Here is a 53,618-nt window from a genome sequence, read left to right as displayed (position 1 = left end):
CGAGATCGCGCCAGGCACGGCAGTCGTTCTCGACAACCTCGCGACCCATCGCAACAAAGAAGCCGCTGCGGCGCTCAAGGCTCATGGGTGCTGGTTCCTCTATCTGCCGCCATATTCACCAGATCTGAACCCGATTGAGTTGGCTTTCTCCAAATTGAAGTCTCACCTCAGACGCATCAGTGCGCGATCATTCACCTCGGTGTTCGAAGCCCTTGGCGATATCTGCGCAATGTACTCCCCGCAGGAGTGTTCAAACTACTTTCAGGCTGCCGGATATGCCTCAGGTTAAATTAGAAATGCTTTAGGCGGATTAATCCTTTGTTTTGCAAGGCATTGCGCTGCCCGATCCCCCATGGTTCCGGGCAGTTTTACTATGCGGATCATCAAGACACTTGCGAGATGCCACCACTCGGATAGGGTGAAGGTGTCAACAGGCCCGACGCTGAAGCCCCGCCAAAAGGGGCGCGGCGCGGGGACATAGGGAGGATCCGTCAATGATCGGATGTCGTCTGCCCCTCGCGGGGGGCCGAAGCTGTCGCCGCATGGGAGTGGGCGATTGCTGAAAATCGAAGATCTGCATCTGTCCTTTGGCGGGATCAAAGCGCTACAGGGTGTGAATTTCGAAGCGAACGCGGGTGAGATCACCGGCGTTATCGGCCCGAATGGCGCGGGTAAGACCTCACTTTTCAACGCGATATCAGGGTTTTACAAGCCGGACCGCGGGCGTGTATCGTTCGAGGGCGAGGACATCACGACGCTGAGCCCGGATAAGCGGGCGGGCTTGGGTCTTGCACGGACCTTTCAGAACATCGCGCTTTTTCGCGGCATGACCGTGCTCGACAATATCAAGCTTGGTGGGCACACGCGTCTGAACACCAACGTCTGGCAAGCGCTCCGCTACTTCGGCTCGGCGCAGAAGGCTGAGTTGGAACTACGTCGCGAGATCGAAGAGCAGGTCATCGACTTTCTCGAGATCGACCACATCCGTAAATATCCGATCACCATGCTGCCCTACGGTTTGCAGAAACGCGTCGAGTTGGGCCGTGCGCTGGCGATGCGGCCCAAGGTGTTGCTGCTGGATGAACCTGTCGCGGGCATGAACCGCGAAGAGACGGCGGATATGGCGCGCTTCATTCTGGATGTGCAGGAGCAGTTCGGCACCACGATCCTGCTGGTGGAACATGACATGCATATGGTGATGGACATTTGCAGCCGCATTGTCGTGCTGAACTTTGGCCAGCAGATCGCCAGTGGCACGCCTGAAGAGGTCTCGAAGGATCCGGCGGTGATTGAAGCGTATCTGGGGGCAGCGGCATGACGATTTCTTGCAAAGAAATCGGGCCGGAATTTTTTGAAAATTCCGGGGTCCGGCGCGGGGAGGGGCTCTGATGGGGCAGTTTGTGCAATTTGCGATCAACGGGCTGATGGCGGGGGCGATTTATGCGCTGATCGCTGTTGGGATCGTGAGCGTTTACAAGGCCACCAAGGTGGTGAACTTTGCCCATGGTTATCTGATTATGTTCGGGGCCTATTTCTATTTTACCTTCGCGGTGATTGTCCCCGGCCAGCCTTGGGCGCCAACGTGGCTTGCGTCATGGCAGCCCGCTTGGATGATCGAGATGAAGGGCGACTTACCGATGTTTTCGCCCGTCGCAGCAGTGTTGGACTGGGTGGCGAACCTGCCGCGTATTCTGCTGGGGCTGGCGGGGGCGCTGGTGTGTAACGCCATTCTGGGCCGGATCATTGAGCGGGTATTGATGCGGCCGCTGATGGGGCAGTCGATCTTTGCGATGATCATGGTGACGGTTGGTCTGATCTCAATCCTATCGGGGGCGGCACAGCTGATCTGGACGGCGGATGCCGCCAGCGTGCCCTATATCGCGCCTAATATGCCGATCCGGTTCGAGTTGTTCGGCACGATGATCTTCCTTTTTGGCACCGATCTGGTGAACATGTTTGTGGCGCTTCTCTTGTTTGGCGGCATCGTGGCTTTTGTGAAGTTCACCAAGGGCGGCATTGCGATCCGGGCCACTGCTGAAGATCAGTCGACGGCCTATTCAATGGGTATTTCGGTGCCGAAGGTCTTTTCCCGCGCTTGGGTCTTGGCCAGTACGACAGGGGCAATCGCGGGGGCGATCCTCGCCACGCGCAACGGGATTTCGCCGAGCCTCGGGCTCTTTGGTTTTTCGGTGCTGGCGATTGTGTTGATGGGCGGGTTGGACAGCTATGTCGGCGTCTTGATCGCCGCGATGGTCGTCGGTGTGTTGGAAGCCATGACCCAGTGGAAGATGGGCGGCGGCTGGGCCGAGATTGTGCCTTACGTCACCGTGCTGGTGGTGCTGGTTTGGCGTCCACACGGGTTGATGGGCCAGAAAGAGGTTGAGCGGATATGATTAACGCGAACCTCAAATCGACCTATGCCGCCGATGAGCGGGTGCTGAACAATCGCTACAAGCAGGCATTTGTTTATGCGATGATCGCCGCGCTGGCGCTGTTCACCGCCTTTGGCAATGACTACCTGATCCTGATCGCCAGCCAGATGGGCATCCTGCTGATCGCGGTGGTGGGGATCAATATTCTGACCGGCTATACCGGGCTGGTCTCGCTGGGCCATGGCGCCTTTGTCGCCATTGGCGCCTATGCGGTGACGATTTTTGGCAACCTCGGGGCCGGGGTGATCCCGGCGGGGCTGATGCCCTTTATCTCGGTGCCATTGGCGGTGGCATTGGCCGCCGCCGTGGGGGTGCTGGTGGGGCTGCCGAGTCTGCGGGTCAAAGGGCTGTACCTTGCCGTGGCGACGCTGGCGGCGAATTTCATTGTGATTTTCTTGATCGAAGAAGACCTCTTTGCCCCTTGGACCGGCGGGATGGTCGGGATCAACACCAATGTGCCGAACCTGTTGGGCTGGGAGCTGGACACCAAGCGCGAGATGTTTGGGCTAATCGCTGTGGTGGGGCTGGTGTCGCTGCTGGCGGCGCAGAACCTGATCCGCACCCGCGTGGGCCGCGCCTTTATCGCCATCCGCGACCGCGATTACTCCGCCGAGATCCTCGGCATCTCGCTGTTGCGGTACAAGTTGATGAGCTTTGCCCTCTCGGCCGCCTATTGCGGGTTGGCGGGCGCGCTTTTCGCCTATTTCTATGCCCGCATCCTGCCCGAGCAATTCGAGTTGGCGCTGTCGCTGAACCTTGTCGCCGCGTTGATCATTGGCGGCATGGGGCGGACAATGGGGCCGGTGTTCGGCGTTATCATCGTCGTGATGGTGCCGGAATTGATCAAAGTGCTTTTTGGGGCGCTGGCGGGGGATAGCGCCGGGGCAGGTCAGTTGCGTGCGCCGCTGCAACAGATCGCCTTTGGCGTCCTGCTCGTGCTGTTCCTGCTGAAAGAACCGCTCGGCATCAACCAGATCGTAGACCGCATACTGCGCGCCGCAAACAGATGGCCCTTTGCGCGCGGATAAGAACAACGACGGCCACATTTAGGGAGAAGACCAAATGACCATGAACCGCCGATCCTTCCTCGCCACCACCGCCGCCGCCACGGCGATCACCGGCACGCCGATGATCCTGCGCGCGCAGCCCAAGGAATACGTGCTGGGCGCCTCGCTGCCGCTGACCGGGCCTTTTGCCACCGCGGGCCAGTTGGTTGCCCCGGCCTTTGCCATGGCCGCGAAACTGTTCAACGACGAAGGCGGTATCGCAGGCACGCCGATCCGTTTTGTCACCGAGGATTCGGGCTATGTGCCGCAGAATGCGCTGAACAACTACCAGCGCGCGCTAGCCTCTGAAGGCAAGAACATGATCGGTTATTTTGCCGACAGCACCGGCGCGATGAAGCTGATTGCGCCTGAGTTGAAGGGCGAGAATGCGCGGATCATGGGCTCGACCTCATTCGCTTCTGAATTGGCGGACCCAGCGACACATCCCTACCAGTATCTCTCGGGTCCGACTTATCAGAGCCAGTTCGATATCCTGCTGCAGAACATCAAGAACGAGGGCGGGCAGAAGGTCGCCTTTATCTTCTCCAACACCGAGTTTGGCCGAGACCCGATTGAGCATGGCCGCAAACGCGCCGAGGAACTGGGGCTAGAGGTCGTGCTGGAGGAAAGCACAAAGGCCGAGGGCGCAGACATTCCGACCCATGTCACCAAACTGGCACAGTCCGGCGCGGATCACTGTATCTTGCAGGGCTATGTCACCGGCGTCTGGCCGCAGCTCATCGGCGGCGCGCGACAGTTCGGCCTGCCGGTCAAGTTCAAGGGCACCTTCTGGGGCATGGAGAAGCTAATCGCGGACCGGATCACCGCCGAGGCGGGACCCTTCCTTGCGGGCTACGAAGGCGTCATGCCCTACCGCTATTTCTATGACCGTGAAGACGCGCCGCGCTATCAGCAGTACGCGGAGCTCAGCAAGGCGATGTTCGCAGGCACGCCGCTGGAGAACTACATGTCGACCTGGGCGATCCAGACGATGTGTGGCTTGGAGATCGCCATGAAAGCCTTCCGCGACACCGCCGAGGCCGGGCAGGAACTGACAGCGGATAACATCGCTGAGAACCTCGCGGGCATTTCCGATTGGGATTCGGGTGGCTTCTTTGGCGGGCCGGTGAGCATGGAGAACAATGCGATCGGGACAGGCCGGGTCTATGGCTACAATCCCGAGGACGGGCTGTTCACGCCGAAATCCGACTGGTTCACCGTTTAAGCGCAAAAGGTTCGGGGGCGCTGCCCCCGGACCCCCGAAGTATTTTTGGCCAAAAAGAGAGAGGGCGCGCCCTGTGCTGACCATCGAGAACATCGAAGTGACCTATCATCACACGGTGCAGGCGTTGCGCGGGCTGTCTTTGGAAGTGCCGGACGGGAAGATCGTGACGCTGTTGGGGACCAATGGCGCGGGCAAGACCACGACGTTGAAGGCTGCGAGCAACCTGCTGGCGCTAGAGAATGGCGAGGTCGGTGAGGGGCGGATTTCGTTCAAGGGGCAATCGATCATGACGATCCAGCCCGACCGTCTGGTGCAACAGGGGCTGTTCCATGTGCGCGAAGGGCGGCGGATTTTTAGTGAGATGACGGTGGAGGACAACCTGATCGCGGCCTCTTATGCGCTGGATCAGCGTAAGGCGAAGCCGGACTATGATAAGGTCTATGCGTTTTTCCCGCGGTTGAAAGAGCGGCGCAAGCAGATCGCGGGCTATCTTTCGGGTGGGGAGCAGCAGATGTTGGCCTTTGGCCGGGCGATGATTGCGCGGCCGGAGTTGATCTTGATGGATGAGCCGTCCTTGGGGCTGGCGCCCAAGGTGGTGGCGGAGATTTTTGACACGATCAAGCGGCTTAACCAAGAGGATGGTACGGCGATCCTCTTGGTCGAACAGAACGCGGGCGTGGCCTTTTCCGTCGCGGACTATGGCTACATCATGGAAAGCGGTCAGATCGTCATGGAGGGCGATGTGGAGAAGCTACGCGGCGATAAGGACATCCAGTCCTTCTACCTCGGCATGGGCGAGGAGGGCGGCGCACGGCAGTCTTTCCGCGATGTGAAGCACTACAAACGCCGCAAACGCTGGCTCAGCTAAGGAGGCCACCATGGCATTTGATGAGTTTAAGGGCGATTTCGCGCCGCTGGTGCGCATGGTGCACAACCATGCCGACAACCGCCCCACGGGCGTGGCGATGCGGCAGAAAGAATTTGGCATCTGGAATGAGATCACCTGGGCGGGCCTGCAGGAAATCATGCAGGCCACCGCCGCCGGGCTGGTCGATCTGGGGCTGGCGCCCGGCGGCCATGTCGGCATCCTGAGTGAGAACCGCAGCGAATGGGTGCAGGCGCAGTTTGGCATTAACGCGGCTGCGGGGGTTGTGGTGGGGATGTATCCCACCAGCCCGGCGGCGGAGTTGGAGCATTTGGTGAATGCCTCGGATACCACGGTGCTGTTTATCGAAGATCAGGAACAGCTGGACAAGATCAAGGAGTTGGGCGACCGGGTGCCGCAGTTGCGGCAGTTGGTGATTTTTGACCCCAAGGGCACGCGGGGCGAGGATCTGCTGGGGCTGATCAGCTTTGACGATCTTTTGGCGCGGGGGCGGGCGCGGTTGGCGGATCTCGCTGATGATCTGCGCGCGCGGCAGGCGGGGATCGAGCCGGACGACACCGCGATGATGGTCTTTACCTCAGGCTCTACCGGGCTGCCAAAGGCGGCTGAAATTTCCTATGGCAACATTCATGCGGGCGTGGCCGTGGCGCGGGATGTCTTTGGCGACTACCCGCCCGGCACCGACGTGCTAAGCTATCTGCCGCTGTGCCACATTGCCGAACAGGCGGTGACGGTGATCAACGGACTGTCGCAGCAGTTTGTGATGAACTTTGGCGAGAGCCTGCGGACCATCACGCTCGACCTGCGAGAGGTCGCGCCGCAGGTGTTTTTCGGTGTGCCGCGGATTTGGGAGAAGATGCAGGCCGGGGTGCTGGTGCAGGCGCAGACCGCCGGGCGGCTCAAGGGGCCGATGACGCTTTTGGCGCTGAAAGGCGCGCAGCGGCGCGGGATTATCCGGCGCGACAGGTGGAGCGCGGGGGACCGGATGGCCCATGCCTTTTGGGATACGCTCGTTTACCGCCATATCCGCAGCTATCTCGGGCTGGGGCGGACGACATTTGCGATCTCTGCTGCCGCGCCAATCAGCGCGGAACTGCTAGGCTTCATGCGCGGCATCGGGGTGAATATCCGCGAGGCTTGGGGCATGTCCGAGACCTCGGGCGTGGGCACGATCCAAAAGTCTTGGGGGCAATGTGATGGGCGGATCGGCTTCCCGGTCAGCGGCGTGCGCACCAAGATTGCTGAGGACGGCGAGGTGCTATTCACCGGCGGGACGATCTTTAAGGGCTATTACAAGAACCCCAAGGCTACCGCCGAGACCATTCAGGACGGCTGGCTGCACACTGGCGATGTCGGGCGTCAGGAGGCCGATGGGTCGATCACCTTGGTGGACCGTAAGAAGGACATCATGATCAACGCGGCGGGCAAGAACCTCGCGCCTGCGCATATCGAGAATGTCATTAAGGCCAGCCCCTTTATCAAAGAAGTCATCGCGGTGGCCGACAAGCGGCCCTTTGTCACAGCGCTGGTGCAGATCGACATGGACACGGTGCGGCTCTGGGCCGAGGGGCAGGGGATCGCCTATACCACCTTCCGCTCGCTGGCCGAGCACCCCAAGGTGCAGGAGCTGATCGCGGCCGAAGTGGCCAAGCACAATCGCGAGCTTGCGCGGGTCGAGCAGGTCAAGAAGATCTGGCTGATGCGCAAGGAGTTGGACCATGACGATGGCGAGGTCACGGCGACGATGAAGGTACGGCGGTCCAAGGTCTATGAGGTCTATGCGGGCGAAATCGAGGCGCTTTACGGCTGAGCCTTAGAGCACACCGATCTCGGCCAGCGCGCGGTTCAGTTCTGCCGGCAGGTCGGCTTCGCTCTCGCGGCCTTCGGGCAGATCGGGCGGCGCATCCTCTGGCGCAAGGTAGCGCCAGCCTTGGAAGGCGCGGCGCTGGCTGCCTTGGGTGCGGATGATCTCGGGGTCGAGCACGATGGCACAGCGGCGGATACCATCGGCGCGGGTGACTTCTTCGAGCCGGATGATGCGTTGCCGAGCCTGAACCACGCCTTTGATGACCCAATAGATCGAGCCGCCGTTGAGAATCTCGGCCTCGCGCTTGGGCCACATGCGGGTGACATGGCGCGGCAAACCGTCTTTGGTCCGCACGTCCTTGCGCGCCTGCCATTTGGCAAGGCTCTCGACGCCCTCGGTGCCAACCGAGAGCTTTATCAGGTTAATTTTGCCGGTCACATCGCCCCCCAGCGATTCCATTGATCTACGCCATATAAGGTAGTTGGATTTCAATCACATGCAAATTCTTGTATGCTCAGAGGTGAATTTACTGTTTTCACGGCGGCACAGCCTAGCTAAGAAGACCATCTGCCACTGACCTCAGGAGTTTCACAATGTCCCGCTTTACCGCCCCGATCGCCGAACAAATTTGGGATATGAAATACCGTTTTAAAGGGGCTGATGGCGCCGCGAAAGACGCTACGGTCGAGGACACTTGGCGCCGCATCGCGCGTGACCTCGCGCAGGTCGAATCGAAGGCCGATGTCTGGGAAGACAAGTTTTTCAACGCGCTGGAGGATTTCAAATACCTCCCCGCGGGCCGTATCACCGCCGGTGCCGGCACTGCGCGCCGCGTGACGCTGTTCAACTGCTTTGTCATGGGCACCGTGCCTGACAGCATGTCCGGCATTTTCGACATGTTGAAAGAGGCCGCACTGACCATGCAGCAGGGCGGGGGAATCGGCTATGATTTCTCGACCATCCGCCCGCGTGGCGCGGATGTGCTGGGCGTCTCGGCGGATGCTTCGGGCCCGCTGTCGTTCATGGATGTCTGGGACGCCATGTGCCGCACCATCATGTCCGCAGGCTCGCGCCGCGGCGCGATGATGGCGACCATGCGTTGCGACCATCCGGATGTCGAAGATTTCATCTCGGCCAAGTCCGACCCCGCCCGTCTGCGCATGTTCAACATGTCCGTGCTGGTCACTGACCCCTTCATGGAAGCGGTCAAGGCCGATGGGTCGTGGGATCTGGTCTTTGGCGGGAAGGTCTACAAGACCGTGCAGGCGCGTGATCTTTGGAACAGCATCATGCAAGCGACCTATTCCTACGCCGAGCCGGGTGTGATCTTCATCGACCGCATCAACGCCGCCAACAACCTGAACTATTGCGAGACCATTGCCGCCACCAACCCTTGCGGCGAGCAGCCCTTGCCGCCTTACGGCGCCTGCCTGCTGGGCTCGATCAACCTCGCGCGCCTGGTGGCGCAGCCCTTTGACGAGGCCGCCCATCTCGACCAAGACGCGATGAGCGAGTTGGTCGCCACCGCCGTGCGCATGATGGACAACGTCGTCGACGTGTCGAACTTCCCGCTGCCCGAACAGGCCGCCGAGGCGCAGAACAAGCGCCGCATTGGGCTGGGTGTTACCGGTCTGGCCGATGCGCTCTTGATGGTCGGCCTGCGCTATGGCTCGGACGAAGCGGCGGCGCAGACCGAGGCTTGGCTCAAGGCCATCGCCCGTGCTGCTTACCTCGCAAGCGTCGATCTGGCCAAAGAGAAGGGCGCCTTCCCGCTGTTTGACGCCGAGAAATTCCTCGCCTCCGGCACCATGCAGGCGATGGATGACGATGTGCGCGACGCGATCCGCGAACATGGCATCCGGAACGCACTGCTGACCTCCATCGCGCCCACCGGCACGATCAGCCTCTACGCGGGTAATGTCAGCTCGGGCATCGAGCCGGTCTTTGCCTATGCCTATACCCGCAAGGTGCTGCAAAAAGACGGCAGCCGGACCGAAGAAGAGGTCGTGGACTACGCCGTGCAGATGTGGCGTGAGCTGAAAGGCGACGCGCCGCTGCCGGATTACTTTGTCAACGCGCAGACCCTGCCGCCTGCCGATCACGTCAAGATGCAGGCCGCGGCCCAGAAATGGATCGACAGTTCGATCTCCAAGACCATCAACTGCCCCGAAGACATCTCCTTTGACGACTTCAAAGATGTCTACATGCAGGCCTGGGATCTGGGCTGCAAAGGCTGCACCACTTACCGCCCCAACGACGTGACCGGCTCGGTCCTCAGCGTGTCATCGGAAAAGACCGACAAGGCCCCCGCCGACAGCCCCGATCAGGTCAGCGAAGGCGGCGAGATCGTCTATATGTCCGACCCGCTGGACCGCCCGGCGGAGTTGGAGGGCAATACCTACAAGGTCAAATGGCCCGACAGCGAACATGCGCTTTACATCACGATCAACGACATCGTGCTGAACGGCCACCGTCGCCCGTTTGAGGTCTTCATCAACTCCAAGAACATGGAGCATTTCGCTTGGACCGTGGCGCTGACGCGCATGGTCTCTGCCGTGTTCCGCCGCGGCGGCGATGTGTCCTTTGTGGTGGAAGAGCTGAAAGCCGTCTTCGACCCGCGCGGCGGCGCCTGGATGCAGGGCAAATACATCCCCTCCATCCTCGCGGCCATCGGCGGCGTGATCGAGCAGCATATGATCGCGACCGGGTTTATCGCGGGCGAGGGCATGGGACTGAAGACCGATCCACAGGCGAAGGTCGTGGGCTTGGATGCCCCGCGTGGGAAGTCTTGCCCCTCCTGCGGTCAGTTCGATCTGCGGATGGTCGAGGGGTGTATGACCTGCGGGAGCTGTGGGCATAGCAAATGCGGGTGATGCTGCGCTGATGATGACGTTTTGTCGGACATAGCAATAAGTGGCCATTACTGCTGTTTTTTGACCTTTCGACCCACATCAAATGATCATTAGAACCTCTTACGAAATATAAGATTCCGATTTTAAACAACTTTATAGATGCCGGTCCGAAAGGGTCGGCATTTTGCTTTCTGAGTTAGGGAACGAGGCAAGGTGGTTGACGGAGGTCGGCGGATGTTCTCATAACGTCCTCAACGATACGGATCCTCTCGATTAACCCGAGGCAGCCCCGCGCTTCTTAGATCCCAAAGTTGCTACGCGACGCGCAGGTGGAACCAAAGCCTCTTCAACGAGTTAACGTTAGGTCAACGGTAGGCAACGACGTCGATCGTGGCTTGGTGGGAGGAACAGAAATGGGTCAGACGGTTACGAAAGCTATCGAGAAATTTGAGAGAGAAGGCCTGAAGCCGCAGGCTGTCCGGTATCTGCGAAAGCACCCGCAAAGCGTGGAGCATCTTACGTTTCGGGAGCTTCGTGAGCAGATCGTTATGCATCCTGATGCGCAACCAAGAGAGATATCTGTCAGGTAGGCAGCGGCGATAAAGTTTCAGACCTCAATGTGATGGTACTATATCGATCGTAGATTTACGTGTTCGTTGGCGGGACGACCACTTGAATGTGTGAAGCGGAACGGTCCATTCACGTGTTTGCGTGTTTCGCGAGGCATTGCTTTTGCGTGTCACAGCGCAGGATTGTATCGTTGTTCGGTAACTCCCGCGTTTCAGTACCGTTGAGATGTCTGAAAGCTGAATCCCTATCCAGCCTCCATTCACAACAGCCGAAATTCGCTGAATAACTCCAGCTATATCGATACTTCCGATAGCAAATCTTCTTTCGAAAACTGTGTTTTGCTGCCCTGCAAGATCACTTCTCCGCGCCGGAGGGCGACGAAGCGGTCTGCCAGTTCATAGGCAAATTCAAAGTATTGCTCGACCAATACAATGGCCATCTGCCCTTCCTCGCGGAGACGAGAAATCACCCGCCCGATCTGTTGAATAATATTGGGCTGAATGCCCTCGGTCGGTTCGTCCAAGAGCAACAGTTTGGGCCGAGTAATCAACGCTCGGGCGATGGCCAACTGTTGTTGCTGGCCGCCAGATAGATCACCACCGCGTCGTGCCTTCATTTCGTTCAAGACAGGGAAGAGCTCGAAGATTTCTTCAGGCACCCGCCGATCGGCAGGAGGTAAGCATCCGAACCCAGTTTCAAGGTTTTCTTTAACCGTAAGCAGGGGAAAGATCTCGCGTCCCTGCGGCACGTATGCGATTCCGCGGCGGGCGAGCAGGTGGGCTGGCAGCACCGGAAGCACCTCTCCGTCGAGTGCAAGCGTGCCACCGGAGCGCGCATGGGTTCCGGAAATCGCTTTCATCAAGCTGGTTTTGCCGACGCCGTTGGTCCCCATTACGCAGGTGACTTCGCCGCGCGCCGCTTCAAAACTGATCCCGTTTAGGATTTGCGAGCGTCCGTAGTGCAGGGTCAGGTCCTCTACACTCAACATGATTTAGCGCCCCAAATAGACATCGATGACCTCCTTATTGGCCGTGACATGATCGAGGCTGCCTTCTGCCAGCACCGACCCTTCGTGCAACACAGTGACTTTGCAACCAAGGCGGCGCACAAACTCCATGTCATGTTCCACCACCACCACGGCGCGCGTTTTGGCCGCTTCTACAAGGATGCTGGTGGTATGTTCGCGCTCTGCCGGGGTCATTCCGGCGGCAGGCTCGTCGACCAGGAGCAATCGCGGCTCTTGGGCTAGGAGCATACCGATCTCCAGCCACTGCTTCTGACCATGGCTGAGTTCGCCGGACTTGCGCCGTAGCTGGTCCGACAGGCCGATCTCATTGGCCAGTTCTGCGACCCGTGCCAAATGGGCCCTTTGTGGACGGTAGAATAGGACAGAGAACGGGCCGCGACGGTCTTTCAGCGCCATGAGCAGGTTTTCCTGCACACTTTGATCTTCAAAAACCGTAGGCTTCTGGAACTTGCGACCCACGCCTTCGCGGGCGATCCGGGCCTCTGACAGGCCGAGCAACGATAGGCTGCGCTCGCCCCAGATCACGCGACCTTCGTCGGGTTTGGTCTTGCCTGTCACGATGTCCATAAAGGTGGTTTTGCCGGCACCGTTGGGCCCGATAATTGCGCGCATTTCTGCGGCGCCGATTTGGAAGGACAGGTTGTTGATCGCCCGGAATCCGTCAAAGCTGACCGAGACGCCGGAGACTTCGAGCAGGGTGGTCATTCGCTCGCCTCCTTCTCGCGCAACGCGCCTTGGTCTGGGCCAAGGTCCGCACCGTGGCGGTCGGGCGCAATGCGCCGTTCCAACAGGTCAAACAGCCCGCCGATGCCCTTGGGGGCAAAGAGTGTGACCAGTACAAAGGACAGCCCCAGCACGACGAGCCACCAGTCCACCCATTTGATCGTGTAGAACCCCAGCGGCACGTCAGGGGCCTGTCCACCGGTAAACCACGAGGACACGAGGCTCACGAAACCTGCACCGATCACTGCGCCGTAAAGCCGCCCGCGCCCGCCGATGGCCACCCAGACTGCCAGATAGATCGAGGCGATGGGGGCCAGTTCAGCCGGATTGATGATGCCCGCTTGGGGGTAGTACAGCGCGCCCGCAATGCCAGCGAGACAGGCGGTGCCTGCAAACAGTACCAGCTTGTAGGCTTCGACCGGATAGCCAAGGAAGCGCACGCGCGCTTCGTCATCGCGGATGCCACGCAGGACGGAGCCGAATTTGCCGGACACGACCCAGACTGACAGCAAATAGCCCGCGGCCAGGGCAAAGGCCGCGCCCCAGAAGAACCAGACGGAGACGAGCGCTTGTGGCACCTCCGTTAAGCCGGGAATATTCTGCAGGCCGGACAGCCCGTTGTTGCCGCGCAACCCGTTGTCGTTCTGGAAGAGGTAGAGCGACAGTGCCAGCGTCATCGCCTGCGTCAGGATCGACAAATAAACGCCTGCGACACGGCTGCGGAACGCCAGCCAGCCAAAGACGCCTGCCAGAATGCCCGGCACCAGAACCACCAGCAAAAGCTGCGCAAAAAGACTGTCGGCGAAGGTCCAGATCAGCGGGAACTCCGCAGTGCCCACCACGCCGAAAATCTGGTTCGCCACGGCGTCGGATACTTCCTGTGCTGTGGGCGGGATCGGCGCGTCGGCCAGTGAGGTCACCACGATTTCGCGCGTCCGCTCGTACATCAGCCACATGCCGATCATATAGCCGCCCAGCCCGAAGAAGGCGAAATGCCCGAGGCTGAGAATGCCTGCATAGCCCCAGACCAGATCCATTGAGATCGCCACCAGCGCGAGGCAAAGGGTCTTGCCCAGCGTTTTGACGAAGGACGTGGAAACCATCCCGATGCCGACCCCTTCAGACAGCAGCGTCACGACAAGGGTGAAGACTGCCAGCAGCAGCAGGAAGATCGCGGTGGAACGGTTGCGCCCTTGGTAAGCCCTTTGCATAACCTTAATCCCCCGCCGCGCGGCCTTTGAGGGCAATGATGCCCCTTGGCCGGAACTGAATGAACATGATGATAAAGACGATCATGAAAGTCTGTGCCGCCAGTGTGTTGGACGGGTTGAACCATTCGATGCCCTTTTGCAGGAAGCCGATCATTGCAGCGCCCGCCAGCGTCCCCCAGATGTTGCCGACACCGCCCACCACCACCGTCATGAAGCTTTGCACGATGTAGTCGCTGCCAAGCTCGGAGGTGACTTTGGCAAAAAGCCCGATGGCCACGCCCGCCACGCCTGCGATGCCCGACCCGAGCCCGAAGGTCATCATATTCACCTTGTTCAGATTGATCCCCATCGACGCGGCCATGCTCGGGTTCTGCGTCACTGCGCGGGTTTCCAGCCCCAACCGGGTGCGCCGCATGATGAAGAGGTAGACACAAAGGAAAAATACGGCGAGCACGAAAATCGCGATGCGGATATAGCTGATTGCGACCACGTCGTTGATGACCCATGCCCCGTCGAGCCACGAAGGGGACGTCAGCGGCCTTGCCTGCGTGCCAAAGATATTCTTGGCCAACTGTTGCAGCGCAATGGAGACGCCGAAGGTGGCCAACAGGGTCTCAAGCGGGCGGTTATAGAGCCAGCGAATTACCAGCCGCTCCATGAGCACGCCTGCGGCAAAAGTCACGGCAAAGGCCAGCGGGATCGCCAGAAGGATGCTGGCCGTGTGGTTCGGAACGATCTGCTGCACGACGTAGCCAGTATAGGCGCCCATCATGATAAACTCGCCATGGGCCATGTTGATCACCCCCATCACCCCAAAGGTGATGGCCAGCCCGATCGCTGCGAGGAAGTAAATGGAGGTCAGCGAGAGCCCGTCGAGAATGAGGTCAAAGGTCTGGTTCGCCCCAACTGTCAGAGCGATGGTATCAAGCGCTTCGGACGCGGCGTCAGTCACGCGGGCCGAGGGTTCGAGGTAGACCTTAACAAAGCTGTGCGCGGCCAATGCCTGAGCGATCTGCGCCGTGTCGGGGGCGGGGGGCACTTTGCCTTCCTGCGCAAGCGCGGCATAGGCCTGTAAGCGTATGTCGGGATCATCAAGCCTGTGCACAGGCACACCGCCAACCGTGCCGCCAACAATATGTTCGGCCAGAGCGTTGCGGACCTCATCCGCTGTGACGCGGGCCGGAACCAGATTGGCCGCGACCAGTGTGTCATAGGCTTCTGTCACGCCAATAGTCTCGCCCGGGACAAGGGTTTCGGGGATGTTGAGCGTGTCGGGGGGCGGACCTTCGAATACTGCCCTGCGGGTGCTTAGCATCGGGTTTAGCGTCGCGCGCACATCGACGCCGAGATCGCCAGACATCTCCGACATTGCCGCGATCCGTTGGTCTTCGTCAGCGTCATAAGCCATCGTCAGCAGGCGTTCGGCCCGTTGCTTCATGGCGAGGATTTCGGGGTCCGACTCTTCCGCAAGAGACTCGCGCAGGGAGGGCAGCACCTCTGCACTCGGGTTGCGCTGCACAGAGGTCAGCGCGGCGAGCCGCCGCTTTGGGTCAGGGTCCTGCAATTGGAACCGCACCAAAGCCGAGCCGATCAAGGCACGAATGCCGCTGTTGGGTTTGATCTGCTTTAGCTCCGACGACGGCGCTTCACCGACGACCTCACCACTGTCAAAGTCGTAAAGAGCGTAGGTTTTGCCTTCGACCTTCTCGCCGCGAAAGAACAACCTGTCTGCGCTGCGTTGCCAGAGGTTCTTGGCCTGCCACGCCTGCAGAACGTCCTGCGCCTGCGGCAACCCGCTGTCCGAGACTGCCGCGATGGCCGGGGCGACTGTCCGCCGCGAGTTGTCCAGGATCAACGCCGACTGTTCCTGCAAGATCGTCTGCATCGGTGCTTCTTGAGCGTGCAGGAGGGTGCAGCTCATCGCCACGGCGAGCACCGCAAGTAGGAGATTTTTCATTTGGGGGTCCTACGAGGTGGGAAGGGGCAAAGCGCCCCTTCCGCTTCTCGGTTTCAATGATCAGTAGTTCGACAGGGTCTGAACGCAGGTCTCGGTCTCGGTATTATACATACCGCAGTTCAGGTCCTTCCAATCGGAGGTCAGCAAGGCGCTCTCTGGCAGGAAGTCCGTCCATGCATCGCCCGGCACTTCGGCAGTCTGGCTGACGATATCGAACTGTCCGTCTTCTTGGATCTCGCCGATCAGAACAGGCTTGGCGAGGTGGTGGTTCGGCAGCATGACCGCTGTCCCGCCGGTGAGGTTCGGGAATTCCTGCCCATACATCTTGTCACGCACGGCATCGACTTCGGTGCTTTCTGCCTCGGTGGCCGCGTTCACCCACATGTTGAAGCCGATGTAATGCGCCTCCATCGGGTCATTGGTCACGCGCTCTTCGCCCATCTTGGTTTTCCACGCTTCGATAAAGCCGGTGTTGGCGTCGGATTCGGCAGACTGAAAGTAGTTCCAGGCAGCAAGGTGGCCGACGAGGTTCGCGGTATCGAGACCCGAAAGCTCTTCTTCGCCCACCGAAAAGGCGATGACCGGGATATCGTCAGCAGAGATTCCTGCGGCGGCCAGTTCTTTGTAAAAGCCGATGTTCGCATCGCCGTTGATGGTCGAGATCACGCCGACTTTCTTGCCGTCAGCGCCAAGTGCAACGACGTCGGCGACAATCTTGGACCAGTCGGAGTGGCCGAAGGGCGTGTAGTTCACGAAGATGTCGCTGTCAGCAATGTCTTTGGACTTCAGGTAGCTTTCGAGAATGTTGTTCGTGGTGCGCGGATAGACATAGTCAGTCCCAAGCAGCGCGAACTTCTCGACGCCCAGTTCTTCAAGGAAATAATCCGTTGCCGGGATCGCTTGCTGGTTCGGCGCGGCACCTGTGTAGAACACGTTTTTGGAGCTTTCTTCACCCTCATATTGCACCGGGTAGAACAGAAGGCCGTTCAATTCTTCCACGACCGGCAAGACCGATTTGCGGCTGACCGAAGTCCAGTTGCCAAAGATCACGTCCACCTCATGCACCGACAGCAGCTCGCGCGCTTTTTCGGCGAATAGGGGCCAGTCCGATGCAGGGTCGACGACTACGGCTTCAAGATCGCAGCCCAAGAGGCCGCCCTTAGCGTTTTGCTGCTCGACCAGCATCAGCATGGTATCTTTCAACGTGGTTTCCGAAATCGCCATTGTGCCAGACAGCGAATGCAGCACACCGACCTTGATCGGGCAATCAGCGGCGTAGGCCGGTGCTGTGAGGGCGGAAAAAGCAAGCGTTCCGGCCAGTAGGGATCTGTAGTTATTCATGATGTTCTCCTCGCGGGATCATCGCGGGAACACTTGCGCGGCAGCGCTCGGCATCCTACGTCGATCCTGCAACCTTGTTGTTGCAATCCGTGTGGTGGCCGGGTCGGGCTTCACTTCGTCCGGCTGCCACACACCTTTTCTGCCAAAATGGGTGGCGGTGGGCAGGCTTATGGTTTCTGCGTTGCAGCAAAGCAGGCAAGCTGCATCTTGCTGCCCGCGGGTTCTGCGTCGCTCGGTGATTAAATTGTAGGCGGTTCGGGCAATCCCCGCATAGATATGCGGCAACTGATAAGGCCGAATGAGTCGCGCAGTTCTGCTTTTGCTTCCCTAACAGTGCACAGACGCCCTGTTTCCCCAAACATGCCATTTGGGGATTCCCCGTATTGCACAGTTGAGCCTAGCAGCGTCCTCAGGCCCTAGAATCTGCCGTTTTCGCATTTGCCTATAATTTGAGGGCCCGATCGACGGAACCGTAATAACTCTATCACTGTTCGCGCCGAAAAGTGATTTGACCATCCATAACGGTAACGATCGCATTTACATCGATAAGCGCCTCGGCGGGCCGTTGTGTCAGGTCGTGACTTAGAACCGCAATGTCGGCGTCCATGCCTATCTTCAACCTACCGCGTCTTTTTTCGGCAAACTCTGCCCACGCATTATCCAGTGTATAGCTTGCAAGTGTATCTCGGAGTTTTTGCGCCTGATCGGGCCAATCGTTCCCTAAGTTCAGTGGAGCGACGGCGGCCTTAATCGTCGCCATGACGTCTACAGGAATAACTGGCCAATCGGTTGAGAATATCACTTTAGCCCCGCTCTCACGAATGGTTTGCCATGCGTAGGCCCCTGCGATCTGTTGGGGGTGAATATAGCTTCCTACCCCAGCGGGGGGAAAAATATGCCCGCGCGGCGCGTGGCCAGGTTGCAGCGAAGCCACAATGTCCAGATCGGCTAGCCGGGGAATGTCGTCGGGGTGGATCACTTCGATATGCTCGATCCGGTGGCGACTATCGCGTTTTCCGTTTGCCTTTTGGGCGGCTTCATAGGCGTCTATCGTCCGGCGCACCGCGGCGTCACCGATCGCGTGTACAGCGATCTGAAACCCCAGACGATCCGCTTCGACACAGGCCGCGACGAAATGCTCTTGGGAGAAAACCTCGTCGCCGCAGTTGCCATTCTTGCCCATCTCTCCTGGATAGGGCTGCAACATCAGTGCGGTACCGCTTTCGATAACGCCATCTATGAACATTTTTACATGGCTGCAGCGGACCTTATCGCCCTGAAAGTCTTCGCGCAGGGTAGGGGCTTCATGGGTTAGGCGCTCGACAGGGTCCGTGCCTTTGAGGTGAAACGGTACATGACAGCGGCAGAGCAGGCGGCCTTCGGCTTCCAACTCCGAGAGGAGTTCAAGCTGATAGCGGTTGCCATCCATCAAATGCAGGCCGGTGATGCCCTGAGCGGCGCAATGGGCCAGCCCGCCTGCGATGACATCCTTGTCCATCTTGCGTTCCGCAGGGGTGGCGGGCGGCTCAGGGTCGCGTCCGGCGGTGAGGCCCAACATATCGCGGCCGCCATAGCGGGTGAGCGATAGTATCGGGCTATAGGCGCCCGGCTCAAGCAGCTCGCCGCTGGCAAGCCCGTCATCGCCCATCACGATCTCGGAGCCCGCGTCGACCTCCCCCCCTTGCAACAATCCTGCCGCCTCCAACGCAGCGGTGTTGGCCCAGACGGTGTGATGATCGGGGGCGAACATGGCGAGCGGACGGTCAGGCAGAATGGCATCAAGATCATGCCGGGTAAGGGTCTTGCCCGTACCGAGAATGCCGTAATCCGCCATGACGCAGAACAGCATCCTGTCGTCGGGGTTAGCCTCGGCATAGGGCAGGATCACCCGGCGCATCTCCTCCAGTCCGGCGATGCCGTAGAGATTGAGATATTCCAGTTCGACCGACCCGCCAAACAAATGCACATGGCTGTCAATGAAGCCCGGCAGCACCGTGCCGCTCTGCGCGTCGATGACCTTGGTGTCCGGTCCGATCTTATCAATGATCTGAGCGTCTGACCCGACCGCCGTAATCTTGTTGCCGGTGATGGCCAGAGCGCTGGCGTCGGGCTGGTCAGGGTCGAAGGTGATCAACGCGCCGTTATGGATGACAATATCTGCCGGCATGGGCTTGGGGTCCTTATTGCGATGCGCGCCCCGACCAAAGGCCGGGGCGCAATGTGTTTATCGAGCCAGTTGGCGTTACTTCTGAAGGTCGGTCCAGATCGCGGTATAAAGCTTTTGCGCTTCGGGCGGGCAGACCTTGGCGACATAGGCGGCGCCCTTTAGCTCTTCAGGCACTACCACTTCCGGGGCGGACTTCTGGCGGTCGCTTAAACTGTCGATCCTGACAACGCTCGCCTGACGTGATGCCGGTTTCGGTCTGAAGCCGCTTTAACTCCAACTGCATTTTCTTGCGCAGCTTAAAGTCCAAGGCGCTCAGCGGTTCATCCAGCAGCAAAATCTTGGGCCGCGGTGCCAAAGCGCGGGCGAGGGCGACGCGCTGCTGTTGCCCACCGGAGATTTGGCTGGTCTGCCGGTCGGCCAGCTGGGTCATCTGCACCAGTTCCATCATCTCATCCACGGTCGTCTTGATCGCCGCCTTGGACGTGCCGAGCATTTGCAAGCCGAAACCGATGTTTTCGGCCACGGTCATGTGTGGAAACAGCGCGTAGTTTTGAAAGACAGTATTGATCGGACGTTTGTAGGGGGGCGATGCGAGTAAGCTCTCCCCGAACATGTCCAGACGGCCAGACGTGGGATGCTCAAACCCCGCAATGAGCCGCAGCAGGGTCGTCTTGCCGCAGCCCGAAGGACCCAGCAGCGTGAAAAATTCGTTGTCCTGAATTTCCAGATCGATACTCGCGAGCGCTTCAACCGGCGGATTGCCAGAGTATACTTTGCGCAGCGCCTGTGCGGTGATTGCTTTGGTCATCTTTCCCCCTGATCGCCCAACTCGGTTCTTGTTTTTGAGCAAAGCTTGTCTCGCATAATTGCGCCAATAGTAATTGGTGAATATACCCCTTGAGGGGTAGTGTTCTTGAGTTTTTGATCAGATTTTGGAGTATCTTTGGGCGAAAGGCTGTCAAATACAGCGATTGAGCAACTCCGTGATGCGCTTCATGCCGTCGGCACTCCGGACTTTTTCGAGGCCTACAAAACCTTCTTTAGAGCGCGCATAGCATTTGGGACCTTCTTGATGTTGCGTTTTGATGCAGACCAAACGCCCTTGCTCTTGGATCATTGGATCGAGCCGGGGAAACTGATCGGACGGCCACTCGAAGACTATATGGAGAGCAGCTACGGCTTTGACCCGTTTTATCTACACCGTGGTCTGCCCAAGGGTGGCGGGGTGTTTCGTCTGGCTGACATCGCGCCGGACCGGTTCTTTTCTAGCGAATATTACCTCCAATATTATCGTGGCACCGGACTTTGTGACGAGGTTGGTCTACTCGCACCATTACAGGATGGTGGAGTTGCGCATTTGTCGCTGAGCAAGCGGGATAGCCAGGGCCCCTTTCGGCGCAGTGAGCTTCGGGATCTAAAAAGCTATGCGCCATTGCTGCTGGAACTTCTGGCGCAGCATTGCAATGCCGTGGCTCCGGCCCCGGCCAATCAGCCAGCAATTGCCCGCCCCCCACTTTCGGATGCCATTAGAGGCTATGCGGGGGATCGGCTGAACATCGGTCTAACCGTCCGAGAAGCGCAAATTGCAGGGCTGGTGCTGCAGGGCCATTCTAACGCATCCGCTGCCAAACTGCTCAGTATTGCGACCGAAACCTCTAAGGTCCATCGTCGAAATTTATACCGGAAACTCGTTATATCGTCGCAGCGCGAGTTGTTCGGGGTGTTCAAGCATTTGTTGTGATCTGTCACGGAATATCGGTATGCCGGACTGCTTCCAAAGCGCATAAACTGAAATTTTACTGCACTGGCCACTATCTTCGAAACTAAGCTTGAGCCAATTAATGATCGGTTAGATCAAACCATCTGTGGGGGTGCCTAGCCGATCACTTTCGCAATAGTTTGCCGTCAGGCAAAGGGCCAAGGAGCATCAACCAATCCTACGCAGGCTTGCCATTTGATGCGGGCTAAGCGGCGAATGTTGGGGGAGGTTAAGCAGTCGAGCGCCATCCTGCTTTCCAATCGTTATGCCCCGGTTTCTTCGCCCAGCATCGTCAGAATATCTTGGCAATGGCTGATTTGCCCGCCACAGCAATCGGAAAGCAGAAAGCCAATCATCGCGTTGACTGAGGGCAGATTGGCCTCATAGCGGATTTCCCGCTGGTGCCGCGTGCTTGCGATCAATCCTGCGCGTCTGAGGATCGCTAGATGACCGGATAATGTCGATGGTTTCGCGTCTAAGCGCGATGCGATGGATAGGGCAGGGACGGCCTGCGGGGCGCTGCGGACCAGCAGGCGGAACACTGCTATCCGCGTGGGATGGGCGAGAGCCGAGAAGGCAGCAATGGCGGTGTCCTGATCCATAATTCGTTCATGCCCGAAATATCGAAGCTTGACCAGTGGCTATGGATGCCATAGCCCTATTCTCAATTCGTAAAGTGCCGAAATGACGTTCGATGGCTAACCGCAAGACTTACGCAGACGTGAAGCATCAGAACCATCCACGCTTCGCAAACGCCAATGCAGAATTTTCAAATTTGCCAGAGGGAACAAAATGACTGATCAGACTGCCAACATCGGTGAGCCCATGGGCATATTCGAGCGCTACCTCACACTTTGGGTCGCGCTTGCGATGATCGGCGGCATTGCCATCGGCACCGTCGCTCCGGGGCTTGTGACTGCCGTCGCGGCAGCCGAGGTCGCATCGATTAACCTTGTCGTGGCCGTTCTGATTTGGGCCATGGTTTACCCGATGATGGTGAGTGTCGATCTGGGCGCCGTTGCTGGTGTCGCCCGCCAGCCCAAAGGGCTGCTGGTGACCCTAGCGGTGAATTGGCTGATCAAACCCTTTACCATGGCGCTCCTAGCGGTACTGTTTTTCGAGTATATTTTCGCTCCGTTTCTCGACCCACAAGATGCGGCCCAATATACCGCCGGACTGATCTTGCTGGGGGCTGCCCCTTGTACCGCGATGGTGTTTGTATGGTCGCAGCTTACCCGCGGAGATGCGACCTATACGCTGGTACAGGTCTCCGTGAATGATCTGATTATGGTGGTGGCCTTCGCTCCGATTGTCGCCTTCTTGCTCGGCGTCACTGACATCGTTGTTCCATGGCAAACGCTGGTGCTGGCCACGGTGCTCTATGTGTTGCTCCCCTTGGCCGCAGGGCTCGCCACGCGCCGCCTTTTGAGCACTCCTAAACGGATCGATGCCTTCACAGCGCGGATCAAGCCCCTCTCCGTGGCCGGGCTGATTGTAACCGTGGCAATTCTATTTGGGCTACAAGGCGAAGTGATTTTGCAAAAGCCTTTCGTCATCGTAATGATTGCCGTGCCGATCCTAATCCAATCCTACGGCATATTCGCGCTTGCCTATGGGGCGGCCTACCTCTGGCGGGTTCCACATCGCATCGCAGCACCTTGCGCCATGATTGGTACGTCGAACTTTTTCGAACTGGCCGTCGCGGTTGCGATTAGCCTCTTCGGCCTGAACTCCGGGGCGGCATTGGCCACCGTGGTCGGTGTCTTGGTCGAAGTGCCGGTAATGCTGTCGCTGGTGGCCTTTGCCAACCGCACGCGGGCGCGGTTTCCCGAGGCGGCCAGCTGACAGCGGGAGGTCGAAATACGGTGATGAATTGTAAGCTATGGCCGCTTCGCATCACCGTATTGCGAACCCAGTGATCACTGGCGGTTCAGGTGAACCTTGAAACCGCCTGCCTTCAGGGTGAATTTAACAAGCTTCCCGGCGCTATAAGCCAGCTCCACCCCGAACTTTCTAAAGTGAAACGGAGAGACGTAACCGGGCCCCATGGTGACGCGGTAAGACATGTCGCAGAACACTGTTTCCCCGTCTTGTTCCATCGCCGTCGCAGCCATCCGCACTACACGCCGACCGTCGTACATTGCTATCGGAGAAGGGCAGGTTGTGCTGTTTGCCACTGCGGCGAAAAATTCGGGCGGGAAAACCACACCGCTTGGTACTTTCCCAGCCTCTGTCATTTCGGTCATCTCTGATGGGGGCGCCACCGAAACGGAAGTAACCTTGTCTGCCTTCCGACCAATGGCGATATCGCGTGTTTCGCTGCCGCGGTTCTGCCCGAGGTAGTCAACTTTGCCCCCCGTCGACCGAGCGACTGCTTTGAAAGTTCCGTTCTTCAGACCAAACGGCGCGTTGTTCAGCGATAAGAGCAGACTAGCGTCGTTGCGTTCGCCTTCGAACTGAAGCGTGCCCAGCTGTCGCGAACCCAAGGATACGGTGTAGGTTTGCTCTGCGGCCATCGCAGGGGCTGTGAGGAGGCCAAACAAGGCCGCGAGGCTGAGAGCGCGTATCATGGCATTTCCGGCGGTTAGGGCTTTGGGTTCTCTACCGTCTCACGTGACCTTATGCGACATCATATTTTTTATGCAGTTCTGGATCGGCACTAAATCCCCGTTTGCCGCTAGAACGGGTCGAACAGCTAAAGACCAGACCACTCTTCCCGTTGCGCTAAAAGCTGCTGCGTTTCCGACGTCCCTGCATGCAACTTGGGCGATGAGAGCCGCGTGAAAAGAAAATCTCTATTTTCTGCGACGGAATTTGTTTTGCTGCCCGTATAAGGAAAAGCACAAACCCCGCACCGGCGCTTTCATGAGATTACCCCACGCAACACTGCACTGAACAATGCTGCCCTTCGCACAGCGCAACGCCGGTCTTTGACGGGGCGCTGACACGTCGTATCTCGGCAGCGTTCCAATGCGGATCGCCCCTTAGGAGCCAAGAAGATTTTGAAGAAACTATTCCTCGCCTTGCTATCCGTCGTCATCATCGCGGGGGCTTATGGCTTTGCCTTTGGCGTGCCCGAACCGATTGCCCAGCTTTGGGGCGGTGATAGCACAACCGAAACAACGGAAGCGCCCAGAGAGGCGCGCGCGGGGCGGCGGGGGCAGGGGCGTGCAACGACCGTTGTTCTGACGCCGCTCGAGGCTCGCTCTCATACACTCGTTCTGCGGACTGTCGGCAGCGCGGTAGCACTTCGCCGTACGGAAGTGACGGCAACCGATGCGGGAGAGGTGGTTGAGACCACCTTGCAGGCCAATAGTAGCGTCGAAAAGGGCGACGTCCTTTTGCGTTTGGATGACAGAACCGAGCGGTTGGCGCTCGAAATCGCTCAGGCCAATCGTGATCAAGCACAGGCGACAGTTACACGCTATGAAGGGCTGCGCAGCAATGGCAGTTCGGTCGTGACCGATGTTGCGCTCTCGGAAGCGCGCGTGGCGTTGCGTCTGGCCGAAGCCAATGTCGGGCTGGCAGAGGTCGCGCTGGACGACCGCACGATCTTGGCGCCGATCTCTGGCCAACTGGGGCTGAGCGATGTCAGCGCCGGGGACCGACTGGCAAGCGGGGATGCGATTGTAACGATCGACGATACCTCCAGCCTGCTCGCGACTTTCGAGGTGCCGGAGCGGTCCATCGGACTGTTGGCTGAGGGCAAGCCTGTTTTGGTCTCGACCCCAACCTATGCCGGACGTGTGTTTGAAGGCGTGGTTACTGCCTTTGACAGTCGGCTTGATAGTGTGACGCGCAGTGCCACCGTTCAGGCAGAAATTGAAAACCCCGAAGGATTGCTGCTCTCCGGCATGACCTTTGCTGTGCGCATGACCGAAGAAACCGACCCGCTGCCGGTGGTGCCAGCAACCGCAATCACATGGGACCGCAGCGGCGCAGGCATCTGGCTTGTCGAAGACGGCAGCACCAGTCGCTTTCCCGTCACCATCCGCTACCGCGAGGGCGACAAAGTCTGGGTAGAGACCGAAGCCCCCCTCGGCGGAGAGATCGTGGCTGAGGGTGCGTCGAAACTGCGCGAAGGCGCGCAGGTTACTGCTGCAGGCGCACGCAAAGGTCCGGGCGCATGAGTTTCGAGAAAAGAGCGCATAAAGCCGGTTTCGCCGACATCTTTGTCGCGCGACCAATCTTTGGCATCGTCCTGAACCTGCTGATCATCATCGCGGGTCTGGCCGCCTTTACCTCTGTCGATATCCGAGAGATGCCGGACGTTGACCGGCCCGTGCTGTCCGTCAGAACGACCTATGAGGGCGCTGTGGCGAGCACAGTGGACACGGAAGTGACACAGGTTCTCGAAGACGCGTTGAGCGCGCTTGAGGGGATGTCCTATATCGAATCCACCTCAAGCACCGGGTCGAGCCGCATCACGATCGACCTGTCTGACGATACGAACGTGGATGTCGCCGCCAATGAGGCGCGTGAGATCGTATCGGGCGCTCTGCGTTCTTTGCCGGATGACATCGAAGACCCCAGCGTCAGCAAAAGTGACAGCAACGCAGATGCGATCATTCGGCTAGCGCTGCTAGGAGATGCCAGTCTCGACGCTTTGACAAGATTGGCTGAAAACGCGGTTTACGAACGGCTCTCTTTGATCGACGGCATTGCCGAAGTGACGCTCCGAGGTGACCGGGCCAATGAATTCCGAGTGACGGTAAACATGCCCTCGCTGCTGAGCCGGGGTCTGACGATCTTTGACCTCTCAACCGCATTAGCGCAGCTTCGCGATGATACTGCGCTCGGGTCGTTGTCGAGCGAGTCTCAGACCCTGTCGCTGCGCGTTGGTAACGAAGACGTCACAGTAGATACCATCAAGCAGTTGCCGGTCAATGATACGACACAGGTGGCCGATATCGCCTTTGTCCAACTGATCCCGGAAGATACGAGTGTCTATACCCGTGTGAACGGGGAAACTGCCATTGGTTTGGATATCACCCGGCAATCGGTGGGCAACACGCTGGAGATTTCGCGGGACGTTGCCATCGCGGTTGAGGAATTGCGCGACCAAATGCCCGAAGGCGTGCAACTGCTTGTAACCTCGGACGACGGTATCTTCATCGAAGGCTCGATCAACGAGGTCAGCAAGTCCATCTTGATGGCCACTGGCATTGTTGTGCTTGTGATCTTTCTGTTTCTTCGCTCGCCGCGCGCAACCTTGATCCCTGCGGTCACGATCCCTGTGGCCTTGGTCGGCACTCTGGCGGCAATTTGGCTAACGGGTTTTTCCGTGAATACCATCAGCCTGCTCGCGCTGGTTCTGGCGACGGGGATGGTGGTGGATGACGCGATCGTGGTGGTTGAAAACATCGTGCGCAAACGCAAATCGGGCATGGGGGCTTTCGCCGCTGCGGCCTCCGGCACCAATGAAGTGTTCTTTGCCGTCATCTCGACGACCGCAACACTTGCGGCAGTGTTTATCCCGATCTCCTTCCTCCCCGGGCAGGCCGGGGGCGTTTTTTCGGAGTTCGGCTTCGTGCTGGCATTTGCCGTCACGCTGTCGTCGATCACTGCGCTGACCCTTGCGCCCGTTCTGTCGGCCCTTTTGGACCCCGGCAAAACGCAAGCCGGGGCGGAGCAGGCAGCGCCGGGGGCTTTGGCGCGCGGCTTTGACCGGGTGATGGATTTTGCAATCCGCACGCCTTTGCTGGTTCTTGCGGTTGCCATCGGTTTCGCGATCATCGCGATGGGGGCGGCAACGACATTGCCCTCTACCGTGACGCCCGAAGAAGACCGCGGTTTCTTTCTCGTCCAGGCGCGCGGCGCATCGGATACCACAATCGATTACCTTGATACGCAGGTCTTGCTGGTTGAGGATATCCTCGCTCCCTACCAAGAAAGCGGTCAGATCGAGACCGTTCAAAGCATCATTGGCGTCGGTGGCGGTACCAGTGCCTTTATTGTTGTGCGCATGCCGGACTGGACCGAGCGTGACTTTACCCAGCAGGAATTGATCGGGCAGATCAGCGGCAGGCTTGCCTCGGTGCCCGGCGTGCAAGTCAGTGCACGGTCAACCAACAGCCTTAATATTCGCGGGGCAGGGGGCGGGCTAAGCTTTGCTGTCACAGGTACGAACCTTGCCAATATGACCGAAGCCGCTGGCACACTTGCCGCCGCCATGTCGCAGGTTGAAACATTCGTGAACCCCCAACTGTCCAACAACAGCGTGAACGCGCAGTTGGAGGTTACAGTGGATGACAGCGCGGCGAGTGACATGGGGCTCGACAGTTCGGACATCACAAGCCTTGTGCGCGCTATGGTTCAGGGTGATGTGGCCGTTAGCGTGTTTGCCGATGATGTGGAAACGGATGTGAACGTTGTGCCCGGCGGCCCCCCGATTGATGATCCTTCCGACATCGCTTCTATGTCCATCCGCCTCGAAAGCGGCGCCTATATTCCACTCTCAGCCGTGGCCTCGCTGGACATGGTGGTTAGCGATGCGCAGATCGAACGTTTGGGCGGAGCCTTGGCCGTCTCAATGCAGGCGAACCTGAACGAAGGAGTGGACTTGTCGACAGCGATGGGCCGGGTGCTCTCAATCGCTCAAGAGGTTTTGCCTGACGACATGGGCATCACCTTTACAGGCGAAGCCGCCACGCTCGACGATTCTCAGAACGGTATTTACATGGTCTTCGGCGTGGCATTGATTGTCGTGCTTTTGGTTCTTGCAGCACAGTTCGAGAGTTTTGCCAGCGCGGTCGTCATTATGATGACCGTTCCATTCGGTCTTGCTGCGGCGGTGCTGGCGATTTCGATCACCGGTGGATCGCTGAACTACTACAGCCAGATCGGCCTTGTGATGCTGATCGGTGTTATGGCCAAGAACGGTATTCTGATTGTCGAATTCGCAAACCAGTTGCGCGAAGCGGGGGCGGATATCGACAGTGCCATTCGAAGTGCCCTGCGCCTCCGCATCCGGCCGGTGATGATGACAATGGTCTCGACTGTCTTCGGTGGGCTGCCACTGATCCTCACGACTGGTGCAGGCGCAGAAGCACGTATCGCTGTCGGCTGGGTGATCGTTGGCGGCCTTGGCTTTGCTACTGTGTTTACGCTGTTCCTTACGCCGATCTTCTACCGCTGGATCGCCGTTTGGGGTGCCACACCCGGTGGGGCGGCCCGCAGGCTACAGGCCGAAGCAGAAGCCGCCGCGAGCGTGAGCGCCTAGCCTTACGCAGAAGACCGGAAAGCGCATGTCGTCTTGCTTCTAAGCGCGCCTTTGAAACCCTGCCCGGACGGTGCAGGGTTTCAACCTTGGCTATCTGCTAGGCACATGGTGGCAATAGCACTCACCGATGCTTAATTTGCGGTCATTCCGACCGTATGGCGCCTAAAAATTCAGCAAGTCACAAGGGCAGCGACCCCGCGCTCGACAAATCCATGACTCCGCCCGGTGGCTGTGATGGGTAGGGGAAACCAACCCTTTGCCGGAGCCACCCCGATTACGCACGCGGCCATCATACCCACCCTCCCCGGCGCCAGCGTCCAGCCTCGTGCCATCGGGACAGCGCTTGTCAAAGCAAAGCGGCGGTCCGGGCAATCGGTGATTTCCGATCTGCACCAGTCCGGCGCGATGAAGCTGCTGTTTCCCCGGACGTATAGTGATGCGCTTCAGGCGGTTGCGATCAACACGGCGGGCGGAGTGACAGGCGGGGACGACTTCTGCCTTAACGCCTGCGCAGAAGAGGGGGCCTTTCTCACGATAACCACACAGGCTGCCGAGCGCGCCTACCGCGCGCAGCCGGGGCAAGTCGGGAAAATACGCAATCGGGTAACGGTAAGGGCGAAGGCGCGGCTGAATTGGCTGCCGCAGGAAATGATCCTTTTCGACGCCTGTGCGGTGGACCGTCGGTTGTCTGTCGATCTCGAAGATGAGGCTTCGCTGCTTTTGGTCGAGCCTTTGGTCTTTGGCCGCGCTGCCATGGGTGAGCGGCTGACCAACCTCAATTTCAAGGACCGTATCGAAGTGCGGCGTGCGGGGCGTCCAATCTATCTTGATGCGATTGCTTTGACGGGGGACGTCGCAGAGCATCTTGCCGCGCCGCATATTGCAGCCGGTGCCGGTGCCTTGGCGACGATCCTTTATATCGCGCCCGATGCAGAAGCCCGTCTAGCTGAACTGCGCACTCAACTGCCTTCCGAAGCTGGGGCGAGCCTGATCGGGCCCGACATCCTCCTTGCCCGTATTCTCGCCCCCGACAGCTTTGAGCTGCGCCGCGCGATGATGCCAATATTGCACCGCCTCAGCGCTGAGGCTCTCCCCCGATCCTGGACCACCTGACATGCAACTGACCCCACGTGAAAAAGACAAACTGCTGATCTCCATGGCCGCCGAAGTGGCCCGCAGGCGGCTTGCGCGTGGGGTCAAGCTCAACCACCCCGAGGCCATTGCATTAATCACAGATGCCGTTGTCGAAGGCGCCCGCGATGGGCGCAGCGTGGCGGATATGATGCAAGCGGGTGCGCAGGTCATCACCCGCACACAATGTATGGACGGGGTGCCCGAGATGATCCCCGAAGTGCAGGTCGAAGCGACATTCCCCGACGGGACCAAACTTGTCACCGTTCACAACCCCATCAGATAGGACCAGCCTATGCCCCGATTTGCCCCCCTCCTTGCCCTGCCGTTTATGTCCTGCGCCATGGCAGCCTTCGCGCATCCTGAAGTACTCCCGCACACCCACGGCGCCGAGGTAGATGCGTCCCTGACAACCTATGCCGTCGCCGGGTTGGCCTTCGCGCTTTCTGGCGCAATCCTCCTGTCGCGGCGCCTCAAAGCGGCCAAAGCATGATCCCGGGTGAGGTCTTTCCCGCGAAGGGCAAGCTGACCCTCAATGCCAACCGTGAGGCGATCATTCTGATGGTGGCCAATACTGGTGACCGCCCGGTGCAAGTTGGAAGCCACTACCATTTCGCTGAGGCCAATCCCGCGTTGGATTTCGACCGCGACGCGGCGCGGGGGCACAGGCTCGATATCGCAGCTGGCACCGCCGTGCGCTTTGAGCCCGGCCAGCGGCGTGAAGTGGCGCTCATCCCTATCGCCGGCGCCCGGCGGGTCTTTGGCTTTAACAGCGCGGTCATGGGAGACCTCTGATGCCTGTACGGATCAAACGCAGCGAATATGCCGCGATGTTCGGCCCGACGGTCGGGGACCGGGTCAGGCTTGCGGATACAGACCTTATCATCGAGGTCGAGCGCGACCTGACGGCGGAACATGGCGCAGGCAACAGCCCCAGCTATGGCGAAGAGGTCAAGTTCGGCGGCGGCAAGGTGATCCGCGACGGCATGGGCCAGTCGCAGGTGACACGGGCAGCGGGCGCGGTGGATACGGTAATCACCAATGCGTTAATCGTCGACCACACCGGCATCTACAAAGCCGATGTCGGCCTGAAAGACGGGCGCATCGCCAAGATCGGCAAGGCTGGCAACCCCGACACGCAGCCGGGCGTGAATATCATCATCGGCCCCGGCACCGAAGTGATCGCGGGCGAGGGGCGTATCCTAACCGCCGGTGGGTTCGACAGCCATATCCACTTCATCTGTCCGCAACAGATCGAAGACGCGCTGCACTCCGGTCTGACCACCATGCTCGGTGGTGGCACCGGCCCCGCACATGGCACGCTCGCCACAACCTGCACACCGGGGGGCTGGCATATCGGGCGGATGATGCAGGCCGCCGATGCCTTTCCAATGAACCTCGCCTTCGCAGGTAAGGGCAATGCCTCGCAACCCGCCGCACTCGAAGAGCAGGTCAACGCAGGCGCCTGCGCGCTGAAGCTACATGAGGATTGGGGCACCACTCCTGCTGCGATTGATTGCTGCCTGTCGGTAGCCGATGCGATGGACGTTCAGGTGATGATCCACACCGATACGCTGAACGAAAGCGGTTTCGTCGAGCACACAGTCAACGCCATGAAGGGCCGTACAATCCATGCCTTCCACACCGAAGGCGCGGGCGGCGGGCACGCGCCGGACATCATCAAGATTTGCGGCGAAGAGCATGTGCTGCCGTCCTCTACCAACCCGACGCGGCCTTTCACAGTCAACACGCTCGAAGAGCATCTCGACATGCTGATGGTCTGCCACCATCTCGACAAATCCATCCCAGAAGATATCGCCTTTGCCGAAAGCCGCATCCGGCGCGAGACCATTGCCGCCGAAGACATCCTGCATGACATGGGTGCCTTTTCGATCATCGCGTCGGACTCGCAGGCTATGGGCCGGGTGGGGGAGGTGCTGATCCGCACCTGGCAGACCGCCGACAAGATGAAGAAACAGCGCGGGCGACTGGCCGAGGAGTCCGGGGAAAACGACAATTTCCGCGTCCGCCGCTACATTGCGAAATACACGATTAACCCGGCTATCGCGCACGGGATATCGCAAGAAATCGGCAGTATCGAAGAGGGCAAGCGCGCCGATCTGGTGCTCTGGAACCCGGCCTTTTTCGGCGTGAAGCCCGAGATGGTTCTCTTGGGTGGCAGCATCGTCTGCGCGCAGATGGGCGACCCCAATGCCTCCATCCCCACGCCACAACCGGTCTATTCGCGGCCCATGTTCGGCGCCTATGGCCGCGCGGTCGAAAATTCCGCCGTGGTCTTTGTCAGCGAAGCAGCGCAGGCCGCCGGGGTGGGCGAGCGCCTTGGCCTCGCGAAACAAACCCTCGCCGTGCGTAACACGCGCGACATTGGCAAACGCGATCTCAAGCTCAACGATGCCTTGCCCAAGATCGACGTGAACCCCGAGACCTACGAGGTCCGCGCCGATGGCGAATTGCTCACCTGCGAACCCGCCTCTAGCCTGCCGATGGCGCAACGCTACTTCCTTTTCTGAAAGCTCCCAATGTCCCCGATCCTTTGCCAAGATACCCGCCGCGCCTCGCATTGGTCTGATGCGGCTGATCAGGTCGAACTGACCTACGATGGCCGTTTCCTGCGGCGCAAGGTTTTGACCACCACGGCTGGCCTGTCCTTCCTCGTCGATCTACCCCAGACCACCTCGCTCGACCACGGGGATGCTTTTCTGCTGGCGGATGGGCGCCTGGTCGAGGTCGTGGCGGCGGATGAAGACCTTCTGAAAGTTATCGGCCCCGATCTGCCGCGCATTGCTTGGCACATTGGCAACCGGCACACGCCTTGCCAGATCGAAGCCGACCACCTCGTGATCCAGCGCGACCATGTGATTGCCAAGATGCTGGAGCAGAACGGCGCGCAAACCCGCGAAATCACCGCCCCGTTTCGCCCCGAAGGCGGCGCCTATGGCCATGGCCGAACCCACGGGCACGACCACAGCCATGTGCACGAGCATTCCCACGCCCATGCAGGCTAACCAACTCCTCACCCTGGTGCAGATGCTCTCGCCCGCCTATCCGGTGGGTGCCTTTGCCTATAGTCACGGGCTGGAATGGGCTGTGCAGGATAGGGCTGTGCAGGATTGTAGAAGCCTTGAAGCCTGGCTTGCCTCCGTGCTGCGTCACGGCGCGGGGTATTCTGACGCGCTCTTCCTTTCCGCGGCTTACCAGACCGAGGATCCAGCAGAAATCGACGCGCTCGCCCGCGCATTTGCACCCTCGGCGGAGCGGCTAAAGGAAACGGTGTTGCAGGGCGAAGCCTTTGCCCGCGCGGGTTCTGAGATTTGGCAGATCGCGCTGCCACCGCTTTGCTACCCCGTCGCTGTTGGCCGTGCGGCCCGTCTGCAAAACCTGCCGCTGCCCCAGACGCTGGAAGTCTTCCTTCACACATTCATTGCCAACCTTGCGACCGCTGGCATGCGGCTTATCCCGCTGGGTCAGACCGAGGGGCAGATCGTCATTCGAAACCTAGCGCCGCTCTGCGTCGAGATTGCCGCAGAGGCGCAAGAGGGTACGTTGGACGATCTCACCTCGACCGCCTTTCTAAGCGACATCGCTTCGATGAAACACGAAACCCAATATTCGAGGATTTTCCGCACATGAAACCAACTAACGGCCCTCTGCGCGTGGGGATTGGCGGGCCCGTTGGGGCGGGCAAGACCACATTGACCGCCGCACTCTGCCGCGCGCTGCGCGACCGCCTGTCGGTCGGCGTTATCACCAACGACATCTACACCCAGGAGGATGCCGAGGCCCTCATGCGGATGCAGGTCTTGCCGCAAGACCGGATCATCGGGGTCGAAACCGGCGGTTGCCCTCACACCGCCATTCGCGAGGATGCGTCGATCAACCTCGCCGCCGTGACCGAAATGGTCGCACGGCATCCCGACGTTGAGATCGTGCTGATCGAAAGCGGCGGGGACAATCTGTCGGCCACCTTTAGCCCCGAGTTGGCAGATGTAACGCTCTATGTGATCGACGTTGCCGCGGGCGAGGAAATCCCGCGCAAGGGTGGTCCCGCAATTACCAAATCCGACATTCTGGTCATCAACAAGACCGACCTCGCGCCGCATGTTGGTGCGTCCTTGGAGGTTATGGAGCGGGATAGCGCGCGGATGCGGCCTGACCTGCCGACGGTCTTTTGTTCTTTGAGGGCTGATAAAGGGATTGATACCGTTGTCGGCCATCTGGCGCGGATTGGCGGGATGGTGGTCTAAAGGCGAGGGACGGCGCTCGGAATGCCGACGCAGCAGAGCCTTCGGTAGACAAGACCCGCCTAGGCTTGGCTTGCGACAGCTCTACCCTATGTTGTGGGCGGCCGCTCAAGGCAAGCAATACGAAAGGCTTCCCGCTTGGAGACAATGTCGCCCCTCACCCTCGGTTTTTTCGGCAGCCTAGCCGCTGGGGCGATGACCGCCGTCGGCGCGGTGCCGGTGTTGTTCGGTAGCACCCCGTCTCGGGAGATGCGCGATATGCTGCTGGGGTTCGCAGCGGGGGTCATGCTGGCCGCCTCGTTTTTTTCCCTTATTATTCCAGCATTGGAAGCGGCAGAAAAGCAATTTGACAATGGGGCCGCTCCGGCTGCGATCGTCTGTGTCGCAATTCTGCTCGGCATGGCAGCGGTGGCCGTTATGAACGAGCTTCTGCCGCATGAGCATTTCAAGACCGGGCGCGAGGGGCCGGCGTCCGCATCACTTCGGCGGGTGTGGCTCTTCATCATCGCGATCACCATTCACAACTTTCCCGAAGGTCTCGCCGTTGGCGTCGGGTTTGGCGCGGATGGGATCACAGGTGGGCTGCCGCTCGCGCTAGGCATCGGCCTGCAAAACGCCCCCGAGGGACTCGCCGTGGCGGTAGCGCTTTTGGGTGAAGGTTATGCCAAAGGCCGGGCATGGGGAATTGCTGCGCTCACCGGGCTCGTGGAGCCGATTGGGGGGCTGTTGGGTGCCGGGATCATTGCATTGGCCGAGCCGCTGCTGCCTTGGGGGCTCGCCTTTGCGGCGGGCGCGATGCTCTTTGTCATCAGCCATGAGATCATCCCCGAGACCCACCGTTGTGGGTACCAGAACAAAGCGACGCTTGGCCTGGCTATCGGACTGGTGCTGATGCTGTTCTTGGATGTTTGGCTGGGGTGAAGGCTCAATCTGACACAGCCAACTAAGCCGCAACGCCTTCGAATTCCCGGAACAGAAGGTCATTCCACGCGTTTGATTCCTTAACGCTGTATTTCAGGCGTATTCACTGATGGGGAGAAACAGATGGCCAGAACGCGCGCAACGCAAGCAACCACGATGACCCGCCGGGGGATGCTCTCAGCCGTGTCTGCGGCCTCACTCCTCTCCCTCACACAGATCCCGACCCGCGCCTTCGCAGCTAACTTGGACGTCGAGGGATTCTTGGCCCTCTCCCAGAAGACACTGCAGAAAGACGACCTGTTCGAAGATGTCGCGGCACCAATGTTAAAGGCCTTTGCGGATATCGACCGCAAGGACGACCTCGCTGCCTTGGCCGAGGGGGCGGAAGACCAAGCTCTGTCGAATGAAATTGCAGCCGCGTGGTATTCGGGCGTCTCGCCTGATCCGGACGATCTGGAAGTGATCACCTACACCGATGCGCTCATGTGGCAGGCGATGGATTACACCAAGCCGATGGCCTATTGCGGCGGCCCCATGGGGTATTGGGCGGACCCGCCAGAAAGCTGATGACACCAATCGTTACGCTTTGAAATTACCGACCAAAGGACATTCCCTATGGCAACCGACATCACCGCAGACATTCTCATCATCGGCACTGGCGTCGCTGGCGCGATCACCGGAGCGAAGCTGGCGCAAAAGGGGCTCAAGGTCGCTTTTCTGGAAACCGGCAAGCGCATCGACCGTTTTGAAGCGGTTGAGACCTTCTGGAAGGCCAAGATCAAAGTGCCAGAATCGCCCTATCCCAATGACGAGACAGCGCCGCACCCTGTCTCTCACCGTATCAACGATTACTATCAGCAGATGGGGCCTGAGCCGTTTAAATCCACCTATACTAAGCTTGTTGGCGGCACGACATGGCATTGGCTCGGCACAACTCTGCGAAACGTCCCTGCGGATTTCAAACTGAAGTCGCTCTATGGCCGCGCGATGGACTGGCCAATTGATTATGACACGCTTGAGCCATTCTACCTTGAAGCCGAAAAAGAGATTGGTGTCGCAGGTGACAGTTCCCAAGACCTTGGTTCTCCCCGCTCGGGTGATTTCCCGATGCCGATGATCCCGATGACCTATCTGGACAAGCAATTCGTCCAAGCGCTTGAAGGCTCGAAATACCAAGTCAGCGCAACGCCGCAGGGCCGGAATTCGATGTTCCACGACGACCGCCCTGAATGCTGCGGCAATGCCTCCTGTATCCCGATCTGCCCGATCCAGGCCAAGTACGATGCAACTGTTCACGTGCGTCAGGCCGAAGAAGCCGGTGCCGTGGTGCATGACGAGACGACGGCAACGCGGCTGAATCTCGGTGAAGGTGGCAAGATCGCCTCTGTCGATTTCCGCCGCGCAGACGGCAGCACCGGGACCGCTAGCGGCAAGGTGGTTGTCGTCGCGGCTCATGCGATTGAGACGCCACGCCTGCTGTTGAATTCAGCGCAGGAGGGGGCAGAGAATGGGGTCGCGAATGCCTCTGACCAAGTCGGGCGCAACCTGATGGATCACCCGACCAAGCTTAGCTGGGCCATGGCGCCCGAACCGGTCTGGCCATACCGCGGGCCGCTTTCGACGTCGGGCATCGAAAACCTGCGCGACGGGGAGTTCCGCAAGGACCGCGCCGCTTTCCGCATTGAGATCGGCAACGATGGACACTCCTGGCCCACCGGCGCGCCGGTTTCCACGGCGGCGCGGCTGGCGCAAGATGGCCTGCGCGGCGACGAGTTGGACGCGGCCCTCAAGGATGAGACCTCGCGCCACATTCGTCTGGCCTCCCTTGTCGAGCAATCACCCGACCCGGAGAACCGGGTCACCTTGGACCCTGATAAAACAGACGCTAACGGCATGCCTCTGCCGCGTATTCGTTTCGACTATGACGACTACACCCGCGCGGGTCTTGATGCAGCGCAAGAGGCGCATGACGAAGTTTTCACCGCTCTTGGGGCGACGGACGTCAACCATTCGCCTGATATCCAAGGGGCAGGCCATGTGATCGGTACGTTACGAATGGGCACGGATGCAAAGGCGTCTGTGGTGGACCCTGATCTGCGCAGCTTTGAGCACCGCAATCTGTTCTTACTGGGCTCTGGCGCTTTCCCGACTTCGGCGACGGCGAACCCAAGCCTCACCATCGCGGCGCTGTCGCTGCGGGCCGTAGATGTGATTGCCGAAACCGCCAAGGAAGGGTGAGTTTCAGCGGGCTTAGCGCTATGTCTGTTTCGGTGCTTGCTAGTGACGCAGGCATCGAAACCTCCTAGCCTTGCGTTTCTCCTTCGGTCTCGATCTTCAGCGGTTCGCCGCAATGTTTGCAGTGGATCGCATCCGGTTCGTGCCGGTTAAGGCCGCATTCGGGGCATTTGTGCTTAATCTTGGATGGCTGAAAGATCGCTCTCGCGAGCTGCACGAAGAGCGCTACCCCGACCACCATAATAAACACCGAGAGCAGCTTGCCGCCGGGGGTGGACATTGTGATGTCACCGAACCCCGTGGTCGTCAGCGTCGCCACAGTGAAATAGAGCGCATCGACATATCCGGTTAGGCCCGCGGCTTCGCCAAAGGCCAGAACGAAGACGATCGACGTTGTGACGAAGATGAACACGAAGAGATTGACTGCAGCGAGGATCGCATCTTCGTGTCGCCGGAAGAACAGGCTTTCTCGACGCAGATCACGAAGCAGGTGATAGGCATGGATTAACCTGAGACCTCTGAGCACGCGTAGGAACGCCAGGTTCCCCGTAATAAACGGCGCCAGCAACAAAGAGAATACAACGGCGATATCGGCGAGCGTGTAAATGCGGGTGAGTTCGCGCCGGGGGGAGTGGGATATCCACAGCCGCGCGGCAAAATCTATAACGATGATGATCCCGAGCAGCGTATTCAAAACCGTCAGCGTCGTCGTCTCGGGGAGGGCAACCGTCGTGATGAAGTAGACGATGGTCAGCGCATCGAACGTGATTAGTCCGTAACGAAACCGCCGGGCGCGCTTGCTGTTGCCGGTATAGAGCCGCCGGATCTTGCTTTTTAGATCTGTCATTCTTTCAACATGGCATAAGCAATCCGCGGGAGCCATATGGTCCATATCGGATCAAAGTCGCGGCTTTTCGCGTTTCCATTCCAAGGAGCAACCCGGAAAGGAGCGTGACTATGATAGACCAAACCCTCGTTCTGCTCGGCGGCGCCCATGTTCATCTGCCGGATCATCTGGAACACATTAAAAAGCGGGGCTGGCGCATCTCGCATGTCTTCGACCGCGATACCGAACGGCGGGATGAACTTTGTAAGTCGCTGAAGGCGGAACCGGCTGATCCAGAGAGATTGGCCGACCTCGGGTGTCGCAGGGCTGTCGTTTGCAGTGAGACCGTTTTTCATGAAGAAGACATTTTAAACGCGCTTGAGGCCGGGCTGCATGTCTTCACCGAAAAACCTCTGGCGGGGTCGGCCCAAGCCGCAGAGCGATGCGCCCGAAAGGCGGAACGTCTGGGTCTGACGCTGCACACTGGCTATTTCTTTCGCACGAATGACGCCTTGCGGCGCCTACATGCCATGCTTCGCGCCGGTGCTTTCGGTACGATTGTAGACGTGAGGATGCGTTTCTCGCATGACGGCGGCTATGCCAATTGGCTCGATCTGGACTGCTGGATGACGGATCCTGCGCTGGCCTGCTACGGCGGTTTCGCGGATGAGGCCGTGCATGTCATTGACGCGTTGCAGTGGCTGATCGGACCCATCCACTCGGCCCATGCCGTCACTGGAAATGCACTGGGTTGGCAGGTTGACGATCACGGGGCGGGGCTGGTCAAGTTCGAGAATGGTGCGACTGGCGTGGTCGAAGCAGGGTGGACAGACAGCGAAATGCGATTGGAAATTGACCTCACCGGTGAAACCGGTTGGGCGCTGTTGCGGGCAGGCAAACTCGAAATTGGACGGCGCGGAACTGAAGCACCTGAGGACGTCATCCCCCTGTCGCCCTTAGACGCGGGAGAGGGAATCGAACCGTTTCTGGATCGGCTCGAAGGCGCAGAAGCCTCGGCGCTTGTTCCACCATTCGACGCCGTAAGGGTTAACCGAGTGCTTGATGAGATGGGGGTACGGCTGCCGCAATAAGGGACAAACGTGCAGTTTAAATTGGGCAATTAGGGCCCCGTGCGCCTTTAAAACACGCGTAACGTAAAGGTCGAACTAGGCTCGGTTTGCCGCCTTAATGTCAAATCTTGCCATATGAACTCAATCGGTTAGTCTTCAATCTCGGATCGCCACGCCTGAACATTATTCAACGCAATAAAGAGCGATCTCTCTGGGAGGAGACAACATGACTGATACTAAGAAGTTCAACCGACGTTCGTTTCTGACGAAGTCTGCACTTGCTGGGGGGGCGGCTACTGGGAGCATGCTCGCCGCACCAGCCGTGCTGGCACAGGCACCGATCGTCATCAAAATGCAGACGTCTTGGAACGATGCAAACATCTGGCAGGACTTTGCCCGCGACTATGCGACCCGTGTGGAGGAGATGTCGGGAGGGCGTCTTAAGGTCGACGTGCTGCCCGCAGGTGCCGTGGTTGCCGCGTTCCAAGTGCTTGATGCCGTCAACGATGGTCTGATCGACGCCGCACACTCCGTGCCCGTCTATTGGTACGGCAAGAACAAAGCGGCTTCGCTCTTTGGCACAGGGCCCGTCTTCGGCGGTTCTGCCACCACCATGCTGTCGTGGTTCTATGAGGGCGGCGGTCAGGAGCTCTACAACGAGCTGACGCAAGACATCATGGGCCTCGACGTTGTCGGCTACATGGGCTTCCCGATGTTCGCGCAGCCCTTTGGCTGGTTCAAGGAAGAGGTCAACACGGTCGACGACCTGCAGGGCTTCAAGTACCGCACCGTGGGCCTCGCCGCCGATCTGATGGCGAAGCTGGGCATGTCCGTGGCGCAGTTGCCGGGCGGCGAAATTGTGCCCGCGATGGAACGCGGCGTGATCGACGCCTTTGAGTTCAACAACCCCTCGTCGGACAAAGACTTCGGCGCGCAAGACGTGGCCAAGAACTACTACCTGTCGTCTTACCACCAGGCGTCCGAGAGCTTTGAATTCCTGTTCTCCAAGATGTTCTTCGAGGACCTCGACTCCGATCTGCAGGCGATCCTGAAATACGGTGTTGAGGCTGTGTCGACCGCGAACACGGCTAAGGCGATGAACCGCTATTCGGCGGACCTGCAGTTCCTGCAGAACGAAGCCGGCGTCAGTGTGAAGCGCACATCGAAAGAGATTCTCGATGCGCAGCTGAAAGCATGGGACGAACTGATCCCTGAGCTGGAATCTGATCCCTTCATGAAAAAGACGCTCGACAGCCAGCGTGAATGGGTCGACCGCGTGGCCTATTATGAGCTGATGAACTCGCCGGATTACGGTCTTGCTTACGAGCATTACTTCCCCGGCAAGATCAAGCTCTGATCACGCAAACCCAAAAGCAATAAGACCCCCGGCGCCGCCGCGCGCCGGGGGTTCTGCGAGACACTGGGGACATCATGATTTCATTCATTCGGTTCGCCGATAACCTCTCCGCTTGGTTCGGCAAGGCCTTTGCCTGGCTCATTCTGCTGATGTCCATCGGCACGGGCTATGAGGTTTTTGTGCGCTATGTGCTGAACAATCCAACCGCCTGGGCCTTGGACGTGTCGTTCATCATGTATGGTACGCTCTTTATGATGGGCGGGGCCTATACGCTGTCTCGCGGGGGGCATGTGCGGGGCGATTTCCTCTACCGTCTGTTCCAGCCGCGAACGCAGGGGATGATTGATTTGGTGCTCTACATCATCTTCTTTTTCCCGGGCGTCACAGCGCTGATCCTCGCGGGTTGGAAATACGCCGCGCGCTCTTGGTCCTATGGCGAAGTTTCGGTCAACAGTCCGGCGGGCGTGCCGATCTACCAATTCAAGGCGGTCATCGTGGCGGCGGGAATACTGCTGTTCATTCAGGGCATCGCGCAAGTTTGCCGCTGTCTTATCGCCATACGTTCAAACTACTGGCTCGAAGCCGAGGAAGACGTCTTTGAGACCGAAGACCTCATGATGCGCGAAGCCAACAAGGCCGAAAAGGGCCATCTCACATGACTGATCCGCAAATCGCCCTGATGATGCTTGGGCTGTTCATCGTCTTTGTTTTTCTGGGCTTTCCGATTGCTTTCACGCTGATGGCGATGGGCATCGGCTTTGGCTACTACGCCTATTTCGACGCGCGCCGTATGTGGCGCAGCTTTGACCGGTTGGAGGAAACCGCCGGGCCGTGGGAGCAATGGTCCACTTGGATAGACGGGTTTTTCAACAACCGAATATTCGACCTATTTGTGAACCAGACCTTCACGGTGATGTCGAACGAAGTGCTAACCGCCGTGCCGCTGTTCCTCTTCATGGGCTATATCGTCGAGCGGTCGAACATCGTGGACCGTCTGTTCACCACGCTTAACATCGCCTCAAAAAACATCCCCGGCTCCATGGGGGTCGCAGCGCTGATCACCTGCGCGCTTTTCGCCACCGCCACCGGGATCGTCGGCGCGGTTGTGACTCTGATGGGCTTGCTGGCGCTGCCTGCGATGTTGAAGGCGCGCTATGATCCGTCCTTCGCGGCGGGCATCATCTGTGCGGGCGGCACGCTGGGCATCCTGATCCCCCCGTCGATCATGCTGATCGTCTATGCGGCGGCAACCAACGTCTCCATCGTGCGCCTTTATGCAGCCGCCCTGCTGCCGGGGCTGACCTTGGTCGGGCTCTATCTGATCTACATCATCGGTCGGTCGCTCTTGCAGCCGTCTTCCGCTCCGCGACCTACGGCGGATGAGGTGCCGGATATGCCGATGGGCAAGCTGCTCTTGATGATCGCAACATCCTTCTTGCCGCTCGCCTTCCTTATCTTCGCGGTGCTAGGGTCGATCCTTTTCGGCCTAGCCACCCCGACCGAGGCAGCCTCAATCGGTGCGCTTGGCGGCATCTTCCTCGCTTTCATCTACCGCGCAATGACGTGGCAGCGGATGCGCGAAAGCGTCTATCTGACGGTGCGGACCACGGCGATGGTGTGCTGGCTTTTCGTCGGCTCCTACACATTCTCGGCGGTGTTTTCCTACCTCGGTGGCGAGCATGTGATCTCTGAGTTCGTGCAGTCGCTGAACCTCTCGCCGATCATGTTCCTGATCCTCGCGCAGTTGATCATCTTCCTGCTGGGCTGGCCGCTGGAATGGTCCGAAATCATCATCATCTTCGTGCCGATCTTCTTACCGCTGCTTGCAGTGTTTGAGATTGATCCGCTGTTCTTTGGCATCCTTGTGGCACTGAACCTGCAAACCAGTTTCTTAACGCCGCCTATGGCCATGTCGGCCTATTACCTCAAAGGCATCGCGCCACCCGAACTGCGGCTGACACAGATCTTCGCGGGGGTCATGCCCTTCTTGTTCTGCGTCATCCTGTCGATGGTGCTGATGTATGTCTTCCCGCAGATCGTCTTCTACCTGCCGGAGGTGTTCTATGGGGGCTGAGCCACAGATGACGGCGAGTGCGCCGCTTACGGTGGCCGAGTTGCGCGACCGGCTGGCCTCTGGCGCGTTGGACGCGCTGACGCTGGTAGAAAGTTGCATCGCCCGTATTGAGGCGCGTGAAGCCGAGGTGGGCGCATGGGCGTGGTTCGATCCGGACTTCGCCCGCGCTCAGGCTCGGACGCTGGACAGTTACCGACGCGCGGGCCGCCCTTTGGGCCGGTTGCATGGCTTGCCAGTGGGTCTGAAAGACGTGATCGATACCAAAGGCATACCGACGGAGAACGGCACGGCGCGTGACAAGGATCGGGTGCCGCTGCGCGATGCCTTTATCGTTGAGCGGCTCAAGCAGGAGGGGGCGATTATCATGGGCAAGACGGTCACGACCGAGCTTGCCTTCATGGACCCGGGAAAGACCGCTAACCCACATAACCTTGCGCATACGCCGGGTGGCTCCTCGCAAGGTTCGGCGGCGGCTGTGGCAGACGGAATGGTGCCGCTGGCGATTGGCACGCAAACCGGCGGTTCGGTCATCCGGCCTGCGTCATATTGCGGCGTTACCGGGTTCAAGCCCAGCTTTGGCGCAATCCCGCGTCGCGGGGTGCTCACGCAATCGCCTTCGCTCGATACGATAGGGGTCTTCGCCAGTGATCCTACGGGTGCCGCGCTTTTGGCCGAGGTGCTATTTGGCCACGACCCCGAAGACAGCGCGACCGAACTCGCCCCGGCGCCCGCATTGTTCGCGCAGGCGACAACCGCGCCGCCCATCCCGCCGGTCTTTGGCTTTGTCCGCCCGCCGGGGTGGGAAGATGCCAATCCTCAGCTTCACGCGGCCTTCGACGAACTGGTCGCAGCGCTTGGCGATCAAGCCTTTGAAATGCCTTTACCGCCTGTATTTGATGCCGCCGCCGCGCAGCGTAAGGTGATCAACCTGGCGGAAATGGCCTATCACTATTTCCCCTATCAGCGCGACACAGCGGACCAACTCGGCCCCGAAGTCCGCGCCGCGATTGAGCAGGGCAACGCCGTCCCGGCGCGCGATTACCAGTCCGCGCTGGACTACCCTAAACTACTAAACGCCGCGCTGGAGGAAATGCTGACGCGCTGTGACGCGATCCTTTGCCCCGCTGCAACCGGCCCCGCCCCACGCGGCCTCGACAGCACGGGCGACCCGATCTTCAACGGGCTTTGGACGCTTTGCGGCACGCCCTGCATCACGCTGCCGCTGCTGACCTCGGAAGAGGGGCTGCCGATGGGGGTGCAACTGGTCGGGACCAAAGGCAACGACGGCCGCCTTATGCGCAGCGCGCAATGGCTGTTCAACTGGGCAGATGGGACATCACAATGAGGGATAAGACATGAACCGCTTTCTGGCCCTTCTGGCTTTCGCCGCCATCGCGGTCTTTCTGCTGATCCTCGCCTTTGAGGTGCCCAGCATTGACCTGATCATCATCATCGCGATCACATTGGCTTTCGTGGCTTACGACTTTTTCACTTCGTCAAAGAACAAGAAAGACTAGCCCGTGGCCAAGCCCGTCATCTGGATCAGCCGCAAACTATCCGACGCCACACTGGCGCGCGCGCAGCGGGATTACGAGGTGATCTGGGATGCAGCTGATAAGCCCGGCAGCGCCGAAGACATTATCGCGATGAGCGCGCGGGTGGATGGAATGATCCCCTGCCATTCAGAGCATTTCACGGCTGAGGTTGTGGCGCAACTGGACCCTCGGCTTAAGATCATCGCGAACCATTCCGTTGGCGTCGATCACTGCGATCTGAAAGCGTTGAAGGCACGCGGCATCACAGTGACCAATACCCCCGGCGTGCTGTCGGACGCGACCTCGGAACTGGCGATGATGCTGATGCTCGGCGCGGCCCGGCACGCGGTGGCGGGGGACCGGATTGTGCGCTCGGGTGAGTGGCAGTCATGGTCGCCTGCGCTGCTGGTCGGCAAACAATTGTCCGGCGCGCGTTTGGGGGTTGTCGGTATGGGTGGCGTGGGGCAAGCCTTTGCCCGCAAGGCGCGCGGCTTTGACATGGAAATCCATTATCACAACCGCCGCCGGTTATGCGTTGAAGAGGAGCAGGGCGCGATCTACCACGACGAGCTTGATGACCTCCTCGCGGTATCGGACTTCCTCTCGCTCCATTGCCCCGCGACCCCTGAGACGACCGGGTTGATGAACGCGGCACGGCTGGCTCGTCTGCCGCGTGGGGCGGTCGTCGTGAACACGGCCCGCGGCAATCTGATCGACGAAGACGCATTGCTCGAAGCGCTCGAAACCGGCCAGATCGGCGCGGCGGGGCTGGATTGTTTTGTGAACGAGCCGGGTGGCAATCCACGTTTCGCGGCGCATGAGAATGTGATGATGATGCCGCATGTTGGCAGTGCAACCGTCAAGACCCGCGACGCGATGGGGTTCAAGGCGCTCGACAACCTCGACCATTTCTTTCGCGGCGATGTGCCGCCAGATCAACTGTGACCGTCACGGTACGGATGGGAGCCATTCGGCAGGAACCCGTTGTTTTTAATCGCCGCATCATGTGATGCTCCGCGCAAGAAGGGGAGGGGTGGATGAAAACCCAAGTGGCGATCATCGGCGGCGGACCGTCTGGGCTGCTCTTGTCACAATTGCTTAGCACCGTCGGCATCGACAGCGTCGTGCTGGAACGCAAGACTAAGGACTATGTGCTGGGCCGTATCCGCGCGGGTGTGCTGGAGCAAGGTCTCGTCGGCATGTTGGAGGAGGCAGGTTGCGCCGACCGGCTCCATGCCGAAGGCCATGTGCATGACGGCGCGCTGCTGTCTTACGGCGATGAGACCTTCCGCGTCGACTTCAAAGGATTGGTCGACGCCTCGGTGGTGGTTTACGGCCAGACCGAGGTTACACGAGACCTCTATGACGCGCGGGAGCGGGCGGGCGGGGAGATCGTGTTTGAGGTCGAAAACGTGCAGATCCACGGCGCCGACGAAGACGCGCCTTTTGTCACCTACGACAAAGACGGCGAAGCCCACCGCATTGACTGCGATTTCATCGCCGGCTGCGACGGGTTCCATGGGGTAAGCCGTCAGGCGATCCCCCTGAGCGTGCGCCGCGAGTACGAGAAGATTTACCCCTTCGGCTGGCTGGGCGTGCTGAGCGAGACCCCTCCGGTGCATGACGAATTGATCTACGCTAATTCCGAGCGGGGCTTTGCGCTCTGCTCCATGCGCAATGACCACCTCAGCCGCTATTACATTCAATGTTCGCTGAGCGAGACACCAGCAGACTGGACCGATGCGGCCTTTTGGGAGGAACTGAAACGTCGGATCCCGACAGATATGGCGGCAAAGCTGGTCACGGGCCCCTCGATTGAAAAGAGCATCGCACCGCTGCGCTCGCTGGTGACCGAGCCGATGCGGTGGGGGCGGCTGTTTCTTTGCGGAGATGCTGCGCATATCGTGCCGCCCACCGGCGCCAAGGGGCTGAACACCGCAGCTTCGGACGTGCACTACCTGTTTCAGGGTCTCAAGTCCTATTACCGAGACAAGGATCCGGCGGGGATCGACGGCTATTCGGCGAATGCCCTCCGCCGCGTGTGGAAGGTCGAGCGGTTCTCTTGGTGGTTCTCCTCGCTCTTGCACCGCTATCCGGATCAATCGCCTTTCGACCTGAAAATGCAGATTGCAGAACTGGATTTCTTGCGATCCAACGAGGCGGCACAACTGGCGATGGCGCAGAATTATGTCGGGCTGCCCTACTGAAATCGTAGCGCGGCTCCGCAGCAAAAGGAGCACCACAGATGACCGACCGTATGAGCAAAGGCATGGCCACCCGCCGCGCGGTGCTGGGCGACGCCCATGTCGACCGGGCGGAGGCCGCCAAGTCCGATTTCGACGCGCCGTTTCAGACGCTGATCACCGAAGGAGCTTGGGGCACCGTCTGGTCGGACGACACAATCACCCACCGGGAGCGCTCTATGCTCACGCTGGCGCTCCTCGCGGCAACGGGCAATTTTGAAGAAATCCCCATGCACATCCGCGCCACCGCCAATACAGGCGCGAGCAAGGACGACATCATTCAAGCCTTCCTGCATGTGGCGATCTACGCGGGCGTGCCCAAGGCGAACCATGCGATCAAGCTCGCCAAACAGACCTTTGCCGAGATGGAAAAGGGCGCCTGAACCCGGCGCCCCTGATCCTACACCCCAAGCCGGTCGCGCAGCCCGTACCACCATGAACCAATAACGGAATAGGGCACACGCAGCATGCGACCACCGGGGAAAGGGTACCACGGCACATTGGCAAAAACGTCGAAGCGGGTGAGGTCACCGTCAATCGCCTCGGACAGGATACGCCCAAAGGTATGCGAGCCGGTCACGCCATGGCCACTGTATCCATGGGCAAAATAGGTGTTGTCGCCAATCCGGCCCATCTGCGGCACGCGGCTGAAGGACAGGGCAAAATTGCCGCTCCAAGCATAGTCGATCTTAACGTCTTTCAGCTTTGGAAAGACCTTGTCCATATTGCGCCGCAGTTTGGCTTCGATGTCGCGCGGATCGGCCCCGCCATAGACTGTGCCGCCGCCAAAGAGCATGCGTTTGTCGCCCGACAGGCGGTAGTAGTCGAGGATGTAGCGAATGTCTTCGACGCAGGCGTCTGTGGGCAGCAGTTCCTGGGCTAGGTCTTCGCCCAACGGCTCCGTCGCCATCACCTGCGTGGAGACCGGCATGACACGCGGCGCAAGTTCCGGCACCACATGGCCGAGATAGGCGTTGCCGCATAGAACCAGTGTTTTGCAGGTCATCGACCCGTTCTTTGTCCGGACCACGGGCCGCGTGGCGCTGTGGTCTACATCGATCACCGGTGACACCTCATAGATCGTGCCGCCGTTTTTCTCGAATGCCGCCGCTTCGCCAAGCGCAAGGTTCAGCGGGTGCATATGGCCGCCGGAGTGGTCGATCAGCCCGCCCTCATAGAGGTCGGAGTTCACATGCGCGCGCAACTGGCCCTTGTCCAGCATCTCTTGGTTCTTGATGCCGTAGCTTTCCCAGAGCTTCATCCGGTCTTCCAATTCGCGCATATGCGCGGTGGTCAGACCGGTGAAGATGTTCTTTTCCTTGAGGTCGCATTTGATGTCATAGGTGCGGACCCGTTCGCGAATGATCTCGCCGCCCTCTTGCACCAGACCCGCCACAAAAGTCGCCGTGTCTTGCCCGTAACGCCGTTTGATCGTTTGCAGGCTAGCGTTCAGCCCGTTGACGATCTGCCCGCCGTTGCGCCCAGAGGCCCCCCAGCCGACACGCGCGCCTTCGATGATTGCGACCTTATAGCCCTTTTCAGCCAGATGCAGGCCCGTGGACAACCCGCTGTAGCCCGCGCCGACGATGCAGATGTCGATCTCTTGATCCCCCTGCAGCGCAGGACGTTCGGGGGCGGGGTTGGCCGAGGCTGCGTAGTAGCTCGTGGTATGGCTGCCGTCGCCGGCGTAGGGGTGGCTGTGCCGAGACATCGGGTGCTCTCCGGTTCGTTCGTGGGGTAAGGCCGCCGCGGTCACATGGGGGTGCTGCGATTGGATTTGATCAAATTACATATCACCCGGCGCGGGCCTGTCAATCAACTGCTGTGCGATCTGAGGGCGATAGCAGGGCCGCAACTCTTGTAACTTGGGTCCGGACTACAGTAACTGCCCCTATTGCCATCGTTTTATCCTTGCCCGCCACCTTAGCCCCAATTGGAGCCCGCCCAATGAGCGTTACCCATCTCGTCACCCATTCCGGCGGTTTCCATGCGGATGAGTTGCTGTCTTCCGTGATCCTAACGCAGCTTTACCCCGATGCGACACTTGTACGCTCGCGCGATGCCGATGTGATCGCGCCCGGCGCGGGCAAGATCATCTATGACGTGGGTCGCGACTATGACGCCGACGCAGGGATTTTTGACCACCACCAGCGCCCCAACCCGCTGCGTGAAGATGGCCAGCCCTATAGCTCCTTCGGGTTGATCTGGCGGCACTACGGGTTGGACTACCTCCGTGCTCTGGAGGTGCCAGAAGCCGACGTGGAAGACATTCACCGCAGCATCGATGCGGGCTTCGTGCTGCCCATCGACTTGCTCGACAATGGCGCGCTGGAACCATCTGTCGCGGGACCGCTCGCGGGGATGACCCTGCCTGTGCTGCTGGAGTCGTTAAAGCCTGCCTTTGACGCCCGCGACCCCGAGGCCGACGACCAAGCCTTCATGGCAGCACTGCCCGTCGCGCGGGCCTTTGTTGAAGCGGCGGTTCGGGGCAAAGCCGCCAAGCGCCGTGCCGAAGCGATGGTCATGCAGGCGATTGAGGCGGCAGGTGCGGGGCGCGTTTTGGAATTGCCGCAGGGCATGCCCTTCCGCTCGGCGGTTGAGAAGGCCGGCGCCGATCAGCTGCTCTTTGTCGTGCACCCGCGCGGGACCGACTGGGCGCTGACCACGATTCGCAAAAGCGGTGACAGCTTTGAAGCCCGCGCCGATCTCCCCGAGGCATGGGCCGGACTGAATGACGCGGCGCTCGAAGAGGCCAGCGGCGTGCCGGGCGCAGTCTTTTGCCACAACGCGCGGTTCATCGCCGTGGCGCAGACACGCGAAGCGATTCTGCGCATGGCGGAAATTGCTGTGGCCGAAGCTGAGTAAGCGGCGGGGAGACGCGCTAGCTGCGGTCTTCCATCCAGATCGACAGGAAACCTTCGGCCTGAGCGGCGGTTTCGGCCTCTTGCAGCGCCAACTGCCGGGCCTCGGCGCGGCGGCGGCGGATCAGGTCGATGCGTTTGGCATCTGCAAATAGGCTGTTCAGCTTGTCGTGGATGCCCGCACTATCCGCGCGCAAACGCTCCGCCTCGGCTTCCTTGCCATGGATTGTCTCGGACACGTTTCGGATAAAGGCCGAGACAACGCGCGTCGCCTCCACGGCATCAGGATCGCCGCGGTCGTTCAGCTGTTCCATCAGCCGATGGCGCTCGTTTTCGATCTCGGAAAGAGCGCGGTTCACTTCGACCATCTCAAGCGCCACATTCTCCATCTCGTAGCGTTTGAGGCGCGACAGCACCGCAAGACCGTCTCCGCGTTTCGGCTTCACTTGCCCGCGCCCTGCGAAAGGACGATGAGCCGTTCGCGCATCCGGGCGAGTATTTCGGGGTCGATCAGCGGCAGACCTTCCATCGGGGGGACATGGCCGATCACGCCGTGCTGACGCATAGAGGCGGGCAGGGCAGGCTCGGTAGGCTCTTCCTCTTTGGCCTCGTCCTTCTCTTTCGCCGCTGCCGCCGCAGAAGCTGGCCCTGCAAGGAGGGCCAGCAGCAGTGCTATAGTGAGGTGCCGGAGCATCATACCGCCGGAAGTTCGCGCTGCGATGCTTCGACGGAAGAGAAGTTTGGCTGTTTGGTCGTTGGGATGTTGCCGCGGCCAAGCTCGATGCAGATGCTCGGCGGGTGGCCCGCCACGATGGCAACGATCACGTCACGGATGACCGTATAGATCGCGCCGTCTTCTTCTTCGATCTGTTCCAGGCGTCCGGCAATGGGCTGCACCATGCAATAGGCCAAGAACACGCCGAGGAATGTACCAACCAGAGCGCCGCCGATCATGGCACCGAGGATCTCTGGCGGCTTGTCGATCGAGGACATCGTCTTGATCACACCCAGAACCGCCGCAACGATGCCGATCGCGGGCAGGCCGTCGGCCATGCTCTGGATCGCGCTGGCCGAGACCAGCGATTCATGGTGGTGCTTTTTAATCTTGCGGTTGATGACGTCTTCCATCTGGAAGCGGTCGTCAAACTGCATCGACATCATGCGGAAACTGTCCGAAATCAGATCGGTGATGAAGTGGTCCTTCATCAGCTTTGGGTAGCGCTGGAAGATCGCGCTGCTCTCGGGATTCTCGATATGCTCGTCCATCGCCACGATGCCCTTGGTCTTGTACAGGCGGGCCAGTTCGAACATCAGATCGAGCATGTCATTGTAGTCCGCCGCTTTCCAGCGCGGCCCTTTGATGACCCGCATCACCCCACCAAGTGACGATTTTACCACAGTGAACGAGTTCGCAATCACGAAGGCGCCGAGGGAGGCGCCGCCGATCATCATGCCTTCATAAGGCAAGGCATGCAGAACGATATCCATATTCCCGCCTGACAGCATAAAGCCGCCAAAGACCAGCCCAAAGACCATTACAAGACCAAGCAAGAGTGTCATTGATGCACACGCCTCCAAAACAAAACTATTCTTACTTTATCCTTGAGTAATCGCGTTTAGACAAGTATTATGTAGGAAAGAACTTGGGTTTTCATGATGAATAGTGGTTTTTCTGTCAAAGAAGAGTTGAGCGAGGGAGCACAGGGTCCGCAGGAGCCTGATGCCTTCGCCTATTTCGTCGATCCAGCCGAGCTGACACAGCTTGTGCGGGGCTGGCCCGAGGGGATGCGTCTGCTGCTCTGTATGGATGCGGCCGGGCTTTGCGAGTTCGTTGTCTTTCATAATGACGAGGAACATGCGGTCTTTGACCGGGTGGCCGATATCCTTGACCGCCCGGTAGGTAGCTTCGCGGTAAGCCCCGAGGTTGAAGGGCACCCGACTCGGCGCCTGCTGTTCTCTGAGGAGAACGCGCTGCTGAAAGCGATCCAAGACAGTAAGACGCTCGAAGAGACCGCAGCCGACTACCTTATCAACTACAACTTCGCGCGCGAAGAAGGGCTCGACTTCGACGAGCTGATGCGCCCGCGCTTTGAGTTTGACGAGGGGCAGGGTGCCCGCGTGACGACCGACAAGATCTTCCCCTTGGGTTCTCGCAATGGCCGCAAGCGCCGCAAGCTGCGTTCCGGCCCGCCAGAAGGCTATGTGCCCTCTACCGAGGTGAAGTCGGGTGAATGCTTCTACGTAAGTCTTGAGATGTGGCTAACCGGCGGGCGGATGCGTATCGCCAGCGACCCGGATCAGCCGCTTCCTATGGTCCCGACATTGGCGCGGGACATCGCCTTCCGCGATGATTTCGCCTCTGTCTACATCCCGCGCGACACGCTCGCGTCTGACTGGCGGCCCAAGGATGACATGGTCATCGACATCCCTGCAGAGCTTTTCCCGGCAGGTTTCAGTGACAGCTGTCAGCGTCGCGAAGTCAAAGTGGCGGTTATGCCGCGTGGTATCTTTGTCGAATTTGGCGCGCCGATTGAGGTGCCCGAGCAGCCAGAGCCTGAACTGCTCGACCCCTCCGCACTCGCGCCGCAGCCCGTCGCGCCGCGCAAAAGCCTGTGGAAGAGCCTACACATCCCGCTCATCGCAGTCGCGGGCTTGGGTGTAACCGGGCTTTTCAGCACGATTATCGCGCAGACGACGGGCAATGATCCCGCCCCGCGCGCGACAGCAACGCCGGCGGTTTTCGAGACCGTCGCGCAAATGCAACCATGACACGGTTTCAACAATATGGCGGAAAAGTGCTTGCCAATGCTTGCGTGACTTCCAAATACAGTTCGAATCGTGATAAGAATAAATGGCAAAGAATAGTCTATCTTTGCCGCACTAAGTTTGAAGCCCTCGACTGGGCTTTTGTGGACCTTGCAGAAGGCAAGATTAACTTAACGAAGGAAGTTTCTTCATGCCTAATGTCACCCACAAGCAGAACCTGAGCGACACCGCAATTGCGACCATCGTTTCGGGCTTCGCCAGCCGCAGCGACGTCAGCATTGACGATATCCTAACATTGGTCGACCGCTTGCGCGCCACGCCTGGTTCATCGCTGCAAACGGAAACCGCCATTCCCGGCATGACTGTCGCCCCCAAGGCGCAGGCGATCCCTGCTGCGGCGGTTGAGCAGACCATGACCGAAGACACGATCTTTTGCCTGTGCTGCGGCAAGGGGTTCAAAATGCTCAAGCGTCACATCGGGGCGGAACACGGTCTGACCGAGGCGGAATACCGCGCCATGTTCAACCTCCCCGCCGATACACCGCTGGTCGCGCCAAGCTATTCCAAGCGCAAAGCGGAATACGCGAAACGGGCCGGTCTGGGCAAATACGCTCGTGACAAGTCGGACCGCAACGCAGAGCTTTCCTGATCCGGGCCTGCGCCCGATCGCGACACGCCGGGAGGCCCTGTAATGGCTGACAAAAAGAACGCGATGATCATCATCAAGCGCTATGACGCGGAGGGTGGTCACGCCCACCACGGCGGCGGCTGGAAGGTGGCCTACGCCGACTTCATGACAGCGATGATGGCGTTTTTCTTGCTTCTGTGGATCCTTGCCGCGTCAGACGAGGAAAAACTGCGCGGGCTTGCGAATTACTTTACCCCGACTGTCTCGGATGGCGGCTCTTCTTCGGACGCCGCGGCTGATCTGCGCCCGCTGATGGCCGCAGGGGTCATGACAGGCGCCGTGGACAATACCGGCAACGTGAAAAAGCCGAGCTTTGGCCGTGACAACCCGATGATGGTCTTTGACAGCCGTTTGCGCGACAAGCCGCCTCAGGTGGTGGTTGAATACGCCGAAGCCCCCGAACTTGGCGAAACAGAAGAAGCCGCGGATCCGGCCACACTGGCCGCTGCCGAAGAGGCAGAGCGCCGTGAGGCCGAGATCGATCGCATGGCCGAGGATATCGCTGAGCGTATCACTTCGGACGCAGAACTCAGTGATCTGGCGCGCAATGTGCGGCTGGAAAAGTCGGGCGGGGCGCTCACGGTGCAGGTGCTTGATCAAGACGAGCGGTCCTTGTTCCAGCGGGGCAGTTCGGAAATCTCTGACAAGACGCGCGAGTTGCTCCTGGCCATCGGCGATGTCATCGCCGATCAGAACCAGCCGGTTGAGATCGTGGGACACACCGATGCAGCCGCCTTTGGCTCGAACACCGGCTACAGCAACTGGGAGTTGTCTGCCGACCGCGCCAATGCCACACGCCGTACCCTGATGGCTGCTGGCATTTCCGGCGCGCGCTTCCTGCGGGTCTCTGGTGTGGCCGATACACAGCCGATCAATACTGTCGACCCCATGGCACCAGAGAATCGACGCATTTCGATTCGCCTCGTCTATCAGGCCAGTTAGAGCGTTATTTTCATAGCGATCTAGGCCATCCTGCCGCCCTAAAAAAGTGCGACATCCCTGCCTCGTATTTCTGAAAATATGGCGCTGCCGTGTAAAATTGTTGACGGTCAAGGTCTTGCGATCTAGACCTAAAGCATTTCTAATTTAACCTGAGGCATATCCGGCAGCCTGAAAGTAGTTTGAACACTCCTGCGGGGAGTACATTGCGCAGATATCGCCAAGGGCTTCGAACACCGAGGTGAATGATCGCGCACTGATGCGTCTGAGGTGAGACTTCAATTTGGAGAAAGCCAACTCAATCGGGTTCAGATCTGGTGAATATGGCGGCAGATAGAGGAACCAGCACCCATGAGCCTTGAGCGCCGCAGCGGCTTCTTTGTTGCGATGGGTCGCGAGGTTGTCGAGAACGACTGCCGTGCCTGGCGCGATCTCGGGGATCAGGACCTTTTGCACATAGGCCGCGAAGGCAGGGCCATCCATCG

51 protein-coding genes and 1 pseudogene are annotated in these 53,618 nt (G+C 59.5%); 36 read left to right on the top strand and 16 right to left on the bottom strand.

Annotated elements, in window-relative coordinates; translation table 11 throughout:
* The 7 genes from BLS57_RS18200 to BLS57_RS18170 all read left to right on the top strand — a co-directional run.
* Positions 1–289 (top strand): transposase (locus tag BLS57_RS18200; RefSeq protein WP_208597604.1); only part of this gene is annotated, 289 nt, incomplete at its 5' end.
* A 213-nt stretch (positions 290–502) separates the two neighbouring features.
* The gene (locus BLS57_RS18195) at positions 503–1,318 is read left to right on the top strand and encodes an ABC transporter ATP-binding protein (RefSeq protein ID WP_093744078.1); all 816 of its coding nucleotides are present in this window, start codon (positions 503–505) and stop codon (positions 1,316–1,318) included.
* Positions 1,319–1,388: 70 nt separating this feature from the next.
* Complete coding sequence (locus tag BLS57_RS18190; RefSeq protein ID WP_093744077.1) at positions 1,389–2,393, top strand: branched-chain amino acid ABC transporter permease; 1,005 nt, start codon at positions 1,389–1,391, stop codon at positions 2,391–2,393.
* Positions 2,390–3,460, top strand: a complete 1,071-nt coding sequence (locus BLS57_RS18185) for a branched-chain amino acid ABC transporter permease (protein WP_093744076.1) — start codon at positions 2,390–2,392, stop codon at positions 3,458–3,460. The genes BLS57_RS18190 and BLS57_RS18185 overlap by 4 nt, the downstream gene beginning before the upstream one ends.
* A gap of 34 nt (positions 3,461–3,494) precedes the next feature.
* Positions 3,495–4,703, top strand: a complete 1,209-nt coding sequence (locus tag BLS57_RS18180; RefSeq protein WP_244153729.1) for an ABC transporter substrate-binding protein — start codon at positions 3,495–3,497, stop codon at positions 4,701–4,703.
* A 73-nt stretch (positions 4,704–4,776) separates the two neighbouring features.
* Positions 4,777–5,571: an ABC transporter ATP-binding protein gene (locus BLS57_RS18175; protein ID WP_093744075.1), complete on the top strand. Its 795-nt coding sequence runs from the start codon at positions 4,777–4,779 to the stop codon at positions 5,569–5,571.
* Between the two features lie 10 nt (positions 5,572–5,581).
* Positions 5,582–7,399 (top strand): AMP-dependent synthetase/ligase, encoded by a 1,818-nt coding sequence (locus BLS57_RS18170; protein ID WP_093744074.1) that lies wholly within the window; start codon positions 5,582–5,584, stop codon positions 7,397–7,399.
* Between the two features lie 3 nt (positions 7,400–7,402).
* On the opposite strand, the gene BLS57_RS18165 is transcribed toward BLS57_RS18170, so the two are convergent.
* Complete coding sequence (locus BLS57_RS18165) at positions 7,403–7,855, bottom strand: DUF1489 family protein (protein WP_425274361.1); 453 nt, start codon at positions 7,853–7,855, stop codon at positions 7,403–7,405.
* Between the two features lie 134 nt (positions 7,856–7,989).
* Here BLS57_RS18165 and BLS57_RS18160 point away from each other — a divergent pair, with 134 nt between their 5' ends.
* Positions 7,990–10,269, top strand: a complete 2,280-nt coding sequence (locus tag BLS57_RS18160; protein WP_093744073.1) for an adenosylcobalamin-dependent ribonucleoside-diphosphate reductase — start codon at positions 7,990–7,992, stop codon at positions 10,267–10,269.
* Positions 10,270–11,110: 841 nt separating this feature from the next.
* On the opposite strand, the gene urtE is transcribed toward BLS57_RS18160, so the two are convergent.
* The 7 genes and pseudogenes from urtE to BLS57_RS18125 form a co-directional block, all read right to left on the bottom strand.
* Positions 11,111–11,806, bottom strand: a complete 696-nt coding sequence (gene urtE, locus BLS57_RS18155; protein WP_093744072.1) for an urea ABC transporter ATP-binding subunit UrtE — start codon at positions 11,804–11,806, stop codon at positions 11,111–11,113.
* A gap of 3 nt (positions 11,807–11,809) precedes the next feature.
* Positions 11,810–12,550 (bottom strand): urea ABC transporter ATP-binding protein UrtD, encoded by a 741-nt coding sequence (gene urtD / locus BLS57_RS18150; RefSeq protein ID WP_093744071.1) that lies wholly within the window; start codon positions 12,548–12,550, stop codon positions 11,810–11,812.
* Positions 12,547–13,779 carry an urea ABC transporter permease subunit UrtC gene (urtC, locus tag BLS57_RS18145; protein ID WP_093744070.1) on the bottom strand — a complete coding sequence of 411 codons (1,233 nt, stop codon included), beginning with the start codon at positions 13,777–13,779 and terminating at the stop codon, positions 12,547–12,549. Before urtC ends, urtD begins: the two co-directional genes overlap by 4 nt.
* A 4-nt stretch (positions 13,780–13,783) precedes the next feature.
* Positions 13,784–15,736, bottom strand: a complete 1,953-nt coding sequence (gene urtB, locus BLS57_RS18140) for an urea ABC transporter permease subunit UrtB (protein ID WP_093744069.1) — start codon at positions 15,734–15,736, stop codon at positions 13,784–13,786.
* 60 nt (positions 15,737–15,796) lie between these two features.
* The gene (gene urtA / locus BLS57_RS18135; RefSeq protein WP_093744068.1) at positions 15,797–17,077 is read right to left on the bottom strand and encodes an urea ABC transporter substrate-binding protein; all 1,281 of its coding nucleotides are present in this window, start codon (positions 17,075–17,077) and stop codon (positions 15,797–15,799) included.
* A gap of 484 nt (positions 17,078–17,561) precedes the next feature.
* Complete coding sequence (locus BLS57_RS18130; protein ID WP_093744067.1) at positions 17,562–19,244, bottom strand: amidohydrolase; 1,683 nt, start codon at positions 19,242–19,244, stop codon at positions 17,562–17,564.
* Positions 19,245–19,482: 238 nt separating this feature from the next.
* Positions 19,483–20,052: pseudogene (locus tag BLS57_RS18125) on the bottom strand (ABC transporter ATP-binding protein); the annotation flags it as partial.
* Positions 20,053–20,187: 135 nt separating this feature from the next.
* Between BLS57_RS18125 and BLS57_RS18120 the strand changes: the two are divergent.
* The gene (locus BLS57_RS18120) at positions 20,188–20,985 is read left to right on the top strand and encodes a helix-turn-helix transcriptional regulator (RefSeq protein ID WP_093744066.1); all 798 of its coding nucleotides are present in this window, start codon (positions 20,188–20,190) and stop codon (positions 20,983–20,985) included.
* Between the two features lie 281 nt (positions 20,986–21,266).
* Here the strand turns inward: BLS57_RS18120 and BLS57_RS18115 are convergent, their stop codons facing one another.
* Complete coding sequence (locus tag BLS57_RS18115) at positions 21,267–21,605, bottom strand: ArsR/SmtB family transcription factor (protein WP_093744065.1); 339 nt, start codon at positions 21,603–21,605, stop codon at positions 21,267–21,269.
* Between the two features lie 190 nt (positions 21,606–21,795).
* Here BLS57_RS18115 and arsB point away from each other — a divergent pair, with 190 nt between their 5' ends.
* Positions 21,796–22,848, top strand: a complete 1,053-nt coding sequence (gene arsB / locus BLS57_RS18110; protein WP_093744064.1) for an ACR3 family arsenite efflux transporter — start codon at positions 21,796–21,798, stop codon at positions 22,846–22,848.
* Positions 22,849–22,922: 74 nt separating this feature from the next.
* Here arsB and BLS57_RS18105 read toward each other — a convergent pair whose 3' ends face one another.
* Entirely contained in the window at positions 22,923–23,573 is a 651-nt protein-coding gene (locus BLS57_RS18105) for a hypothetical protein (protein WP_093744063.1), read from the bottom strand.
* A gap of 432 nt (positions 23,574–24,005) precedes the next feature.
* Between BLS57_RS18105 and BLS57_RS18100 the strand changes: the two genes are divergently transcribed.
* From BLS57_RS18100 to BLS57_RS18040, 13 genes are all read left to right on the top strand, one after another.
* Entirely contained in the window at positions 24,006–25,133 is a 1,128-nt protein-coding gene (locus BLS57_RS18100) for an efflux RND transporter periplasmic adaptor subunit (protein WP_093744062.1), read from the top strand.
* A complete protein-coding gene (locus tag BLS57_RS18095; RefSeq protein WP_093744061.1) occupies positions 25,130–28,225 on the top strand; it encodes an efflux RND transporter permease subunit in 3,096 nt (1,031 codons plus the stop codon). The genes BLS57_RS18100 and BLS57_RS18095 overlap by 4 nt, the downstream gene beginning before the upstream one ends.
* A 375-nt stretch (positions 28,226–28,600) precedes the next feature.
* Positions 28,601–29,338: an urease accessory protein UreD gene (locus BLS57_RS18090; protein WP_244153728.1), complete on the top strand. Its 738-nt coding sequence runs from the start codon at positions 28,601–28,603 to the stop codon at positions 29,336–29,338.
* A 1-nt stretch (position 29,339) separates the two neighbouring features.
* Positions 29,340–29,642 (top strand): urease subunit gamma, encoded by a 303-nt coding sequence (locus tag BLS57_RS18085; protein WP_093744059.1) that lies wholly within the window; start codon positions 29,340–29,342, stop codon positions 29,640–29,642.
* 9 nt (positions 29,643–29,651) lie between these two features.
* Positions 29,652–29,849 carry a hypothetical protein gene (locus BLS57_RS18080; protein WP_093744058.1) on the top strand — a complete coding sequence of 66 codons (198 nt, stop codon included), beginning with the start codon at positions 29,652–29,654 and terminating at the stop codon, positions 29,847–29,849.
* The gene (locus BLS57_RS18075) at positions 29,846–30,151 is read left to right on the top strand and encodes an urease subunit beta (RefSeq protein ID WP_093744057.1); all 306 of its coding nucleotides are present in this window, start codon (positions 29,846–29,848) and stop codon (positions 30,149–30,151) included. The genes BLS57_RS18080 and BLS57_RS18075 overlap by 4 nt, the downstream gene beginning before the upstream one ends.
* Positions 30,151–31,887 (top strand): urease subunit alpha, encoded by a 1,737-nt coding sequence (ureC, locus tag BLS57_RS18070; RefSeq protein WP_093744056.1) that lies wholly within the window; start codon positions 30,151–30,153, stop codon positions 31,885–31,887. Before BLS57_RS18075 ends, ureC begins: the two co-directional genes overlap by 1 nt.
* Positions 31,888–31,896: 9 nt before the next feature.
* Entirely contained in the window at positions 31,897–32,382 is a 486-nt protein-coding gene (gene ureE, locus BLS57_RS18065; protein WP_093744055.1) for an urease accessory protein UreE, read from the top strand.
* Positions 32,318–33,007: an urease accessory protein UreF gene (locus BLS57_RS18060; protein WP_425274360.1), complete on the top strand. Its 690-nt coding sequence runs from the start codon at positions 32,318–32,320 to the stop codon at positions 33,005–33,007. The genes ureE and BLS57_RS18060 overlap by 65 nt, the downstream gene beginning before the upstream one ends.
* Positions 33,004–33,621: an urease accessory protein UreG gene (gene ureG, locus BLS57_RS18055; protein ID WP_093744053.1), complete on the top strand. Its 618-nt coding sequence runs from the start codon at positions 33,004–33,006 to the stop codon at positions 33,619–33,621. Before BLS57_RS18060 ends, ureG begins: the two co-directional genes overlap by 4 nt.
* Positions 33,622–33,756: 135 nt before the next feature.
* Entirely contained in the window at positions 33,757–34,539 is a 783-nt protein-coding gene (locus BLS57_RS18050; protein WP_093744052.1) for a ZIP family metal transporter, read from the top strand.
* 123 nt (positions 34,540–34,662) lie between these two features.
* Positions 34,663–35,106, top strand: a complete 444-nt coding sequence (locus BLS57_RS18045; RefSeq protein WP_244153727.1) for a sorbitol dehydrogenase family protein — start codon at positions 34,663–34,665, stop codon at positions 35,104–35,106.
* Between the two features lie 48 nt (positions 35,107–35,154).
* Entirely contained in the window at positions 35,155–36,777 is a 1,623-nt protein-coding gene (locus BLS57_RS18040) for a GMC family oxidoreductase (RefSeq protein WP_093744051.1), read from the top strand.
* A gap of 64 nt (positions 36,778–36,841) precedes the next feature.
* Here BLS57_RS18040 and BLS57_RS18035 read toward each other — a convergent pair whose 3' ends face one another.
* Complete coding sequence (locus BLS57_RS18035; RefSeq protein WP_093744050.1) at positions 36,842–37,621, bottom strand: ion channel; 780 nt, start codon at positions 37,619–37,621, stop codon at positions 36,842–36,844.
* A gap of 110 nt (positions 37,622–37,731) precedes the next feature.
* On the opposite strand from BLS57_RS18035, the gene BLS57_RS18030 reads away from it, so the two are divergent.
* The 9 genes from BLS57_RS18030 (at position 37,732) to pcaC (ending at position 46,262) form a co-directional block, all read left to right on the top strand.
* Positions 37,732–38,691, top strand: coding sequence for a Gfo/Idh/MocA family protein (locus tag BLS57_RS18030; protein WP_093744049.1), 960 nt, complete (start codon positions 37,732–37,734; stop codon positions 38,689–38,691).
* A 205-nt stretch (positions 38,692–38,896) separates the two neighbouring features.
* Complete coding sequence (locus BLS57_RS18025; RefSeq protein ID WP_093744048.1) at positions 38,897–40,027, top strand: TRAP transporter substrate-binding protein; 1,131 nt, start codon at positions 38,897–38,899, stop codon at positions 40,025–40,027.
* 74 nt (positions 40,028–40,101) lie between these two features.
* Entirely contained in the window at positions 40,102–40,686 is a 585-nt protein-coding gene (locus BLS57_RS18020; RefSeq protein ID WP_093744047.1) for a TRAP transporter small permease subunit, read from the top strand.
* Complete coding sequence (locus BLS57_RS18015; protein WP_093744046.1) at positions 40,683–42,101, top strand: TRAP transporter large permease; 1,419 nt, start codon at positions 40,683–40,685, stop codon at positions 42,099–42,101. The genes BLS57_RS18020 and BLS57_RS18015 overlap by 4 nt, the downstream gene beginning before the upstream one ends.
* A complete protein-coding gene (locus BLS57_RS18010; RefSeq protein WP_244153726.1) occupies positions 42,091–43,446 on the top strand; it encodes an amidase in 1,356 nt (451 codons plus the stop codon). Before BLS57_RS18015 ends, BLS57_RS18010 begins: the two co-directional genes overlap by 11 nt.
* Positions 43,447–43,456: 10 nt before the next feature.
* Positions 43,457–43,618: a hypothetical protein gene (locus tag BLS57_RS19810; RefSeq protein WP_167356468.1), complete on the top strand. Its 162-nt coding sequence runs from the start codon at positions 43,457–43,459 to the stop codon at positions 43,616–43,618.
* Positions 43,619–43,621: 3 nt separating this feature from the next.
* Entirely contained in the window at positions 43,622–44,581 is a 960-nt protein-coding gene (locus BLS57_RS18005; protein WP_093744045.1) for a 2-hydroxyacid dehydrogenase, read from the top strand.
* A 92-nt stretch (positions 44,582–44,673) separates the two neighbouring features.
* Complete coding sequence (gene pobA / locus BLS57_RS18000) at positions 44,674–45,843, top strand: 4-hydroxybenzoate 3-monooxygenase (protein ID WP_093744044.1); 1,170 nt, start codon at positions 44,674–44,676, stop codon at positions 45,841–45,843.
* A gap of 38 nt (positions 45,844–45,881) precedes the next feature.
* Positions 45,882–46,262, top strand: a complete 381-nt coding sequence (pcaC, locus tag BLS57_RS17995) for a 4-carboxymuconolactone decarboxylase (protein WP_093744043.1) — start codon at positions 45,882–45,884, stop codon at positions 46,260–46,262.
* Positions 46,263–46,279: 17 nt separating this feature from the next.
* On the opposite strand, the gene BLS57_RS17990 is transcribed toward pcaC, so the two are convergent.
* A complete protein-coding gene (locus BLS57_RS17990; RefSeq protein WP_093744042.1) occupies positions 46,280–47,590 on the bottom strand; it encodes an NAD(P)/FAD-dependent oxidoreductase in 1,311 nt (436 codons plus the stop codon).
* 236 nt (positions 47,591–47,826) lie between these two features.
* Here BLS57_RS17990 and BLS57_RS17985 point away from each other — a divergent pair, with 236 nt between their 5' ends.
* The gene (locus BLS57_RS17985) at positions 47,827–48,744 is read left to right on the top strand and encodes an MYG1 family protein (protein WP_093744041.1); all 918 of its coding nucleotides are present in this window, start codon (positions 47,827–47,829) and stop codon (positions 48,742–48,744) included.
* Between the two features lie 16 nt (positions 48,745–48,760).
* Here BLS57_RS17985 and BLS57_RS17980 read toward each other — a convergent pair whose 3' ends face one another.
* The 3 genes from BLS57_RS17980 to motA are packed head-to-tail and all read right to left on the bottom strand — an operon-like array spanning position 48,761 to position 50,300.
* A complete protein-coding gene (locus tag BLS57_RS17980) occupies positions 48,761–49,186 on the bottom strand; it encodes a hypothetical protein (protein ID WP_093744040.1) in 426 nt (141 codons plus the stop codon).
* Positions 49,183–49,437 (bottom strand): hypothetical protein, encoded by a 255-nt coding sequence (locus BLS57_RS17975; protein WP_093744039.1) that lies wholly within the window; start codon positions 49,435–49,437, stop codon positions 49,183–49,185. Before BLS57_RS17975 ends, BLS57_RS17980 begins: the two co-directional genes overlap by 4 nt.
* Positions 49,434–50,300 carry a flagellar motor stator protein MotA gene (motA, locus tag BLS57_RS17970; protein ID WP_093744038.1) on the bottom strand — a complete coding sequence of 289 codons (867 nt, stop codon included), beginning with the start codon at positions 50,298–50,300 and terminating at the stop codon, positions 49,434–49,436. The genes BLS57_RS17975 and motA overlap by 4 nt, the downstream gene beginning before the upstream one ends.
* A 93-nt stretch (positions 50,301–50,393) precedes the next feature.
* Between motA and BLS57_RS17965 the strand changes: the two genes are divergently transcribed.
* The 3 genes from BLS57_RS17965 (at position 50,394) to BLS57_RS17955 (ending at position 53,136) form a co-directional block, all read left to right on the top strand.
* Positions 50,394–51,509, top strand: coding sequence for a hypothetical protein (locus BLS57_RS17965; protein WP_093744037.1), 1,116 nt, complete (start codon positions 50,394–50,396; stop codon positions 51,507–51,509).
* Between the two features lie 187 nt (positions 51,510–51,696).
* Positions 51,697–52,155: a Ros/MucR family transcriptional regulator gene (locus BLS57_RS17960; protein ID WP_093744036.1), complete on the top strand. Its 459-nt coding sequence runs from the start codon at positions 51,697–51,699 to the stop codon at positions 52,153–52,155.
* A 42-nt stretch (positions 52,156–52,197) separates the two neighbouring features.
* A complete protein-coding gene (locus BLS57_RS17955) occupies positions 52,198–53,136 on the top strand; it encodes a flagellar motor protein MotB (RefSeq protein WP_093744035.1) in 939 nt (312 codons plus the stop codon).
* A 144-nt stretch (positions 53,137–53,280) separates the two neighbouring features.
* Here the strand turns inward: BLS57_RS17955 and BLS57_RS17950 are convergent.
* Positions 53,281–53,618: transposase (locus BLS57_RS17950; protein ID WP_093744034.1), on the bottom strand; the 338-nt coding region annotated here is incomplete at its 5' end.

The organism is Sulfitobacter delicatus (assembly GCF_900102535.1).
Classification (GTDB): domain Bacteria; phylum Pseudomonadota; class Alphaproteobacteria; order Rhodobacterales; family Rhodobacteraceae; genus Sulfitobacter; species Sulfitobacter delicatus.
This window is presented reverse-complemented; position numbering and strand designations above follow the sequence as displayed.

Excerpts from the sequence above, each read along its gene's own strand:
- BLS57_RS18160 (WP_093744073.1), top strand. The coding sequence starts at position 7,990 with ATGTCCCGCTTTACCGCCCCGATCGCCGAACAAATTTGGGATATGAAA.
- BLS57_RS18060 (WP_425274360.1), top strand. The coding sequence starts at position 32,318 with ATGGCCGAACCCACGGGCACGACCACAGCCATGTGCACGAGCATTCCC.
- BLS57_RS18185 (WP_093744076.1), top strand. The coding sequence starts at position 2,390 with ATGATTAACGCGAACCTCAAATCGACCTATGCCGCCGATGAGCGGGTG.
- urtD (WP_093744071.1), bottom strand. The coding sequence starts at position 12,550 with ATGACCACCCTGCTCGAAGTCTCCGGCGTCTCGGTCAGCTTTGACGGA.
- BLS57_RS18030 (WP_093744049.1), top strand. The coding sequence starts at position 37,732 with ATGATAGACCAAACCCTCGTTCTGCTCGGCGGCGCCCATGTTCATCTG.
- urtE (WP_093744072.1), bottom strand. The coding sequence starts at position 11,806 with ATGTTGAGTGTAGAGGACCTGACCCTGCACTACGGACGCTCGCAAATC.
- BLS57_RS18010 (WP_244153726.1), top strand. The coding sequence starts at position 42,091 with ATGGGGGCTGAGCCACAGATGACGGCGAGTGCGCCGCTTACGGTGGCC.
- BLS57_RS18165 (WP_425274361.1), bottom strand. The coding sequence starts at position 7,855 with ATGGAATCGCTGGGGGGCGATGTGACCGGCAAAATTAACCTGATAAAG.
- BLS57_RS17990 (WP_093744042.1), bottom strand. The coding sequence starts at position 47,590 with ATGTCTCGGCACAGCCACCCCTACGCCGGCGACGGCAGCCATACCACG.
- pcaC (WP_093744043.1), top strand. The coding sequence starts at position 45,882 with ATGACCGACCGTATGAGCAAAGGCATGGCCACCCGCCGCGCGGTGCTG.
- urtB (WP_093744069.1), bottom strand. The coding sequence starts at position 15,736 with ATGAAAAATCTCCTACTTGCGGTGCTCGCCGTGGCGATGAGCTGCACC.
- BLS57_RS18075 (WP_093744057.1), top strand. The coding sequence starts at position 29,846 with ATGATCCCGGGTGAGGTCTTTCCCGCGAAGGGCAAGCTGACCCTCAAT.
- BLS57_RS18115 (WP_093744065.1), bottom strand. The coding sequence starts at position 21,605 with ATGGATCAGGACACCGCCATTGCTGCCTTCTCGGCTCTCGCCCATCCC.
- ureE (WP_093744055.1), top strand. The coding sequence starts at position 31,897 with ATGTCCCCGATCCTTTGCCAAGATACCCGCCGCGCCTCGCATTGGTCT.
- BLS57_RS18130 (WP_093744067.1), bottom strand. The coding sequence starts at position 19,244 with ATGCCGGCAGATATTGTCATCCATAACGGCGCGTTGATCACCTTCGAC.
- BLS57_RS17985 (WP_093744041.1), top strand. The coding sequence starts at position 47,827 with ATGAGCGTTACCCATCTCGTCACCCATTCCGGCGGTTTCCATGCGGAT.
- BLS57_RS18020 (WP_093744047.1), top strand. The coding sequence starts at position 40,102 with ATGATTTCATTCATTCGGTTCGCCGATAACCTCTCCGCTTGGTTCGGC.
- BLS57_RS17955 (WP_093744035.1), top strand. The coding sequence starts at position 52,198 with ATGGCTGACAAAAAGAACGCGATGATCATCATCAAGCGCTATGACGCG.
- motA (WP_093744038.1), bottom strand. The coding sequence starts at position 50,300 with ATGACACTCTTGCTTGGTCTTGTAATGGTCTTTGGGCTGGTCTTTGGC.
- pobA (WP_093744044.1), top strand. The coding sequence starts at position 44,674 with ATGAAAACCCAAGTGGCGATCATCGGCGGCGGACCGTCTGGGCTGCTC.
- BLS57_RS18195 (WP_093744078.1), top strand. The coding sequence starts at position 503 with ATGTCGTCTGCCCCTCGCGGGGGGCCGAAGCTGTCGCCGCATGGGAGT.
- BLS57_RS18035 (WP_093744050.1), bottom strand. The coding sequence starts at position 37,621 with ATGACAGATCTAAAAAGCAAGATCCGGCGGCTCTATACCGGCAACAGC.
- BLS57_RS18105 (WP_093744063.1), bottom strand. The coding sequence starts at position 23,573 with ATGATACGCGCTCTCAGCCTCGCGGCCTTGTTTGGCCTCCTCACAGCC.
- BLS57_RS18095 (WP_093744061.1), top strand. The coding sequence starts at position 25,130 with ATGAGTTTCGAGAAAAGAGCGCATAAAGCCGGTTTCGCCGACATCTTT.
- urtA (WP_093744068.1), bottom strand. The coding sequence starts at position 17,077 with ATGAATAACTACAGATCCCTACTGGCCGGAACGCTTGCTTTTTCCGCC.
- ureG (WP_093744053.1), top strand. The coding sequence starts at position 33,004 with ATGAAACCAACTAACGGCCCTCTGCGCGTGGGGATTGGCGGGCCCGTT.
- BLS57_RS18190 (WP_093744077.1), top strand. The coding sequence starts at position 1,389 with ATGGGGCAGTTTGTGCAATTTGCGATCAACGGGCTGATGGCGGGGGCG.
- BLS57_RS18180 (WP_244153729.1), top strand. The coding sequence starts at position 3,495 with ATGACCATGAACCGCCGATCCTTCCTCGCCACCACCGCCGCCGCCACG.
- BLS57_RS17975 (WP_093744039.1), bottom strand. The coding sequence starts at position 49,437 with ATGATGCTCCGGCACCTCACTATAGCACTGCTGCTGGCCCTCCTTGCA.
- BLS57_RS19810 (WP_167356468.1), top strand. The coding sequence starts at position 43,457 with ATGAACCGCTTTCTGGCCCTTCTGGCTTTCGCCGCCATCGCGGTCTTT.
- BLS57_RS17960 (WP_093744036.1), top strand. The coding sequence starts at position 51,697 with ATGCCTAATGTCACCCACAAGCAGAACCTGAGCGACACCGCAATTGCG.
- BLS57_RS18170 (WP_093744074.1), top strand. The coding sequence starts at position 5,582 with ATGGCATTTGATGAGTTTAAGGGCGATTTCGCGCCGCTGGTGCGCATG.
- urtC (WP_093744070.1), bottom strand. The coding sequence starts at position 13,779 with ATGCAAAGGGCTTACCAAGGGCGCAACCGTTCCACCGCGATCTTCCTG.
- BLS57_RS18025 (WP_093744048.1), top strand. The coding sequence starts at position 38,897 with ATGACTGATACTAAGAAGTTCAACCGACGTTCGTTTCTGACGAAGTCT.
- BLS57_RS18040 (WP_093744051.1), top strand. The coding sequence starts at position 35,155 with ATGGCAACCGACATCACCGCAGACATTCTCATCATCGGCACTGGCGTC.
- BLS57_RS18015 (WP_093744046.1), top strand. The coding sequence starts at position 40,683 with ATGACTGATCCGCAAATCGCCCTGATGATGCTTGGGCTGTTCATCGTC.
- BLS57_RS18045 (WP_244153727.1), top strand. The coding sequence starts at position 34,663 with ATGGCCAGAACGCGCGCAACGCAAGCAACCACGATGACCCGCCGGGGG.
- BLS57_RS17965 (WP_093744037.1), top strand. The coding sequence starts at position 50,394 with ATGATGAATAGTGGTTTTTCTGTCAAAGAAGAGTTGAGCGAGGGAGCA.
- arsB (WP_093744064.1), top strand. The coding sequence starts at position 21,796 with ATGACTGATCAGACTGCCAACATCGGTGAGCCCATGGGCATATTCGAG.
- ureC (WP_093744056.1), top strand. The coding sequence starts at position 30,151 with ATGCCTGTACGGATCAAACGCAGCGAATATGCCGCGATGTTCGGCCCG.
- BLS57_RS18080 (WP_093744058.1), top strand. The coding sequence starts at position 29,652 with ATGCCCCGATTTGCCCCCCTCCTTGCCCTGCCGTTTATGTCCTGCGCC.
- BLS57_RS18085 (WP_093744059.1), top strand. The coding sequence starts at position 29,340 with ATGCAACTGACCCCACGTGAAAAAGACAAACTGCTGATCTCCATGGCC.